This window comes from Ramlibacter sp., from assembly GCF_035627355.1.
Taxonomy (GTDB): Bacteria; Pseudomonadota; Gammaproteobacteria; order Burkholderiales; family Burkholderiaceae_C; genus Ramlibacter.
In genome coordinates this window covers 54,694-107,413 of record NZ_DASPLW010000040.1, presented here as the reverse complement: position 1 = coordinate 107,413, position 52,720 = coordinate 54,694, and the positions used below count along the sequence as shown (strand labels likewise).

Here is a 52,720-nt window from a genome sequence, read left to right as displayed (position 1 = left end):
CATGCTAGCGAGCATCCGCGCTGTGGGGAAGACATGGCACGGTTGGCCATGCGGCTTCATCAAGGGGACCGTTTCAAGAACCTTTCAGGTCAAGAGTTCTCTACTCCAGCGGCGCATACCAGTACTGCAATCAATGAACTTCCGCGCTGCGACCGCAACGGCACGCAGCGTGCGAGGACCGATGTCAGCAGGTGCCGGGAGGCGCCTGGGGCGCCCCGCGGCGCTGCGCTACATCCGCTTGAACTCGTCTCGTAGAGGTCGATCCGCTCGACCCTGCGCAGGGGCGGTGTCGCGCGCCGCACGGACCATCGACCGTTCCGTGCTGGTCTTGCTGCGCCCAGTCTCGATCGGCAGGCCGCGTGGCGACAGCTTGGAGCGGATGAATCCGCCGGCGCAGTCCGCCCCGAACGAGGGCGAGGGCTCCCCCAGCCTATAGGTGCTACCCGACTCCGTGAAGGCGACCGGGTACGTGCCCGGCCAGGTGCCGGCGCCCAGCATGCGGACCTCCACCACGGGTGACGTCACGATCGTGCCCCCATCCTTGTGGCCCGGCCGGTCGTACACGGTTCCCGCGAGCCGGTTGCGGCCTACGACACCCCACTGCTCGATCCGTTGACCGTTCATGATTTCTCTCCCTGCCCCGAGGCGCAAGAGGTCCCTCGCGAAGGAGAAAAATGTATGAACCGCGCCGCGTGCGTTGCAGGCGATTGGCTCGAACGAGCCCGGGCCCGAAAGAGGCACCCGGCGGCTGATCAACGCCGCCCGGGGCCCTTTTTGTGCTTCGCCCAATGCGTGGCTTCGCCCGAAGCCTCGCCGTCCGATTGACAGCGCCAGGCGGCACTCCAACTTGCTGTTCACTTGCGTCCTCGGATGTTGCTGGTCAGACTGCAAGACGAGCCAGGCACGACCCCGTTCGCCGACTCATCGCCCCTGACGTCCCTTTGCGCGAAAGGAATCGAGATGGTCCGGACATCCACGAATCGCCTCGCCGGGCAACTCATGCGCGGCAGTCTCGCCCTGGCACTGGCTGCACTCGGCCTCGGGTGCGCCGGACCCGGCCCTGGAGCCGACAGCGCGCGCGGCGCTTCGGCACTGATCCAATCGCTGAAGAGTTCGCGCGTCATCGACCTGTCGCACACCTGGGAAACCGGGTCGCCGGTCGCCTCGGTGAATCCGCCCTACGCCTTCGCGCTCAGTGCGACGCACGGCAAGACGCGCGGCACGTTCAACGATGGAGGCCAGCTCTCCTTCGCCGCCGAAGAGATGCGCTGGAGCGGCCAGCACGGGGCACCGAGCATCGATGCCCTCGGCCACATCGGGCGCAACGGCAAGCTCTTCGGTGGCCTGGACGCAGCGGGGGTGACCGCGCAGCCGGCCGGCATCGGCGCCGGCGGCGTAGGTGCCCACCTGGCGATCGACCAGTTCCCGACCGAGCTCCTGGTCAACCGGGGCGTCCTGCTCGACGTGGCAACCATGGTGCAAGGCAACGCCAGCCCGTTGCCGGCCAATTTCGAGATCACGGGCGCGCACCTGGCGCAGGCGGCGCAGCGCCAGGGCGTGCAGCTCCAGCGCGGCGACACGGTGTTCATCCGGACCGGCTGGGGCGCGCACTTCGCCCGCGACCCGAAGCTGTACGCCGGCGAATCGTCCCCGGGCCCGGGGCTGGATGCCGCCGAGTTCCTCATCCGGCAGGGCGCGCGCATCGTGGGCAACGACACGCTCACGTTCGAGAAGCGGCCGCCGGTCGTCAACTCGCCCAGCTTCCAGGTGTTCCCGGTCCACATGCGGCTGATCGCCGACTCGGGCATCTACATCGTCGAGAACCTGAACCTCGAGGAACTCGCCGCCGCCAAGGCCTACGAGTTCGCCGTGGTCGTGCCACCGCTCAAGGTGAAGGGCGGCACCGGTTCGGCCGTGCGCATCTTTGCGCTGGTCCCGCGGTGATCGGTCCCTTCCTCGCCGGCCTCCGCACGCCTGGCCGGCGGGCAGGCTGGCTCGGGGGCCTCAGGTCGCCTGGGGCTTGGGGTAGAGCACCATCTGCGTGCAACGGAAGAGCGCCAGGGTCCGGCCTGACTCGCGGTGGGTCAGGACGGCGTCCCAGACCTGGGTCGTGCGTCCCAGGTGGGCCGCGGTGGCGACACAGTCGACTGTGCCGTCCCTGGTCGTTCCGAGGTGGTTGGACTTGAGCTCGATGGTGGTGAAGCCCTGTGCGCCCTCGGGCAGGCTGGCCGTGCACCCGTAGCCGCAGGAAGTGTCCGCCAGCGTGACGAGCGTCCCGGCGTGCAGGAAGCCGTTCGGGGCCATGTGGAATTCGCGCACCTCCAGTTCGGACTTCACCTGGCCGCGAGACATCGCGGTGATCGTCATGCCCAGGTGGCCGGGCAGCTTGCCCCGGCCGAGGTCGTTGAAGAAGTCCGGCTGCATGGATGGAGGCATGGTTCCTTGGCTGTAGGGATGGACGAGCGAGTCACTCTACATCGTCGATGCGGTAGAGCGCTGCGATTGGCTTCTGCGCCACGGTGGTTCGAGCCGAAGTGGGCTCGGCTCTGCGATCGGCCGTACGAGGCTAAGCGACTGGACCCGATCCGCCCTCTCCGGCGAACCTGGCCAGCCCCTCGCCGGCCAGCCGGTACCGGATCCATTCGGGCATGGCGACCGCGCCGATCGATTCGTAGAGGGCCATCGCGGACCGGTTCCAGTCCAGCACGCTCCACTCGAAGCGGCCGCAGCCCTTCTCCACGGCCATGCGCGCCAGGTGCTGCAACATCGTCCGGCCCGCCCCCGCTTTCCGGTAAGCCGGCGATACGTACAGGTCTTCGAGGTAGAGACCTGGCCGGGCCTGCCAGGTGGAGTAATTGAAGAAGTAGACGGCGAACCCGGCATCCTCGCCCACCACGCGACCATGGGCGGTGAGCTCACAGTTCGTTGCCAGGCCTTCCGAACTCGCGGACAGGGTCGCCCTCACAAGGCAGAAGGAGCGCGCAGGCCATGAAAGTGATTCTCTGGATCGTCGGCATCATCTTCGCCATCGGCCTGCTGGTCGTCCTGGGGACGGGCGCGCTCATCTTCTAGCGAAGGTCGGCACATCGCCGGAGACGCGCTGTATCGCGGTCCGTCGTCCTCAGCCGCCGATCGAGGAGTCGCCGCCGGATCGGGCAAGCTTCCGCCAAGGCGACTTCCGCATGCCGACAGCCATCCTTCTCGAGTCCGCAGCTCTGGCGCTCGTGTTCGCGCTGGTCCATGTCGGCGCCCGGCGGCTGGCCTTCCTGTCGCGCCGACCGCGCAGCATCTGGCTGTCCCTGGGCGGTGGCGTTTCCGTCGCCTATGTGTTCCTGCAGCTCTTGCCCGAGCTTCACGAGGGGCAGCACGCGGTACGCGAAAGCGTGGGTCTGCGCCTGGGCTCGACGGAGAGCGAAATCTACCTTGTCACGCTCGCGGGCCTGACCATCTTCTACGGCCTCGAGCGGCTGGCCGCGGCCTCACGCCGCAGCGTTCGCGAAGCCGGCGGTGGCGACCGGACCGCGGAGGGGGCCTTTGCGCTGCACATCGGCTCCTTTGCCTTGTACAACGCGTTGATCGGCTACCTGCTCGTGCATGGTGAACGTGGCGACGAGCTGCTTTACGGCTTTGCCATGGCGCTGCACTTCGTCGTGAACGACCAGGCCCTTCGCGAGCACCACAAGGAGCGCTACGAGCGCCAGGGTCGCTGGCTCCTTGCGGGCGCCGTGCTTCTCGGCTGGCTGGGCGGGGTTTGGCTCGACCTGCCTGAGCTGGGCATTCGCCTCATGATCGCGCTACTGGCCGGCGGGGTGATCATGAACGTGCTCAAGGAGGAGCTGCCAGAAGAACGTCAGAGCCGCTTCTGGGCTTTCCTGGTCGGCGCCACTGCCTACGGAGCCATCCTGTTGGCGGTGTAGCCGATGCCCGCAAGCGGTTCTCTCCCGATGGCTGTGCGAAGGTTGGGTGCTGAGGAATAGGCGGCGGGCCGCGATCGCCCGCCGAGCGCATCCCGCGCCTGGGTATGCCGGCGCCGGGCCGGCATGCAGGCGGGTCAGGTCAGGCGCACGACACGCGCGCCGATTTCACTTCCTCGAACCACCCGAGCTTGCGATCGCCCAGGTCGGGAATCGACTGGCCTGCATCGAGCACTGCCGTGCGATCCCGGAAGTTCTCGTTGTCGAATGTGCGCACCGTGGCCTTGGGACCCACGACGGCGCTGTCCCAGTCGCGCCAGGCATCGCCCAGCTCCATCCGGGGCAGGTCGACCGGGCCGGCCAGCGTCAGGGTGTCCCCCTTGAAGCCCTTGTCATCGAAGAACCTGACCCAGCAGCCATCGGCCAGGCGCTGGCCCTGGGCCTGCTCGGCCGGCAGCAGCACCAGCACCGCTGCAGGTGCAGCCTGCGTTGCCCCGGACCCACTGGAAGCCTGCCGCTCCTTCTGCCGGGGTTCCTCCTGCGAACCTGCCGCAGCGGTCCCGCTGCCGCCAGAGGAGCCCGTCTGCCCCGGAGCGCCCATGGCCTGCGCCGCATTCGACGGCTGGTACGCATCGATCATGGCGGCCTGCGTTTCCCAAAGCGCGCGGTGGGCCTGCTGGATCGCCTCGTTGCGGCGTTCGCCCGCGGGCTGCTGGGCCATCTCTTGGATCGACTGGCGCAGGCTGTCTGCCGACTTCATCAGCTGCTTGACCGACTTGTCGTAGTCGGCCGTGGAGGTCATGCCAGCGACCCGCATGTCCGGTGGCAGCGCCATCATCGCCTGCTGCGTGCGCAGCAAGGCGTCGTGCGCGTTCGAGATGGCGCGCTCGCGCTCGGGTCCGGGCGGCTTTTGCGCGAGCGCCTGGATGGACTGCCGCAGCCGGTCGGCGGAATCCTGCAGCCGCTGCATGGCCTGGGTCGGAATGGCCTGGCGGCTGACGACCGTGCCGCCTGACGCACCGGGCTTGTCGTTGCCCGATTGCGCAGTGGCGGTGCCCCCGGCCACTGCGCAAGCGGCGACCAGGGCGAGAACGGTCTTCTTCTTGAACTGCATGGGGATGACTCCTTCCTTGTTGAACGATGACGTAGACCCCCTCGCTGCGCGAGCGGAGGACTGGCGTGGTCCGGGAGAACGCCTTCAGTGGGACGGAATGACGACCAGGGGCTCCGGGGTCTTCGGCACGAAGCTCACCTGCTCTTCGCTGCGCGGCAGCACCACGGTCTCGACCCAGCGCAGCAGGCCTCCGCCGGCGACGCTGCCGCTGGCATTGCCGAAACCCAGCACGCGTGCTTCGCAGGAGGCGCGTTCCTCACCACTGAAGGGTTCGCAGCGTGCCAGGGCATTGGCCATGTAGTCCTCTCCCGGATGCGCCAGTTCACCCTTGCGGCGGGCTGCTTGCGCATGGCGTGCCTCCTTCAGGCAGTTCTCGCGGGCCCGCTGGGGCTCGCTGGACAGGCAGGACTGCACCTCGCTGCGGTAGTCGCCCGAGCGATCGATGGATGTCTGTCGCCGCGTGATGGCCGGCAACTCACCCGAGGGCGCCACGTTGTTGCCGCTAGCGGGCAATTGGGCAAGGACGACACCGGAGGTGGCGAACGTGGCCAGGCCTCCCACATACAGGCACGCGTGGCGCAGCCTTCTCAACATGCTCGTGTGCATACACGACTCCTTTCTGGTTACCCGATCCCACTCTTCGAGCGCGCACGCGAGTGGCGGTTCACGGCCGTCTGGTAAGGAGCAGGCGGTGCCTGAAGTCAGTGCGGGCCGCGCCCAGCGTCGGTTCGCTCCGACGGTGATTACCCCGATAAGCCCCCCAGGCTGCGCGGCTCATCCCGCCGGCTGCATTGGTGCAAACAGGTCGGCGCCTGCATGGACCGGGCCGCTGCGCTCGGCCCGGCGCAGCTTCTGGGTCGGGAGCCCGGACGGTCAGGGACGCGCCGAGCCGAGTGGATAGCCCTGGCTGTCGATGAAGAGCACGACAGCCTGCATCGTGGCGGTCCCCTCCACGTCTGGGCCCGGCAATCCCACCACGCCCACGGGTTCGCCGATCTCCGGTCGCTCGACGCCCCACTCCAGCAGCTTCGCCAGCGTGGGCAGTTCGACCCGCCAGGCCCGCTCGAAGACGGGGACGACAACATGCGAGAGCAACTGCGCCGTGCTCTCGGCGCCACGGTGCGGCAACAGCTTGCGCTCCCGCAGGTCGGTCGGCAGCCGCTGCGCAGGTTCATGCACCAGGCGCAGGTGCGGGTGCGGGTCGTTCCAGAGCAACGTTTTCACGTCACCCTCGATGTAGAGCGGCGGAACACCCTGGTAAGGCCGCCACGGGTGATCCGCGCGAGCCCCGGAAGTCAGGAGCAGGGCGCCCACGGCTGCCAACTCACGCCGGTTCATCTTCGATCCTCCAGAGGCTTCTGTCGCTCTGCCCTATCGCAGCGTCGGCAGCCGGTCGCGGAACTCCAGCTCCAGCTCGGCCGCTTCGCCTTCCGGTTGCGCCTCGATGCGGAATTCCAGCACTTCACGCGGAGCGAAGTCGTAGGCGCCGACGTAACTCACCATTCCGTTGCGCGACCTGGCTTCGCGCATCGGGATCTCGCGTTGCATGCCGGCCAGGTTCCTGGCGACGGCGCTCACCTTCGCACTCACGTTGCCTCGCGCGGCCGTGGTCTTCTCGACCACCACGTTGAGCACGCCGCGATCGGGCGCCGGATCGATGCCGTGCGAGCGCGCCGTCGCCGGGTCCAGCGCCGTGCTGACGACGGTACTGGCGCGCAGCGCATAGCCGTCACGCACGACCTGGTGCGGCTGTGCCATCGCTGATGCCGCGGTCAACATCACCGCGCCCGCGAGCAGTAACGAGGGCCATCCTGATGGGGAAGTCTTTCCCGGGGGATCCGTTGTGGCGCTTGATCGCATGGACAAATGGGTACACGAGCATCGAAGGGAGGAACGGCCGCGACGACCTTCTCCCCCGTGTGAACAACTGCGAGCCGCGCGGTTCCGGTGCGGAGCGTTTTTCAGGCAAGGGAATGATTCTGGTGGGATGATTCGGGCGCCAGGCCGCAGCCGATTGCAATCTGCGGCCATGCTGCGCGGCTGGGCACCGGGCCAGCACGGCTGAGCGCCCTGCCTCAGGCTGGACATCGCTGCTCTCTGCCTGGTCGTGGCAGCCCTGCCGGCCTACCTGAACCACCGGTTCATCCGGCTGCCGACCACGATCGGCGTGATGGCGATCGCGATCGGACTCTCGCTCGCGATCATCCGCATCGACCTGCTGGGCTACCACGGGCTGCGCCGCTTCGAGGAGTCCTTCGCCTCGTGCAGCAGGCCCTTGAGCAGGAAGGGCTTGCGCCAGTGCTGCCGGATCTGCGCCATGCCACCCCGGCCGCGACGACGGTCGGGCTGTGCGCCCGCTGCTACCCCGCCGGCGGGGAGCCGTCGGCGGGCACCGCCGGCCGCGGCGGCACCAGCGCCCGGCTCTCCTGCCGCAGCAACCCGGACAGGAAGCCGGACACGTCCGGCGCCAGGTGCACGATCTTGCGCCGCCGGATGCTGTCGTACTCCGGCGTCTTCACGCCCATGCTGCGCATGGCCTCGAGCACGCGCGCCTCGTGCGAGCCGCGGAACACGGCCGGCTCGGACAGCACGCCCAGCACCAGCGTCTCGGAGGTCGAGACCTCGTCCCTCGATTCGCCGAAGGCGCCTCCGATCCCGGGCACGCTGCGCAGGCCGACCTGCCCGGAGTTGTCGTACTTCTGGCTGCCGTTGGAGAGCGTCCCCAGCACGACCGGGCGGCCATAGGGGAAGTTGCCGGCCACGGTGTACTTGTTGGTGGAGACGTTCAGGATCTGCGCATTCAGCCCCGGCTCCAGCGTGGCGATGGAACTGAACTCGAAGTTCAGCTTCAGCTTGACGTGGTCCGGCGAGACCCGCTCGGGCTGGATGTTCAGCACCGTGCCGGTCTTGGCCGTGTACTCCGTCGCGTCGCCGCCCTGCGTGCCCGCATACAGGATGGTCAGGTCGGCGCCCTCGCGCACTTCCGATTCGGCCCCGATCGAGGTGACGACCGAGGGCGCCGCATTCAGGTACACGCTGCTGCGCAGGTTGATGGGCAGCACGCGGACCGCGTACTGGATGTCCGGAATCGACAGGTGCGGCTGCAGGGCCAGCCGCACGGACTGGTTGACGCCGTCGGTGGTGCTGCGGGTGCGTTCGAAGGCGAGGAAGTTCTCGCTCGGGGACGCCCCCAGCTGGATCGCCAGGTCGTTGAGGAAGCCGGTGCCGCGCGTGGTGGCGTCGGAGGCGTAGTACCGCACGAAGTACACGCTGGCGACCACGTTCAGCTCGCGGCAGGCCGGTTCGTCGTCGAGGTTGTCCTCGCTGCAGACCAGGTCCTCCTGCACCGGCTTGGCGCCCAAGGCATGCGGAATCGTCGCCACCGGGGCGGCGTAGGTGGCGTCGTCCGGCAGGTACACCGCGCGCACGAAGCGGCTGGCGGGGTCGTCGTCCTGCGTGGCCGCGGCCTGCATCGCGTCGAACAGCGTGCGCGCCACTCGCTCGCGGCCGCCGCGCAGGGCGGCGATCGCGGACAGCGCCCAGTACATGCTGCGATCCTCGATCAGCGCCGCGTTGAGGAAGGCGACCTGCGCCTCCGACGCGTTGCCCATTTCCAGTTCAGCCAGCCCCAGGCCGGCGTAGGACGGCGCATGGTCCTGCGCGAACCGAGCCGCGCTCGCGAAGGCGGACCGGGCGAACACCGTCCTGTGCTGCGCCAGGCGGTCGCTCTCCAGCATGTCGACGGCGTAGGTGAAGTGCCGGCGCCAGTCCTGTCCCAGGTTCTGCACCGGCTCCGCCGGGGTCTCGTACAGCGGCAAGCCGCCGCAGCCGGCCAGCGCGAGGCACAGCGCCAGCTGCAGCGGCCCGCGCCGGATCAGGCGCCGCCGCAAGCGGCTTTCCATTCCTGCGCCTTCTTCACCACCTCGCCGTAGGGGCCGAGCAGCGACGCCAGGCGATCGACCGCCTTGGACTTGAGCTTCTCCATCTTCTCCTCCTTCATGTCCGACACGTCGGCCAGGTAACCGAAGGGGGCGGGGATCTTCTGCGTGCCCAGGCTGACGGCGCTGGAGTCGCCGTTGTACCAGTACTTGCCGCGCACCTTGACCTTGATGTAGTCGGTGGTGATGTCCTCCACGCTCACGCAGGTGGCGACCTTGACGCTGCTGCTCAACTTGATCTGCGGCTGGCAGACCTCGCCCTTCTCGGTGTCGCTGATGAAGTACTGGTACAGGTTCAGCGTCGTCCAGTTGTTGTCGCTCCACTTGAAGTAGGAGTTGTAGGACAGGTCGATGCCCTTGATCTGGCCCAGCAGGATGGGCTGGTCCTTGCCATCCACGCCCATGGCCTTGTCCGGGTAGATGGGGAACAGGCGCAGGTCGGCCTTGATCTGGATGGTGCGTTCCTTGCCGCTGAAGTTCTTCTTGTCCTTGGCGTGCAGGTAGAACAGCGGATAGCCGTTCTCGCGGATCTCGTTGAGCTTCTGCCGCTTGTCCTGCAGGTCGGCGACCACGTGCACGACCTTGCAGGCGGTCTTCTGCGCCTTCTTGAACTTGGACACGGTGCCGGAATCGAGCTTGCTCATCACGGCGCCCAGCGCGGCATCGTCGGTCGACTGGCTGCAGCGGACCTGCGCGACGTCGACCTTGGTGCTCTCCTCGTCGAGCGCCACCTGCGCCAGTTCCTGCGCATTGGCCATGGTGGTCGTCACCTTGGTCGGCAGCGTCTTCTGGATCTGCCCCTCCTTCATGGGGGCGGTGTAGCCCGCCAGCTTGTAGCCGGTGTTCACCAGCTGGGTCGCGTCCTGCGCCGTCTTGTTCAGGTTCTCGAAGGCCTGGAAGTACTTCTTGGTGTAGTCCTTCGAGGTGGCGGTCTCGAAGTCCACCTTCAGCGAGCCGAAGGACTTGTCGCTCAGGCTGCCCAGGCTGCCGATGCGCGACTTGATGTTGTTCAGTTGCGCGGAGCAGCTCTCGGCGGCTGCGGCCGCGGTCGGCAGCAGGGCCAGCGTGAGCAGGGGCAGCGCCAGCACGGCGCCGATCCGGTCGACTTTGATGGACATTCGCGTCTCCTCCATGTGTAGAGCCATGCCGCAGCCGAATCGGCGGGCCGGGCCGGGCGCATGATCGATTCGCAGCCCGGCCGGGCCAATACCCAATTCATGGTAGAGCTGGGCCCGCGCGTGCCGCTGCGCGCAGCCCTCACCCGTTCTGCGGCAGTTCCAGCGGCAGGCTCAGGGTGAGCCGCGCCCCGCCGGCTTCCCAGGCCTCGATCGCGATGGCGCCACCGAGCTGCGCGGCCCGCCGGCGCATGTTCTCCAGGCCGCGGCCGCCCGGTTGCGAGGCGAAGGGCGCACCGTCGTTCTCCACCACGATGCAGGCGCCGGCCGGGGCCTGCGGCCCGCCGCGGATCACGATGCGCGCGGCCCGCCCGTGCCGGATCGCGTTGGTCACGGCCTCCTGCACGATGCGCAGCACGTTCAGGGCATGCGCCGGGGTCACGCCGGAGATCTCGGGCAGGCGCGCGATCGACCATTCGAGCTCGATGCCCAGGCGCTTGAGCTGGCGGGCCAGCCGGTCGCGGAAGTCGCCCAGGGCGACCGGCAGCTCGCGGTCGCCGATGTCCAGCGAGTGGATCACCAGCCGCAGGTCGTCCAGTGCCTCGCGGGCGGTGCGCTCGATCGCGGCGACCCCTTCCCGCTCGGCCAGGGCGACGATGGAGGCCAGGTGTCCGCTCAGGCCGTCGTGCAGGTCGGCGGTCAGGCGCTGGCGTTCCTCGCTGCGCGCCCGCTCCGCCGCCTCCACCCGGTCTTCCGCGTGCAGCCGCTCCAGTTCCTGCTCGCGTTCGGCCAGCCGGCGCGCGAGATTCGCATTGGCTTCGTCGAGCCAGCGCAGGCTCACGCCCAGGCGCCGCATCAGGATCACCGCGATGCCGACCATGAGCAGCGGCCGGTAGTACATCGCCAGGAACACCGGCCCGTCCAGCACGCGCGCGGCGACAGCGCCGTCGTGCACCGCGGCGATCGCCAGCAGCAGCAGCGGCACCAGCATCAGCCTCGCTTCCTGCACGCGCTTCCTCCACGCGCCCCAGATGCAGATGGCCGCAGTGGCCAGCAGCGACAGGATCATCAGCGGCGCGCCGACGGCGAGCACCAGCCCGAACGGCGGCACCAGCCCGCTGGCCGCCAGCAGCATGCAGGCGGCGGGCACGAACACGGTGGCTGCCTGCAGCAGGCGCGGAGGCGGCGTGCCGTTGATCAACAGCGCCACGATGGACAGCATGCCGGTGCCCGCCAGGCTGGTGAAGAAGGCGTACGGCATCAGGGTGGGGACGCGCGGATGCAGGTCCACGAACAGCCCCGCGTAGCCGGCCATGGTGGTCACGAGCAGGGCGAGCAGCCACAGGAACAGCGGCTCGCGCGGCCGGTACAGGCAGGCCATGAGCACGGCGACGATGATCAGCAGCTGCGCGGCTAGCACCATCAGCCGCAGGTGCTCCAGCAGGAAGATGCGCAGGCGATAGGCAGGTCCCAGCTGTCCGGACGTGCCGACGTAGGCCGCCGACAGGTACCCCGGCATCAGGCCCACGGTCGCGAGCCGGATGTCCACCGTGTTGTGCCCCGGCACCAGCCGGTCCGCGGGCAGCACCACCAGCGCCGCGACGCCCGAACTCACGCCGATCATCCGCGCGCGGTTGCCGGTGTCGGCCAGCTGGTGCCCGCCGATGGACACGACGGCCCGCTGCGCCAGCATGGGGATGAACAGGTACAGCGGCTCCGGCGGGACGGCCGCCAGTTCGAAATTCAGCTGGTAGTCGAGTTCGCCGGCCCGGCGCGGCCAGCTGTGGGGCAGGTCCACGGCCACCGGCGGGGCGCCGCTCGCATCCACGAGCACGGCCGTGGCCACTTCCAGCGCGCCCCGCGGCCGGGGCAGCTCCAGCCAGTAGGGCGAAGTGGCCACCGCCAGCAGCAGCAGCGCACCCAGGCACGCGGCGAGCCGCCGCATCACAGCCGGATCAGCCCGCGCCGCGAGGCTTCGAACACGGCCTCGGACCGGTTGTTCGCCTCCAGCTTGCGGTAGATGTTCTTGATGTGGACCGGCACCGTCTGCTTGGAGATGCCCAGCTGCTGCGCCAGCTCCGCGTAGGTGAAGCCCTTGGCGATGCCCCACAGGATGTCGGTCTCGCGCGCCGTCAGGGCGGCGGCCAGCGGCGGCGGCGGGGCCGGCGGCGAGGCGTTGAGCCGGCGCACGATGACGCGCGCGATGGACGAGGAGATGGGCGAACGGCCGGCCCGCAGTTCCTCGATGGCTTCGACCAGCTCGATCGAGTCGGCGTCCTTCAGCAGGTAGCCGGCGGCGCCGGCCTCGATCGCCTCGATCACGGACCGGTCGTCGGCCAGCACCGAGATCACCATGGCCTCGGCCTGGGGATTGGTCGCGCGCAAGGTGCGGATGGCCTGGGTCCCGTGGCCGTCGGGCAGGCGCAGGTCGGTGATCAGCAGGTCCACGCCGGCGTCCCGCAGGTGCGGCAGGGCCTCGCCCAGGCTCGCGCAGGCCGCCACCAGGGACGCACCCGGCCAGTCCTGCAGGATGCGCGTGAAGCGCTGGCGCAGCGGCTCGTCGTCCTCCAGCAGCAGCACCCGGCACACGGCCGCCTGACCCTCCTCCATCCGTCGCCCTCGATCGTTTGCGTAGTCGCCGCCATCCTGCGGCGCGCCAGTGTGGCACGCCGGGGGGCGATTCCCGATACCGTCTTCATGGTAGTCGCCCGACCTTCGGGCCGCCCGCGAGCCTACGGCGCAACGCTTGACACGGGAAGGCGAACGGTGAACTCCGAACCCTTGCCGGCTCCGGAGCTGCGGGCTTGGACGGTCCCCTTGTGCAGTTCCACCAGCCCCTTCACCACAGCCAGGCCGATCCCCAGGCCGCTTGGCTCCAGGTCCTCAGCCTTCGCCTCCCGCGAGAACAGGGTGAAGAGCTTGGGCAGCATCTCCGCCCCAATGCCGACACCCGTGTCCTGCACGCGGATGACCACGTCGGACTCCTCCTGGGTGGCCTTGACCCACACCCGGCCACCGGCTGGCGTGTACCGGATCGCGTTGGCGATCAGGTTCTGCATCACCTGCTGGAACCGCTCCCGGTCCACGTCCGCGTACAGCGCTCCCCTTGGGAGGAGGCTCGTCAGGTCCACGCCCTTGGATGTCGCGGAGTCCTGGAAGCCGATGCAGATGTCGTGAAGCGGAGCGCGGAGATCGATGGTCTCGAGGTGCAGCGGGACCTTCCCGAGCTCGATGCGACTCGCGTCCATCAGGTCCTCGGCCATCCTGCGCAAGGCGCGGACCTGGTCCTCGATGATGGCTGCGACCTTCTCGACGGTTTCCGGGCTCGAGGAGGCCTTGCGCAGGATGTAGGCCGAGTTCTGCAGGGGCGTGAGCGGGTTGCGCATCTCGTGCCCCAAGGTCCTGACGAAGGCGCGCGTCCCCATCTCGGAGGCTTCGGCGGCGGCGACCCGCTGCTCCAGCCTTTCGACCCGGGTCTGCAGGTCGGTGCGGTCGCGTGCCACCTTCACGTAGCCGAGCAGTGCCCCGTTCCGGTCGCGGACCGCCTGCATCGTCCCGGTGATCCAGATGCGGGTACCGTCCTTGCGGACATGCCACCTGTCGTCCTCGGACCGGCTTCCAGTTGCCGCGATCTGCAGCTCCTGGGCGTCCAGCCCGCGGGCACGATCCTCCTCGGTGAACAGCAGGCCCAGCGGCGCTCCGATCACCTCGTGTTCCTCATAGCCGAATATCTCGGCTGCGCCACCGAGCCAGGCCTCGATCTCGCCGCGGCGATTGATGCAGATGACCGCGTACTCGCGGGTGACTGCGAGAAAGCGCTCGACCAGCTGTGCGATGGATGTTTCTGCGTCCATGGCATATCTCCGGGAATCGGCAGGGACGCGAGCCCGGATCCCTTGCTACTCCTTCCGCGCCCAGAGTAGCGGCGACGCCGTTGCGGCTGAGTCGGTTCCATGCGACTGTTCGCGTGCGGTCCGCGTCGGTTCGACCTGGTGCGAACGGCCAATCCCCTGTAGGTGATCCGCGTACCGGCTGCCCCCGGGGGCGGACGCGAGGGCGGCACGCGTCCTACGGCGCGTCCGGCAAAAGGGCTGCGCGCCGAATGAATCCTTCCGGCGGCGCCCTTGTGGCAGAGCACGAACTGAAGTGCAGTTGTCCTACAAACGGCCCAACACATTCCGTCACAATAGGACGAAGGGCAGCAAACCGAAGTTCTTGACGACGTCATGAAACCCGAGCAGTTCGAGAAGGCGCTCCAGGAGTGGGATCGCGCGGAAGATGAAGCAGTGAGGCTGGAGGCCGAAGCCTTCCGGCAGAGCAGGCAACTTCAGGAAGGCGCCGCGGCGACCGTCCGGCAAGCACGGGAATCGCGCCGGCGTGCAGACCAGATGCTGGCGGCCCTGGCATCAGGCGCTGTTCCGGAGTCCTGCCCGGAAAATCCCGACCTGCCGCTGCGCGAGGGCTCTTCAGGCTAGCCGCCCTCGCCTGGCAATCGACGGCCAACGAAATCGGACAGGTCCGCGAAGGACGGCAGGAACGACGTCCGCATCGGCTTGTCACGTTTCCGGGCATGGGGTCGTCCAACGACGACGGCCCTACCCACGCATGCCGCGCCACCACGGGGCCGAGGAGGAGCACCATGGCGTCCCTCGCAACCCGCCTGCAGCGCCGGGAGGACATCGCGCACGGCACGATGGCCTTTCATTTCGACAAGCCGGCCGGCTTCCGCTTCAAGGCCGGCCAGGCGATCGACCTCATCCTGCCGGATCTCGCCGGCGGCGCCTCGGGGAGCGACCGCCACGCGTTCTCCATCGTCAGTGCGCCCCACGAGTCCGACCTGGTGGTGGCCACGCGCATGCGGGACAGCACCTTCAAGAACGCGCTGGCGGGCCTGCCCATCGGAGGACTGGCCCAGGTCGATGGGCCGTTCGGCTCGTTGACCCTGCACCGCAAGCCGAACCGGGCTGCGGTGTTCATCGCCGGCGGCATCGGTATCACGCCTTTCATCAGCATGCTGCGGCACGCCAGCCGCAACGCCCCGGACCAGCGCCTGGTCCTGCTGTATTCGAACCGGCGACCCGAGGACACGGCCTTCCTGACCGAACTGCAGCGCCTCGAGGGCGACAACCGCAACTTCCGGCTGGTCGCCACCATGACGCGGATGGTCGAGTCGAGCCTGCTGTGGATGGGCCGGGCCGGCCCCATCGACGAAGACCTGCTGAAGCGGGTCGCCGAGGACCTGCCGGATCCCATCTACTACGTGGCCGGGCCGCCGTCCATGGTCACCGCCCTGTGCGATGCCCTGGAGCGCGCGGGCGTGGATGCGGACGACATCCGAAGCGAGGCGTTCCACGGCTACTGAGACCAGCGCCATGGCCGGGGACAGCAGCGGCAAGACCGCTTTCGTGCTGGCCGGGGGCGGCAGCTTCGGGGCCATCCAGGTCGGCATGCTGCGCGCGCTCGTGGCCCATGGCGTGCTGCCCGACCTGGTGGTCGGCGCCTCGGTGGGCGCCCTGAACGGCATCCATTTCTGCTGCGATCCCACGCCCGACGGCGTGGCGCGGCTGGAGGCGATCTGGTGCGGGCTGCGCCGCAGCGACGTGTTCCCCATGTCGACCCGCAGCCTGATCGGGCTCTTTAGGGGCGCGGCCTCGCTCGTCGATCCAGCCGGCCTGCGCGCGCTGGTCGAACGCCACCTGCCCCACCCGCTGCTGGACGACTGCACGATCCCGCTGCACGTCGCGGCCACCGACCTGCTCTCGGGCTCCTCGGTGCTGATCTCGTCCGGCCCCGCCGTCGACGCGGTCCTGGCCAGCTGTGCCATCCCGGGCGCCTTTCCCCCGGTGCGCCTGGGCGGGCGCTACCTGATCGACGGTGCGATCGCCAGCAACACGCCGGTGATGGCGGCGCTGTCGCTCGGCTGCAGCCGCCTGGTCGTCCTGCCCACCGGCTTTGCCTGCGCATTGAGCGCGCCGCCCGCGGGCGCGCTCGCCAGCGCCTTCCACGCCCTGAACCTGCTGGTCGCGCGACAGCTGGTCCGTGATCTGGAGCAGTTGCCAGGCCTGGTCGAGGTCGCCACGGTGCCGCCCCTGTGCCCGCTCGCGGTGTCGCCCTACGACTTCTCGCGCGCGCACGAGCTGATCGAACGCGCGGCGGAAGGCACGCAGCGATGGCTGGAGAACGGCGGGCTTTCGCAGCAGCGCATCCCGGGGGCGCTGCGGCCGCACGTCGACGATCCGGCGGAGGGCGGGACGTGCGAGGCTGCGGGGGAAGCGGCCGTTTCGAATTCCTGAGCCGTCGTCGAAGAGTCCGGCCAGCCCTCTTCCGACCCGAAGCAGACCCACCTGGTCGCTAGGCGTTCACGGCTCCGGGATCCTGTTTCGCGGCCGATGCCGGCAGCCCGAAGACCCGGTCGAACGCCCAGGTGAACGCGATCGCGTAGAAGAAGAAAAACACGAGCAGCCCCAGGTTGGCCACGAAAGCGGCGGCCACCGAGATCTCCAGCCAGAGTGACATGACGGGTAGGAGGATGACCACCAGGCCGCCCTCGAACCCGGCCCCGTGCGCCAGCCGCCTCGCGAGCGAGCGGCCGCGCACGGCCTGCCGCGACTCCCAGCGCTCGAAGATCCAGTTGAAGACGTAGTTCCACGCGAGCGCGATGGTGGACAGCACGACGGCCAGCCCGAAGGTGGAGCTTTGCGGCTCGTCGAAGACCAGGCTCAGGGCAGGCCCTACGACGGCGATGGCGATGCCCTCGTACAGGAGGGCTTGAAGAATGCGGCGGGTGATGGGTGACATCTCTGGACGAGGAGCATACGCGAGCGGGACCCACGCGTACTGCTGGAGCCGTCGAGCTATGTACGCTGGAAGCGAATGAGGAGCGACTCAGGCTTCCGTCGCGTGGTTCAGGCAGCGGATGACAAGACACTGACTACTCGCCCACGACCGCCGCAAGCTCCCAGGTCCCGGTGGCTTCGTCGAGCCGGACGATGTAGACGCCCTCCCCGGTCTCCCCTTTCCACCAGCGCTGGTCAGCACCGTACCAGCGATCCAGCACCGAGCGCACGTCCACACGGCGAGATCCGAACCAGATGGCGACCGGCTCGGCAGGCGCATGGGCGGCGGACGGCAGGCATTCGACCCGGATCATTCATCGAAGCGGCTGGGCTGTTCGGACACGTGTGCTGCCCAGTCTATGCCGGGCGGCCGGCGCGCCAAGCTCGGCGGCTGGCGGGTGCGCGTGTCAAGATTCGCCTTCCGCACGATCCATCGAACCCGAATGCCCGACGCCGACACCACGCTCGAACTCCTGCCACGCGACCTGGCCCCGTACCGGGCCGGCAACACCGGCATTCCCTACGTGCACCGTTTCGACTCGGGGCGACCCGGTCCGCACGTGCTGGTCAATGCGCTCACGCACGGCAACGAGTTCTGCGGGATGGTTGCCGCGACGCACCTGCTCGACCGTGAAGTGCGGCCGCTGAGGGGCGTGCTCACCGTGAGCTTCGCGAACGTCGAGGCCTACGAGTCGTTCGCGCACGAGGACCCGTTCGCGAGCCGGCAGCTGGTGCACAACATGAACCGCATCTGGTCGCCGGACTGGCTCGACGGCGGCGAGGACAGCCCCGAGCTGCGCCGCGCCCGCGAGCTGCGGCCCGTGCTGGCGGCGGCGGACCACATCCTCGACCTGCACTCGACCTCGCAGGCGGTCGAACCCTTCTGGGTCTATCCGGCGTTCGAGCGCAATGCGCGCGTGGCGTCGGCCATCGGCGTGCCGGCCATCCATCTCGTGATGCCCGATGGCCTCGGCACCGGCACGCCCGTCATCCAGCACGGCCGCCATGGCGACCCGCACGCCGACGGCATCGCGCTCGTGGCCGAATGCGGCCAGCACTTCCTGCAGTCCACCGGCGACCTCGCGGTCGAGGTCGCCCTGCGGTTCCTCGCGCACTTCGGGCTGGTCGAGCCGGACCCGGGCTGGGCGCCGCCCGCGCCGGCACGGCGCTACCAGCTGCTGTCGACCGAGGTCGTGCGGGATGGGCGGGTGCAGTTCGCGCGACCGGTGGTCGGCATGGAGACGTTCGCGCGCGGCGAACTGATCGCCACCGATGGGGAACGCGAGATCCGCTCGCCCTGCGACGGCTGCACGATCTTCATGCCGACTCGCAAGGCCGTGGTCGGTCGCGAGCTCGTCTATCTCACGCGCCCGCTGAACTGAGGCGCGCGCCAGCAATGAGTGCCGGCGCCGATTTCGCCACCTACTGCGCCGAGCTGTTGGCGCCCGCGGGCGAGGTGCGATACAGGCGCATGTTCGGCGGCTATGGCCTGTACGTCGACGACCTGTTCGTCGCCATCATCGTTGGCGACACGCTGTACCTGAAAGCCGACGAGGAGAGCCGACCTCGCTTCCAGGCGGCGGGCAGCCGCCGTTTCGAATACACGCGGCAGGGCAAGCTGCAGGGCCTGTCGTTCTGGACCGTGCCGACCGAGGCCATGGACTCGCCTGCCCTGATGCGTCGCTGGGCGCAGCTCGCCGTGGAGGCTGCTCGGCGAGCCCGGGCCAGCAATCGAGGGCGCTGAACAGTGGCGTGCGCCCTGCTGGGGCGCTCCTGGCCTCATGCGAGTATGCTGCCTGCCTTTGACCACAGGCAGCATGATGCAATCCGAAACGCCCAAGAAGAACTCTGCCTTCATGAAGGCGCTGAAACCGAGTCCCGAACTGGCCGCCGTGATCGGCGACGAGGCGCTCCCGCGCACCGAGGTCACCAAGCGCATCTGGGACTACATCAAGGCCCACAACCTGCAGAACCCCGCCAACAAGCGGAACATCCTTTGCGATGACAAGCTCAAGGCGGTGATGGGCAAGGACGAGGTCACGATGTTCGAGATGACCGGCCTGGTGGGCAAGCACCTGCAGGCCACCTGACGGTCGAGCTCCCCTCCCCGGCCTTGGCCTGAGTCGCCGGATGGTGGGTCCGCCGATCGACGGCGGAGTCGCTACTTCTTCTGCGCCGGACGGCCGTACCTGGCCGTGAAGCTCGCCGACGCGATCTTGTTTGCGTTGGTCATGAAGCCGGCCACGGCGGCCGTGGCGTCCGGCGGCAGGTCGAGCTTGTCCGCCTTCAGCGCATACACCGTGAACACGTAGCGGTGCGGCTTGTCGCCCGGCGGCGGGCACGGGCCGCCCCAGGCGGCAACCCCGTAGTCGATGCGGTTCATCGCCGCGCCTTGCGGGAGATTGGCGCCGCCTTGCGCGCCGGCATCGGCCGGCAGCTCGGTGACGTTGGCCGGGATGTTGTAGACGAACCAGTGCCAGAAGCCCGAGCCCGTGGGCGCATCGGGGTCGTACACCGTCACGACGAAACTCTTGGTCTCCTTGGGCGCACCGCTCCACTTCAGCGCCGGCGACTTGTTCTCGCCATTGCAGCCGAAGACGTTGGCCTCGAACTTCTTGTCCATCGTCGAATTGGCCTTCACGTCCGGGCTTTCCAGCTTGAAGCCGGCGGCGTGGGCGCTCGCAAGGCCGAACGCCGCGAGCATCATGAGCGTGGTTCGCATGGTGAGCCTCCTGGTCGTGGTGCGCAAATGATGATGCGATCCTGCAACCTGGGCGGTCAAGCGGCTTCGAGGCGCGCCCATACCGGAGTTTTCTCCCAGGCGGGACACGCCAAGATACCGTTCACCCGCCCCTTCGGCGCGGAGCTCATCCCCATTCCGATATCCTCATCTCCGCTTCTCGAAGAGCTCCCGTGTCCGCCACTCCCCGCTACAACCTGGCCCGCTTCGACTTCGTGTCCGTCCGCCTGGCCGTGGCCTGCGCGCAGACCGGCAGCCTGACCTCGGCAGCGCGCGAGTGCAGGCTGGCGCTGCCGGCGGCGAGCCGGCGCGTGCGCGAGCTGGAGGACGCGGTCGGGGACGTGCTGTTCGAGCGGCACTCGCGCGGGCTGGTGCCGACCGCGGCGGGGCGCGCCTTCGTGCGCCACGGCCTCGCGATGCTGCAGCAGTTGGACGACCTCGTCGCGGAGCTGGCCGACATCCGCCAGGGCGTCGTGCGGCACATCCGGCTGTGTTCCAGCACGGCGGCGATCAACCAGTTCCTGCCGCCCCTGCTGGCCGCGTACGCCGACCTCGAACCGGACGTGCGCGTCGACGTCGAGGAACAGGTGTCCGAACGGGTGGTGCTCTCGCTGCGCGAAGGGCGGGCGGACATCGGCGCCTTCGTCGAGGGCCCGGACACCGCCGGCCTCGAGGTGCGCGATTTCCGCCAGGATGAACTCGTGCTGGTCCTGCCGCCCCGCCACCGGCTTGCCGGTCGCACGCCGATCGCGTTCGTGGACACGCTCGACGAGCAATGGATCAGCCTCAACGCCGGGGCCGCCGTGCTCCAGCAGCAGCAGCAGGCCGCGCTCGCCGCCGGGCACAACTTCAAGCTGCGCATGCAGGTGCGCAGCTTCGACGCGGTCGGCCACCTGGTGGCCTCCGGCCTCGGGATCGCGGCGCTGCCCAAGGCGGCGGGGCTGCCCATCGTCCGCGCCATGAAGCTGGCATGGCGGCCGCTGTCGGACCCCTGGGCCCAGCGCCAGCTGAAGATCGGCGTGCGGCCGGATGCGGACCCGGCCATCCGGGCCCTGCGCGACTTCCTGTGCGCGCCGCCTTCGCGGAAGGCGAAGGCTGCCTGATCGACGTTGGAATGGACCTTGCGGCGTGTCCGCGGGAGACTCCCCCGATGGACAGCGTACACAGCAAGGAGGCGGAGGCCGGCGCCTCCCGGCCGGCGGCCCTGGCGGGCCTGAAGGTGCTGGAACTCGGCCAGCTCATCGCCGGCCCGTTCGCCGCCAAGACCCTGGCCGACTTCGGTGCCGAGGTCATCAAGGTCGAACCGCCCGGCGCCGGCGACCCGCTGCGCAAGTGGCGGATGCTCAAGGACGGCACCTCCGTCTGGTGGCAGGTCCAGTCGCGCAACAAGCGCTCGCTCGCGCTGGACCTGAGGGACTCCGAGGGGCAGGCGATCGTCCGCAGCCTGGCCCTGGAGGCGGACGTGCTGATCGAGAACTTCCGGCCCGGTGCCATGGAAGGCTGGGGGCTCGCGCCGGATGACCTCCTGAAGCTCAATCCGCGCCTGGTCGTGCTGCGCATCAGCGGCTATGGGCAGACCGGGCCGTACCGGGATCGACCGGGTTTCGGCGTGATCGGCGAAGCCATGGGCGGGCTGCGGCATCTCACCGCCGAGCCGGGCCGGGTGCCGGTGCGCGTGGGCGTGAGCATCGGGGACACCCTGGCCGCCCTGCATGGCGTGATCGGCATCCTGATCGCCCTGCAGCACCGCCACGCGACGGGCGAAGGCCAGGTCATCGACGTGGCCCTGTACGAATCCGTCTTCAACTGCATGGAAAGCCTGCTGCCGGAGTACAGCGCCTTCGGTGCGGTCCGCGGCCCGGCCGGCAGCGCGCTGCCCGGCATCGCGCCGACCAACGCCTATCGCTGCAAGGATGGCGGCTATGCGCTGATCGCCGGCAACGGCGACAGCATCTTCCGGCGGCTGGCGGCGCTCATAGGCCGCGAGGACCTCGCGCGCGACCCCACGCTCGCCGACAACGCCGGCCGCGTCGCGCGTGTGCATGAACTCGACGAGATCATCGGCGCCTGGACCGCGCAGCGCACCATCGACGAGGTGCTGGCGGCCCTGGAGCAGGCCTCCGTGCCGGCCGGTCGCATCTACACCGTGGCCGACATCGCCGCCGATCCTCATTACCGGGCGCGCGACATGCTGCAGGAAGTCCAGCTCGAGGACGGCAGCACGCTGGCCGTGCCGGGCATCGTGCCCAAGCTCTCGCGCACGCCCGGCAGCCATCGCCGCAATGCGCCGCGGCTGGGCGAGGACTCCGACGCGATCCTGCGCGATGTCGGGCTCACGCCGCAGCAGATCCAGACCCTGAGGGACCGGGGCGTCATCCAGGGAGCGCAAGGATGACCCGCATCTACTTCAACGAGGTCGTGACGCGCGACGGGTTCCAGAGCGAGCCCGCCTTCATTCCCACCGATGCCAAGGTCGCGCTGATCGACGAGCTCAGCGACTGCGGCTACGCGAAGGTCGAGGTGACCTCCTTCACCTCGCCCCGGGCGATCCCGATGCTGCGCGACGCCGACGACGTGATGCAGCGCATCCGGCGCGTTCCCGGCGTCGAATACACGGTGCTGGTGCCCAACCTGCGCGGCGCGGAGCGTGCGCTGGCGGCCCGCGCGGACGAGCTCAACCTGGTGATGTCCACCTCGGAGACCCACAACCTCGCCAACCTGCGGATGCCGCGGGAGACGAGCTTCGACGGCCTGAAGGCGGTGATCGACCGGGTCGCCGGCCAGGTACCGGTCAACGTCTCGCTGTCCACCTGCTTCGGCTGCCCGATGGAAGGCGAGGTGCCGCAGCAGGAGGTGCTGCGCTGGGCCGTGCGCTTCGCCGAACTCGGCGTGCGGGGCCTGACGATCTGCGACACCACCGGCATGGCGCATCCCGCCCAGGTCGCGCGGATGTGCGAAGCGCTGCAGCGCCGCTTCGGCGACCTGCAGCTCACCTTGCACTTCCACAACACCCGCGGCATGGGACTGGCCAACGTGCTGGCCGCCGTGCAGCAGGGCGTCACCCGCTTCGACGGCTCGCTGGGCGGGCTCGGCGGCTGCCCCTACGCGCCCGGGGCCACCGGCAACATCTGCAGCGAGGATGCGATCCACATGCTGGACGCCATGGGCTACGACACCGGCATGGACCTCGACCGCCTGCTGGCAGTCGCCCGCCGGCTGCCCGAGATCGTCGGCCACGCGGTGCCCGGGCAGCTGGCCAAGGCGGGACGCATCGCCGAGCTGCATCCCGCTCCGGCCCACCTTCGGGAGGCCTGCGCATGATCGACCACCTCGACCACCTGGTCCTGACCACGGCGCGCGAGGCCGCCTGCATCGACTTCTACACGCGCGTGCTCGGCATGCAGCTGGAGACCTTCGTCGGCGGCACGCCGCCGGTGGAGCGCCGCGCCTTCAAGTTCGGCCACCAGAAGATCAACCTGCACGTGCAAGGCGCCGAATTCGAGCCCAGGGCACACCTGCCCGTGCCCGGCGCGCTGGACCTGTGCTTCATCACCGACCGTCCGCTGGACGAGGTGATCACGCAGCTTCGCGCATGCGGCTGGCCGATCGAGCAGGGCCCGGTGCTGCGGACCGGCGCCACCGGCCCGATCCGTTCCGTCTACGTGCGCGACCCAGACTTCAACCTGGTCGAGCTGTCGCAGCCGGCCTGAATGTCCTGCCGAGACAACGCTCCTGGTCGGAAGTCGGCATGCGCCGCGCAGAATGCGCGTGTCACGTCTTGCAGGAGCTGACGATGAGCCTCTCCATCGACGACCTCCAGGCGTTCGCCGACGCCTGGAACCGGCACGACATCGAAGCGCTGATGGGCTTCATGGCGGACGACTGCGTCTTCGAGGCGTCCGCGGGCCCGGACGCCTGCGGCGCCCACTACGCCGGCAAGGATGCGGTCCGTGCCGGCTTCTCCGAGGTCTTCCAGACCTTCCCGGACGCGCAGTGGCGTTCGCCACGGCATTTCGTGCTGGGCGACCGCGGCGTCTCCGAGTGGACCTTCACCGGCACGCGCAAGGACGGCACCCGCGTGGAGGTGAACGGCTGCGACCTCTTCACGTTCCGCGGCGAGAAGATCGCGATCAAGAACTCGTATCGGAAGAACCGGGTTCCAGCTGCGGCGTAGTGCGCCGCGCAGGCGCATCTCCGGCATGGGATCGGGCAACGGCCTGGCCGGGATTCCCGAGCCCGTCTATCTTGCCAACGCCGGCGGCTTCACACGCCATCGTCCACGGCGATCGCCTCGATTTCCACCTTCAGTTCCGGCTTGAACAGGCCGGACACGTACACGAGGGTGGTTGCGGGCTTGTGGCCCTTGAACACCTCGTCCCGCACTGCAGCGTAGGTCGGGAAATCGGCCCGGTCGGTCAGGAATACCGTGGTCTTGACGATGTTCTCTATGCCCATGCCCGCCTCCGAAAGGACCGCCTCCATATTGGCCCAGGTCTGGCGGCATTGCTGCGCCACGTCGGGCGAGGCCACCCCGTTCGCATCGACGCCGATCTGGGCGGCCACGTAGAGGGTGTTGCCGGCCTGGATGGCATCGCTGAAGCGGGCGGACTCGCCGCCCCGGGCGGCGGGGATCACTTTGCGGAATTTCATCTGTGTGCTTTTCCTTGGAACCAGATCTCTGCTCACCGGGCGTGAATGCCGATGCGCAGATCGAAGCGGCGGACCGTACCACGACATTGCATGTTGCGAACGGTCTCGCTGGCCTTGGCGATGGCCGTGTTGACGGCATCTTCGATGCCCGCGGGCGAGGATCCGGTGATTTCCAGGATCTCGGTCTGGTCAGGGCAGCAGAGTGAAGCCCGACTCGAAGCGCGTTTTCCCCGATGATGCCAACACCATCTGCAGAAAGCCGATCGCCTCCAGTTGCCTCGAGCGCTGAAGAGGACCGACGTCGACTGCCCGAAGGCCCGCTGCTACAAGGATCTCCGCGAGTGCGATCTTGCCCTCGGCGTCGTCTCCGGCGAACAAGACGGTTGTCGCCGTGGTGCCATTCGTGCGGGTTATGAGCGTCTCCGCAAGATTCGCGTTGAACGCCTTCAGGACGGCGACGTCCTCAGGAAGCTGCTTCGCAAGTTCAAGGGCAGTGGAGGTGCCCACCAGGGCCTCTGGTTGCTCGTACGTGGTGAAATCGATGGTGTTGGCGATGTCGATGACGACCTTGCCGCCCAGCCTGTCCCGATAGTGCCTCAATATATTCGGGTAGGCGCCATACGGGACTGCGAGGACGACAAGTTCCCCGGTCAGGTCATCGCCCAGTGCCGCATACCTGGCCTCGGGGTGATCCTTGGTGGGCCTGGCGCTGCGATTGACTATCTGGATATCCGCACCCGCGAGTGCTGCGATGTTCGCGATCGCCGAACCCATCTTGCCGCTGCCAATGATGCTGATCGATGTCATATGGATCAAACCCTCTTGAATCGTTCGAGTGCCTTCTCGGCCACCTTGAGCGCGTCGTAATCGAACACGGCCGCCCTGCGGAAGTCGCGTCCTGAAGCGAGGTCGACGTCGCGCTTCCTGGTGTTGGTGAACTGCAGTTGCGAATCGAACATTGCGCCGGCCCTGCGTGAACCCACCTGCAGGATCGTCGCACGCTGCATGCGAACGGCGGTGTAGCGCCTGAAGGCTTCCGGGATGTCACGGGCACTTTCGGCCTGCTTCAGGAAGAAGGCCAGCGTGATGCAGTCCTCGAAGGCCTGGTTCACCCCCTGGCCCTGGTGCGGGAGCATGGTATGCGCTGCGTCCCCCATCAGTGCGATGGGCCCTCGCGACCAATTGGTGAGGGGGTCGATGTCGAACAGACCCCACCAGAAGGTTTCCTTGATCGCCGAGATGAATTGATGGACCCTGGGATCCCAGGCTTGACGGCTGAATTCGGCCTTGATTTCGTCCACGCCTGCAGGCCCGGACCAAGGTCCCTTCAGCGGCCTGTCACTGGGCACGCAAGCGACGTAGTTGTACAGCTTGTGTCGCTGCAATGGATAGGTCATCAGGTGCCGGTCATTACCCAGCCAAGTCTGGCTGATCCTGTTCCAGTCCTTGGGGAGGTCGGAGGCATCGATCACCCCCCGATACGCCATATATCCGGAGTAGACGAACCGGGTGGGTTGCCCGACGGCCTTGCGCACCACCGAGCGGATCCCATCGGCGCCTATGACCGCATCGAAGTCTTCCTGCTTGCCGTTCTCGAAATGAACGCGGACACCTGGATCCAGCATTTCGATCGACTTCGCGCGATGGTGGAGCCGGATCGCCTCCGGATCCACCGCCTGCACCAGGATGTCGATCATGTCCGGCCTGTACATACCGATGTTCTGGTACTGCTTCGATGTGTCTTCCCAGGCTGCGTCAGTCACCAAGTTGCCCATGGCGTCCAAATAGACGCCGTGTCCATCCGGGATCGCTCCCGCGCGCCGCATCGGCTCGAGCAGCCCCAACTTGTCGAGGACGCGACTGGCATTGGGCGCAATGGTGACCCCAGCGCCCACCTCATCGTGCTTGTGTGATTGCTCGAACACGGTGGCTTCGATCCCCGCGATCTTCTTCAGTGCAATCGCGGCGGAGAGCCCGCCCAAGCCTCCACCAATAATGCCAACCCTTGTCGACTTGCCTAGCATTCGGGCTCCTTCACTGATTCATGCAGTCCGGCAATCCCGCCGGCGGGGGCTGTCAAGCGGCTGATCGCCGAACACCTGCGCGGGTCGGCCTTGACCGGCCGCCCAAACCACGGCCACCAGGCCATTCTAGGAGTGGCGTACTCACCGATAAACCGGCTCTGGACGGACACACAGTTCCGTTTTCTGGACAATCGTCTTCCTATCCTGGGCTCCTGCAACGAGTCGCGCGCGTCGCGCACCCATGGCTCGTAGAGGCGGGGATCGCCGGGAGGGTTGTCTCAGGTATCGGATGCGCCGGCCTGGCGCTGGGAGTCCATGACGCTGCGCCAGCCATGCGCGTCCTCCGCATCGTGTCCGAGCATCCATCGCATCCACGCGAGCGCGCGCTCGTGGTCCTGCGCCGCCAGCGCGAGGTCGATGGCCTGTGCGACCAGCCGCAGCGTCGGCCGGTTCTTCGCATCGGCCCACGGGATCTGCGCGCCAGGCCAGCGTTGGCACGCGTCCACCACGAGTCCGGCGGCGGCATAGGCCAGCTCGCGCGCGGCGCTCGTGATCTCGGGGGTTGCGACCTGCGCCGTCATTCCACGGGCCGCTATCAACAAGTCATCCAACACCGGCACCGCGCAGCACAGCAGCGGACGCTCCCGCAGCCAGCGCGCGGCCTCCTCGGGCGAACCGAGCAGGTCGCTCGCGTCGGCTTCCAGGCTGGTGAAGACGGGCACGATCGTGCCGTATCGGCGCGTCCATGGCGCCAGGGCGCGCTTGACCTCCTGGCCCGGCTGGATGCGAAGCAAGGTGACCCCGTCCGCCTGGTCCACGCGGACCGGGTGCATTTGTGCAAACGCTTCCAGTTCGAGGTGAGGCAAGGGCGTGCGCAGCAGCTCCGTCCAGGCCTGCACCTTGTCGCGTGGTGGATGCGGCGCGACCTCCCGGGATGCGGGCACGTCGAGGGCCTCCGGACCGTTCATGGAATCCCTGCGCCTTCTTGCTGCGAGCAGTCTAGCCAGACATGCACGGACTGCGGATTTAGGCGCATCGGGAGTAGGGGCGGGAGAACATGCCGCGTGAAGCGCACACCGCTCCTGGATAGCGAACGACGCCTTCGCACCAGGCCTCCCGGCGGACTCTTATATCCACTTCTCAATACCTAAATGGATTAATTTTCGTTTGATATATGACAAGCACTCCTTAGGATCGTGACCCATATACCAAGGGGTGACATGAGCCGTTTGACCATCCAAACCATCGAGGGCGCGCCCGAGCAAGCCCGGGAACGTCTGCAAAGCGCGCAAGCAGCGAATGGCTTCCTGCCCAACCTGCTGGGCGTACTGGCCAACGCACCGACGGCGCTGGAAACCTACCAGGTGGTCAGCGGCATCAACGCCCGCAACGGCCTTACGGCTGCCGAGCGCGAAGTGATCCAGATCACCGCCGCGGCCCGCAACGGCTGCGGCTTCTGCCTGGCGGGCCACACCAAGCTCGCGCGCAAGAAGCTCCAGATGCCCGAGGAAGTGATCCAGGCGCTGCGCCAGACGCAGGCGCTCACCGATCCGAAACTCAATGCACTGGCGCTGTTCACGCTGGCCGTGATCGACAAGAAGGGCCAGCTCGCCGATGCCGAATTGCAAGACTTCTTCGCCGCAGGCTACAGCCAGGCCAACGTGCTCGAAGTCGTGCTCGGCGTGAGCCTGGCGACCCTGTGCAACTACGCCAACAACGTGGCGCAGACCCCCATCAATCCGGAACTCCAGGCGTTCGCCTGAGCGCGGAACGCAACCACCAGACGCCGCGCCGGGCCGGCAGCCCGCTCGGCGCGAGGTCCCGCCGTGCCCGTTACGGCGCACTCGGAAAGATATGACGCCGTGAGCCAGTCCGAATCGACCCATCTCCTCTTGCAAGCGGTCACCGCGCTGGCCCGGGCCGAACTCGCACCTCTGGCCGGCGCCATCGACCAGCAAGGCCTCTACCCCGAAGCGTTCCTGCGCAAGCTGGGCGAGCTGGGCGGCTTCGGCGCCAGTATCCCGAGGGAGTCCGGGGGCCTCGGTTTGGGCCTGGCGGACCAGATCGACATCACGAGCCGCATCGGCGCCGAGTGCGGATCGACGGCATTCCTGGTCTGGTGCCAGTCGACCTGCGCCTGGTACCTGCAGCATGCACCCAACGAAGCCCCCCGCACGCGCTATCTGCGCCGGGTGGCAAGAGGCGAACTGCTCGCCGGCACCGGCATGTCCAACCCGGTCAAGCACCTGGCCGGCATCGAGCGGATCCAGCTGACGGCGGTTCGCGCAGGCGACGGCTACGTCGTCAACGGCGCGCTGCCCTGGGTCTCCAACGTCGGCCCGGACCACCTGGCCATCGTGGCGGCCGCCGTAGCCAACGAGGGCTATGTGATGTTCGCCGTGCACGGCAGCGCAACCGGGCTGGAACTTCACGCTTGTCCCGAGTTCTCCGGGATGGAGGGCACGCAGACGCTCAATCTCCGGTTCAAGGATTTGCGCGTCGATGCCCAGGACGTGCTCGCCCATCCGCACCAGTTCGCGCGGTTCATCCAGCGCATCAAGCCGGGATTCGTCCTGGGCCAGACCGGCATGGGCTTCGGCGTGGTTGAGGGCAGCCTCAAGACCATCCGCGAGAGCAACGCCAGCCATGCGCACGTCAACATCTTCCTCGATGACCAAGGCAGCGAACTGGCCGCCGAACTCGCCGATCTCAAGGCCGAAGCCGCCGTGCTGGCCGGGCAGGCGCAGGCCGGCTCGGCGCCGGTGCTGCCCGTGCTGAAAGTGCGCGCCCACGCCTCGGAACTGGCGTTGAGGGCCGCCAGTTCCGCCACGCTGCACGCGGGCGCAAAGGGCTACCTGATGCGCCACCCCGCGCAACGCCGCCAGCGCGAGGCGGTGTTCGTCGCCATCGTGACGCCGGCGCTCAAGCACCTGCGCAAGGAGATCGACGACCTCGAACGTACCCAGCGCGAGGCGGCCTGATGGCGCAGTGGATGTGCGGCCCGTGCGGCTTCATCTACGACGAGGCGGCCGGCCTGCCCGAGGAGGGCATCGCGCCCGGAACGCCTTTCGAGGCCATCCCCGATGGCTGGGTTTGCCCGGACTGCGGCGTGTCCAAGGCCGACTTCCATCTGGTGCCGGATTGAGCCATGACACCAACGGCAAACCGACCGGCGGTGCTGAACGCGCAGGACATCGAGCTGGGCTACCAGCGCCCGAAGCAGTCGCCCCATATCGTCCTGCGCGAGTTCTCGATGCAGGTGGCCGCGGGCGAGATCGTGGCGCTGCTCGGCCCCAGCGGGGTGGGCAAATCGTCGCTGCTGCGGGTGTTGGCCGGCCTGCAGCGACCCACCCGGGGCGAAGTCCGCATCCACGGCGAGTTGGTGGATGACCCACACCCTCGCCTGGGCTTCGTCTTCCAGAGTCCCTGCCTGCTGCCGTGGCTGACGCTGGAGCAGAACGTGGCGTTCGGGCTGGACTTCAAGCACCAGCCGCAGATGGCGCGGGCCGAGCAGCAGCAACGCGTGCGCGAGGCGATTGCCGAAGTGGACCTGCTGCGTGCCATCGAGCGTTATCCCGCCGAACTGTCCGGGGGCATGGCGCAGCGCGCCTCGCTCGCGCGCAGCCTGGCACGCCAGCCTGAAATCCTGCTGCTGGACGAGCCGTTCAGCGCGCTGGACGAGATCACGCGCGGCGAGATGCAGGCATTGCTGCAGCAGATCACGGCGCGTCGACAGACTTCGGCGGTGCTGGTCACGCACGACATCGACGAAGCATTGATCGTGGCCGATCGCATCCTGCTGATCGGCGGAGCGCCCGGCCGGCTGATCGGGCAGTGGCGCATCGACCTGCCGCGTCCGCGCGACGAGGTCATGTCCGATCTCACCCACATGCGGGTGGAAATCCTTCAAGCGTTGCGCGACACGCGTCGATCAACCCGCCAACCCGTGCAAGTGGAGAGCTGACCCATGAAAGAACACGAAGAATCGACGATTCCCCAGGCCACGCTGGAGGCCCGTCGCCAGTTCCTCAAGCTGTCGACGATGTTCACCGCCGCGGGCGCGCTGCCGCTGCTGCAACGGCACAGCAGCGCCATGGCCGCCGAGCCTGACGCGCCGCTGCGTATCGGCTACCTGCCGATCACCGACGCCACGGCACTGCTGGTCGCGCACCACAACAAGCTGTTCCAGGAACAGGGCCTCGAAGTCGAGAAGCCCCGGCTGTTCCGCAGCTGGGCGCAGCTGGTCGAGGCCTTCATCAGCGGCCAGGTGAATGCCGTGCACCTGCTCTCGCCCATGACGGTGTGGGCGCGCTACGGCAGCCAGTCGCGGGCCAAGGTCGTGGCGTGGAACCACATGGCCGGCTCCAGCCTCACGGTGCTGCCTGAGATCAACGGCCTGCGCGACCTGGGCGGCAAGACGGTCGCCATTCCGTTCTGGTACTCCATCCACAACGTGGTGCTGCAGCACATCCTGAGAAGCGAAGGCATCGAAGGCATCGGCGAGGGCACGCCCGGCCCGAAGCAGGTCCGGCTGGTCGTCATGGCCCCCTCCGACATGCTGCCCGCCCTGGCCAGCAAGCAGATCAGCGGCTACATCGTGGCCGAGCCGTTCAATGCGGCGGCCGAAGTGCTCAAGGTCGGCAAGATCCTGCGATTCACCGCCGACGTCTGGAAGGACCACGCCTGCTGCGTCGTACTGATGCACGAAGACGACCTGGACAAGCGACCGGAATGGTCGCAGAAGGTGGTGAACGGCATCGTGCAGGCGCAGGCCTGGATCCAGGGCCACCGCCAGGAGACGGCACGTATCCTGTCCAAGGAGAACGCGCACCGCTACACGCCGCACACCTACGAAGCGCTGGCCCGGGTGCTGGCGCCCGCGCCAAGGCAGAACGCGGAGTACGTCGCCACCGGCGCCATCAGGCACGCCGACTGGAACGAAAAGCGCATCGACTTCCAGCCCTATCCGTTCCCGAGCTATACCGAATCGCTGATCAAGATGCTCAAGGCGACCCTGGTATCCGGCCGCAACGATTTCCTGCAGAAGCTGGATCCGGCTTTCGTCGCGCGCGACCTGGTGGACGACCGCTTCGTGAAGAAAGCCATCGCCGGGATCGGCGGCATGTCGGCCTTCGGCCTGCCCGACACCTTCACCCGCAAGGAAATCATCACGACCTGAGGCGCGGCGCAACCCTGGCCCCGCGCGATGCGGCCCGGGGCTCCTGCCCGGCCTGCCTGCATCTTCGATCGGCACAACCATGATCAAAAGCCTTCTCCTGAACCGCCCGGGCAAGCAGCTCGAACTGAGCCTGATCGGACTGGTCGCGCTGGTGTCGCTCTGGGCCATGGGCACGTACTGGCTCAAGGAAAGCGTGCCAGTCGCCGATCGGCTCAGCCCCGGCGTCACCTTCGAGAGCCTGTACGAGCTGCTGGTCCAGAACCAGCTGACGGTCCATACGCTGACCAGCCTGAAGCGCGTGCTGGTGGGCCTTTCGCTCGCGCTCGTCCTGGGCATCCCCATCGGCCTGGCGGTGGGCACATCGCGCGCGCTGGAAAACAGCACGAGCAGCGCGTTCCAGTTCCTGCGCATGATTTCGCCCTTGTCGTGGATGCCGATCGCCGTCATGGTGTTCGGCATCGGCGATGCACCGATCTATTTCCTGCTCACCTTCGCCGCCGTATGGCCGATCATCCTGAACACCACGGCGGGCGTGCGCAGCCTGGACCCGAGATGGCTGCTGCTCGCGCGCAGCCTGAGCGCGACGCGGCGCGAGGTGCTTTTCAGGATCATCCTGCCGGGCATCCTCGGCCACATCCTGACCGGGGCCCGCGTGGCGATCGGCATCATCTGGATCGTGCTCGTTCCCTGTGAGATGCTCGGCGTCAGCTCCGGCCTGGGCTATTTCATCCTGGATACGCGCGATCGGCTCGCCTATTCGGAACTCATGGCCGTCATCGTGCTGGTCGGCGCGCTCGGGTTCATGCTGGACGGCATCGCGCAGATCCTCCATCGGCACTGGACCCACGCGGCCTGAAGCGGGTTTGGGTAACGCGCGATCCCGGCAGTCACGCGCGGACCGCGCGCACCCTGCCCGCGACCACCCTCACCCGGCTTGGCGCCGCCCGCCAGATCGCGAAGGCCGACAGCAGCGTGCAGCCGATGGCCACCCAGAACCCCAGCGCATAGCTGCCGGTGCGGTCGTGCACGAAGCCCATGAACCAGGGGCCCATCGCGCCGCCGGCCAGGGCGCTGAGCATCAGGGTGCCGAAGATGGGGCCGTAGTGCCTGCTCTCGAAGATCTCGGCGGGGATGGCGCCGACCACGGACGTCATGCCGTAGCCGAGCGCGCCTTGCGCGATCACCATGGCGTACAGCAGTGCGACGTTCGGGTACGCGGGCAGCACGAGCAGCGCCACGTAGGTGAGGAAGAATCCCAGGTTGCCGATCGCCCACACGATCTCCCGGCCGATGCGGTCGGAGAGCCAACCCAGCGCGATCTGGCCCGGCACGCCGGCCAGGCTCACGGCGCCCAGCGCCCATGCCGCTTCCTGCGGGCCGAAGCCGGTCTCGACCAGGTACTGGGTCTGGTGCACCTGCACCGCGTACCAGGCGAAGAGCGCCGCGAAGTACGCCACCGCGATCCACCAGAACCGGGCCGTGCGCATCGCGCGCGGGAGCGTCCAGTCGATGGCCGCCCAGGCGGGGTCGACCACGTTCACGCGGCGGGCCTGCGCGGCGGCGGGCGTATCGGGGTCGCCATCGGGGGCCAGGCCGATGTCCTCGGGCCGGCGCCGCAGCAGCAGGTTCAGCGGCACCAGGACCACGAGCACCAGCACGCCCAGGAGCGTGCAACCCGCGCGCCAGCCGCTTCGCTCCACGAAGGCCTGCAGCGCCGGGAGCATGACGATCGAGCCGAAGCCCACGCCGGCGAAGGCGACGCTGAGCGCCAGCCCGCGACGGCGGACGAACCAGTTGGGCAGGAAGAGTGCCTGGCCGGTGTAGCCGGTGAAGGTCGTTCCCGCCCCCACCAGCATCCCGAGCGTGACGTACACATGCCAGGGCTCGCTCGAGAAGGTCGCAAGCAGCAGGCCCGCGGCCGTGGCGGCGATGCCGATCTCCATCACGAAGCGCGGCCCGCGCCGGTCCATCAGCTTCCCGAGCAGCGGACTCAGCACGGCCGAAACGATGAAGCCGAACGAGAAGGCGCCGGCCGTCACGCCGCGCTCCCAGCCGAACTCGTCGAGGATGGGCGGGAAGAGCAGCGAAAAGGCCGTGCGGGCATTCACGCACAGGGCCATCGTCACGAAGACGACGCCGACGACGAGCCAGCCGTAGAAGAACGGCAGGCGTGCTGCGAGTCTGGCGATCAAGCGGCTCCCTCCTGCGGCGCCATTCTGCGGGGAGCCGGTCGTGCGCGCTTGCGGGAAATCGCGAACCCGGCCCACCTGCCCCGGGGCACTCCGTAACCCGGCCGTTCGCGGACCCGCGCCCGCTCGCGCGGACTGCTATACATTCGCTGGCGATACACGCCAACCGAGAGAATCCATGTCGATCCCATCCGTCCTGAAGGCCACCGTCGTCGCATTTGCAGTTGCGACCGGTGCGCCGGTTTTCGCACAAGGCACACCCATCGATGCGGCAGCGTTCGACTCGCTCGTCGCCAAGGGGCCCGTCGCCGACGCCGCGACGATCGCGTCCAGCCAGTGGGCCAGCAGGATCAAGCAGGCCGGCACGCTGCGCCTGGGCGGCACCCAGACGTCGAACCTCTTCTCGCTGCTCAACGAGAAGGACGGCAAGATTCGCGGATTCGATGCGGGCCTGGCCCAGCTCCTCACGCGCTACATCCTGGGCGATGGGTCCAGGTACAAGTTCACGCAGGTCACCTCGTCCACGCGCGAGCAGGTCCTCATCAACGACCAGGTGGACGTGGTGCTGGCCACCTATTCCATCACCCCGGCCCGGGCGGAGAAGATTTCCTTCGCCGGTCCCTACTACACCTCGCAGGCGGGGGTGCTGGTGAGGTCGAACAACAAGGCGATCCAGTCCTACCAGGATCTCGCCGGGAAGAAGGCCGCTACCCAGGCGGGATCGACGGGGCCCGCGATCCTTGCGCAATTCGCACCCAAGGCCGTCGTGCAGGAGTTCCAGACGCACCAGGAAGCCGTCGACGCCCTGCGCCAGGGACGCGTGGACGCCTACGTGACCGACTACACGCTGCTGCTCAATGTCCTGAGCCAGGGCAGCGGCGAGGCGAAGCTGGCCGGCGCACCCTTCGGTCCGCAAGACCCGTACGGGATCGGGCTGCCCAAGGGCTCGGACGGCGTGGCCTTCGTCAATGCCTTCCTGAAGAAGATCGAAGCCGATGGCACCTGGGCCCGGCTGTGGACGGTGTCCATCGGGCAGCGCACCGGCAGCACCAACGTCCCGACGCCGCCGCCGATTCCCTGATCCATGGACAGTGTGCTGCGGCTGCTGGCCGACTACGGGCCTGCCTTCGGGCAGGCCCTTTTTCTGACCTGGAAGCTCACGATCCTGTCGTTCGTGGCCGGCTTCGCCTTGGGCGTCGTCGTGGCCGTGGCCCGGCTCCTGCCGCTGCGGCCGCTTCGTTTCGTGCTGACCGGCTACGTCGAGGTCTTCCGCAACATCCCCGCGGTCGCGCTGCTGATCTTCATCGTGTTCGCACTGCCCGATCTGCAGGTCGTCATCGACTACGAGCCTAGCGTGATCCTGACCCTGGCCCTGGTGTGCTCCGCCTTCACGGCGGACTACCTGCGCACGGGCATCAACACCGTCGGTGTCGGCCAGGTCGAGGCCGCCCGCAGCCTGGGCATGCGTCCGCTGACCGTCATCGCCTCGATCGTGTTGCCACAGGCGCTGCGCTCGGTCGTCCAGCCCCTGACCTCGCTGCTCATTGCGCTGATGCTGTCGACGTCCCTGGCGTCCCAGGTGCCCGTCCCGGAGCGGGAACTCACGGCGCTGGTGGCCCGGATCGCCAACGACTCCGCCGCCGGGATCGCGGCGTTCGCCGTCGCTGCCGCGATGTACCTGGCGTCGGGCCTGCTCATCGCCTGGGCGGGCGCCGCACTGGACAGGAAGATGCGGATCCTGCGATGAGCCGCGCCCTGGAAGACGTCCTCTACGGCGACCTGGGCCCCAGGGCGCAGGCCGTCACCCGGGCCGCGAGCGTGGCCGTCGCGGCGATGCTCCTGGTGCTGCTCGCCGGTGTCGTGTACGGCTTCCATGCCGCGGGCCAGTTCGAAGGGCGGCTGTGGGAATTCTTCGCCTGGAAGACCACCTGGTCCTTCCTGGCGCAGGGCCTGCTCGGCACACTCAAGTCGGCGGCGGCGGCGGCCGTGATCGCGCTGGTCTTCGGGCTGGTGCTGATGCTGGGTCGCCTGTCGCGGCTGCGGCTCGTGCGCTGGCCGGCCGTCGCGTTCATCGAATTCCTGCGCGGCGTGCCGGCCCTGCTGCTCATCTACGTGTGCTTCCTGGTGCTCCCGTCGGTCGGGATCCGGATGAGTGCCTACTGGATGCTGACCTTGCCCGTGGGACTCAGCACCGCCGCCGTGGTCGCCGAGGTGTACCGCGCCGGCGTGCTCGCCGTTCCCCGAGGGCAGACGGACGCGGCGCGGGCCCTGGGCTTCAATGAGGCACGGGTCTTCGCCCATGTCGTCTTTCCCCAGGCGCTGCGCTACATCGTCCCGGCACTGGTGGCCCAGCTGGTCATCGTGGCCAAGGACACCACCTTCGGCTACGTCGTCACGTACGGCGAACTGATGCAGAACGCCAAGGTGCTGATCGCCAACTACCGCTCGCTCGTCCCCGTGTACCTGGCGGTCGCGGTACTGTACTGCTGCGTGAACTACGCCATTTCCAGGGCCAGTCAACGACTCGGCCGGCGAAAGTACTGAGCGCTGGATCCGGCGGCATCATCCCGGCATGAGCACCACGGTTCCCGGTCCGGACGGACTTCCCCGTTGCAGCTGGTGCGCCGGCGCACCACCCGACTACGTCGCCTACCACGATCGCGAGTGGGGATTCCCCGTGGCCGATGACCGTCGGCTGTTCGAGAAAGTCAGCCTCGAGGGATTCCAGTCGGGGTTGAGCTGGCGGACGATCCTCGACAAACGCGAGAACTTTCGCGCGGCGTTCAAGGGATTCGATTTCCGCGAGGTCGCGCGCTTCGACGAAAAGGACGTCGCGCACCTGCTTGCCGATGCAGGAATCGTGCGCCACCGCGGGAAGATCGAAGCGGTGATCAACAATGCGCAGCGTGCGTGCGAGCTGGTCCAGGAGGCAGGCACGCTGGCCGCGTATTTCTGGCGCTTCGAGCCCGCTGCGCATGAACTCGACGCGCATCGCTCCGTGTCGGTCTCGCGGGCTTCGCGGGACCTGTCCCGAGACCTGAAAAAGCGGGGCTGGAAATTCGTCGGCCCGACCACCATGCATGCCTTCATCCAGGCGATGGGGCTGGTGAACGACCATGCGGATGGCTGCGTGACCAGGGCGCAGGTGGAAGAGGCTCGCAAGAGGTTCGAACGCCCGTAGTGATCGCACGCGGCCTCAACACGACGTGCGTGACCCGAAGGTCAGGTCCCCAGCAACACCCCAGGCAGCCAGAGCACCAGTTGCGGGAACCAGATGGTCAGCAGCAGGCCCGCCGCCTGCAGGATCACGAAGGGCACGATGCCCAGGTAGATGGTTCGCGTGCTGATCTCCGGCGGCGTGATGCCGCGGATGTAGAACAACGCGTAGCCGAACGGCGGCGTCAGGAAGGACGTCTGCAGGTTGACGGCGAACAGGATCGCGAACCAGATCAGCACGTGCTCCTTGGGCATGCCGAAGTCGAGGCCGGCGATGATCGGCGCGACGATCGGGATCACGATGAACGTGATCTCCACCCAGTCCAGGAACATGCCGAGCACGAACACGAACAGCATGATCGCGGCCAGCACCTGGTAGGGCGACGCCGTGCCGGAGGAGACGCCCAGCAGGTCCTCGATCATCACGTCGCCACCGAGCTTGCGGAAGATCACGCTGAAGACCGTGGCGCCGATCATGACGAACATGATCATGGCCGTGGTCCGGGTCGTCTCGCGCAGGGTGTCGCTGAAGATGGCCCAAGTGAGCTGGCGTGACATCATCGCCAGCGCGAACGCCCCCGCAGCGCCGAGCGCCGCGGCTTCGGTCGGTGTCGCGATGCCCGCGATGATGCTGCCCAGCACCAGCAGGATCAGAACGAGCGGGGCGACCAGGTCCCGCGCCAGCTGCCAGGCCAACTGCGCGATCGGCAGGTGTTCGCCGGCCGGCAGCCCGGGCATCATCTGCGGCCGGAAGATCGCGATCCCCACCAGGTACAGCAGGTACAGGCCGCCGAGCAGCAGCCCGGGGACCAGCGCGCCGGCGAACAGGTCGCCCACCGAGATGCGCATCGTGTCGCCCAGCACCACCAGCATGATGCTGGGAGGAATCAGGATCCCGAGCGTGCCGGTGGCGGCGATGATGCCGGTGGACAAGCGCAGGTCGTAGCCGCTGCGCCGCATGGCCGGCAGCGCCAGCACGCCCATCAGCACCACGGACGCGCCGATGATGCCCGTGGAGGCCGCCATCACGATGCCGATGATGGTCACCGCGAACGCATAGCCGCCGGGCTTGCTCCCCATGATGCCGGCCAGCGACCGCAGCAGCCGCTGCGCGATGCCGGACTTCTCCAGCATCAGCCCCATGAAGACGAACAGCGGCACGGCGATCAGCAGCCAGTTGCTCAGGATGCCCGAGAAGGTGCGGGACACACCGGTGGACAGGAACAGCAGCGGCACATCGGCGGCGAACGCGGCCAGTACGCCGACGCCGGCGAGCACGAAGGCCACCGGGTAACCGGTGAAGATGCCCAGCAGCAGCGCGCTGCACATGGCCAGGGGGCCGGCATAGGCCATCGTCTCAACTCCCCCGGCGCAGCAGCGAGCTGGCCGTGCGCAGCGCGCGCGCCAGGCCGAACGCCGCCAGGAGGCCGAAGCCCATCGGCATCACGGCCTTGATGATCCAGCGCTGGTTCAGGCCGCCATAGGAGGAACCTTCGTTCGATGTCCAGGCCGACACCGTGTACTCCCAGGAGAACCACGTCATCACCAGCGCGAAGGGCAGCAACAGCAGCAGGTCGCCGAACAGGGTGACGGCCTGTCGCGTGCGAGGCGTGAAGCGGCTGGACAGGAAATCCACGCAGACGTGGCCGTTCTCGCACAGCGTGTAGGCGCCGCCCAGCATCACCATCACGGCGAACAGGTGCCACTGCAGGTCGGTCAATCCGCCTGCGGTCAGGCCGCTGCCGAACAGCGGCACGGCCGTTCCCCATTCGAACAGCACGTTGGCGCGCAACTGCACCAGCAGGATGCTGATGCAGACGCTGACCACGAGCACGGGAACGGTCCAGGCGGCCACGCGGCCGAACCAGGCGCAGCCACGCTCGACCGCGGAGAGGAATTCGCTCATAGGGGCTCCCGGCCATGCCGGGGGCTGCCCGGCATGGCGCGTGGGTGGGATCAGTTGGCGCGGGGCAGCGACTGCAGTTCGCTCCAGCGGCCGTAGCGCTTGATGTACGCGCTGAGCGACTGGTAGGCCTCCTTGAACAGCGGGTCCTTGGCGGCTTCCTCTTCCATCACCTCATGCGACGCCTTGCGCAGCGCCGCCAGCACCGGCTCGGGGAAGCGGCGCACCGTGACGCCGGCGGCCTCGATCTTCTCGATGGCGTCGACCTGGGCGTTGATCTGGTCGAAGGTGTTGTAGGTGATGTTGGCGTAGCAGGCCTCGGTCATCGCCGTCTGCTGCTTCGGAGTGAGCGACTGCCACACCTTCTTGTTGATGATGATGCTGTCCCAGCTCGCGGGCTGGTGCCAGCCGGGGAAGTAGTAGTTCTTGGCGATCTTCTGCAGTCCCAGGCCGGCGTCCAGCTGAGGCGCGGAGAACTCGGCGGCCTCGATGCGGCCGCGTTCGAGCGACACGTAGATCTCGCCGGCCGGCACCAGTTGCACGCTGGCGCCCAGCTTCTCCATCGCCTTGGCGCCCAGCCCGGCGATGCGCATCTTCAGTCCCTTGATGTCGGCCGGCGTGCGGATCTCCTTGTTGAACCAGCCGCCGGCTTCGGGCACCACGAGGTGGCAGGGCAGCACCTGCACGTTGTGCGGGTCGTAGGCCTTCTGGATGATCGCCAGACCGCCGCCCTTGAACATCCAGCCCAGGAACAGCTCCGGGTCGGGGCCGAACGGCATCGAGCCCACCAGGTTGGCCACCGGGATCTTGCTGGCCCAGTAGCCGATCCAGTCAAAGCCCATGGGGATGGAGCCGTTGGAGACGGCGCCGAACACCTCCAGCGGCGGCACCACTTCGCCGGCGCCCATGACCTTGATCCGGATCTCGTTGTTGGTCATCAGCGCCACCCGCTCCGCCCACTTCACCGGGCTCGGGCCGATCGAAGGCACCTGCAGGCCGAACACGCTCTGCAGGTCGAAGGTCCTGGCCTGGGCCCAGGCGGCAACGGGTACGGCAGCGGCTGCAGCCAGCGCGCAGGCTGCCGCGAGGGAACGCATCTTCAGCTTCATGGTTGTCTCCTTGTGGGTGGTTCTTGCGGTTCGCGATCAGGTGGCCAGGAAGCCACCATCCACCGGCAAGGTCACGCCGGTGACGTAGGTGGACAGGGCGCTGGAGAGGAACAGCACGGCGCCGACCAGCTCCTCGGGCTGCCCGACGCGCCCCATCGGCGTGCGCGCGAGGAAGGGCGCGAGCCGCTGCGGGTCGGCAAGGGTCGCCTCGGTCATCGGTGTCTCGATCACGCCGGGTGCCAGTGCATTGACCCGCACGCCGGACGGCGCCAGTTCGATGGCAAGCGACCGGGTGAGCATCACCACCGCGGCCTTGGACGGCGAGTACCCCAGGCTGCCGCCCTGCCCCGCGAAGGCGGCGATCGAGGCGAGGTTCACGATGGTGCCGCGACCTGCCTTCAGCTGCTCCAGGAACGCGTGCGTGACGTGGAAGACCCCGTCGACGTTCACCTCCATCACGCGGCGCCAGTTCGCCGGGGCGCGGGGGCTCGCGCTGTTCTCCCGGATGATGATCCCGGCGTTGTTGACCAGCAGGTCGACGGGGCCGCACTCGCGCGCCACCTGGTCGGCCAGCCGCCGGCTCTGCCCGGCATCCGTGACGTCGTGCCGGAACGACCAGGCCGTGCCGCCTGCGTCGCGGACCTGTGCGGCGGTCTGCGCGGCACCCTCCTCGTTCAGGTCGGTGACGACGACCCGCGCGCCTGCCGCCGCCAGGCCGCGGGCGATCGCGCGCCCATTGCCCTGGGCCGCCCCCGTGACGAGCGCGAGCCGGCCGTCGAGCAAGCCCGGCAGCGCCGTGATCGGCTTCATGCGGGCACCGCCTCGCGGGACGGGTCCGCCATCGCGGCCCCGGGCTGCGCCAGGTGCATGCCACAGATGTAGCCGAAGGTCAGTGCCGGCCCCAGCGTGATGCCGGCACCGGGGTAGTTGCCCCCCATGATGCTGGCGGCGTCGTTGCCGACGGCGTACAGGCCCGGCACCGGCGTGCCGTCGCGCCGCAGCACCCGGGTCTGGGCATCGGTAGCCAGGCCGGCGAAGGTGCCGATGTCCCCGACCACCAGCTTGATCGCGTAGAACGGCGGGTGCTGCAGCGGCGCCACGCAGGGGTTCGGTCGCAGCAGGGCGTCGCCCTGGTAGCGGTTGTACGCCTTGGTGCCCTTGCCGAACTGCGGGTCCTCGCCGCGCGCAGCATGGCGGTTGAACTCGGTGACGGTGCCTTCCAGCGTGCCGGGGTCCACGCCGATGGCCGAAGCCAGCTCCGCGATCGTGCGGCCCCGCTTCAGGTAGCCGCTGCGCAGGTGGCGGCCGATCGGCATGGGGAACGGCGCCACGCAACCCAGCCCGTAGCTCCGCAATGCGCGGTGGTCGCACAGCAGCCAGGCGCTGACCTCGCCCGTGCCGCGGCACGCGGCGACCATCGCCTGCACGAAGTCGTGGTACGAATTGCCTTCGTTCGTGAACCGGCGGCCCGCGCGCGTGACGGCGATCACGCCCGGCTTGGCGCGGTCAATGAAGTGCGGCATCACGCCCTGGCTGCCGTCGGGACGCGTGGTGACCGAGGTCGGCACCCAGGCCGCGGCGTTCGGGATCGTGGGGTCGACATAGCCACCGGCCGATTCGCCCAGTCGCAGCCCCTCGCCGACGTTGGTGGCGGGCGATGGCGAATGGTGCTCGCGCCCGCTCGCTGCGTGCGGGAACAGCTGCCGGCGCCGCTCGACGTCGTGCGGAAAGCCGCCGCAGGCCAGCACGACCCCGCGCCGCGCCCGCACCTCGACCGGCGAGCCCTCGCGCTCGACCCGCGCGCCGACGACACGGTCGCCCTCCACCAGCAGCTCCGTCACCGGCGAGCGCAGCCAGACCGGGATGCCCAGGTCCATGGCGGCCTTGGCCAGCCGCCCGGCCAGTGCATTGCCGTTGGTGAGGGTCATGCCGCGACCGTGACGCAGCACGTCCAGGCCGTGGCGCGTGAGCCGGCGCGCCACGTACAGGAAGGACTCCAGCGACTTGAAGGCGCGCATGAAGTGCAGGATCTCCTTGCCGGAGCCGAGCATCATCCCGAACACGGTGAGCTCCGGCAGGGGAGGCGACAGCAGCCTGATCCGCTCGCCCAGCTCGCGCCCGTCGAACGGGCGCGTCACCATCGAGCGGCCGCCCTGTTGGCCGCCCGGCGCCTCGGCGTGGTAGTCGGGGAATACCGGCGGCATGTCGAACTGCACGCAGGTGCGGGAGGTGAAGAAGTCGACGGCTTCGGGGCCGCGCGCCAGGAATGCGTCGACGCGCGCCGGATCGAAGTGGGTGGTGGCCTCGTGCTGCAGGTAGGTGCGGGCCGCGCCGGGCGGCTCCTGGATGCCCTGCCGGGTGGCCAGGCTGGTGCCCGGGATCCAGAGCCAGCCGCCCGAGCGCGCCGTGGTGCCGCCAAACAGCGGCTGCTTCTCGACGACGAGGACCTCCAGCCCCTGGGATGCCGCCGTGATGGCCGTGGACATGCCGGAGGCGCCCGTGCCCACCACCAGAACGTCGCACTCGAAGCCTTGACTCATGTCGCCTGCATCCGTTGCCGCCACGATTCATCTTCGTTATTGTGTTGACATTAGTCAATGACGAATGCATCTGATGAAGTCAGTGATAACCCGCGACGACCCCCCGGCTGCCGGCAAGCAAGAACGCAACAGGGACAAGCCCCGGCGGGGCATCCAGTCGGTGGAAACGGGCAGCCTGCTGCTGCGTGTGCTCGCCGGGCACGTGGCCCCCATGCACTTGCGCGAGCTGGCGGGGGCGGCGGGTATCGCGGCCGGCAAGGCCCACCCCTACCTCGTGAGCTTCCTGAAGGTGGGCTTCGTCGTGCAGGACGCCGCCGGCCGCTACGAACTGGGGCCGCTCGCGCTGCAGATCGGGCTATCCAAGCTGCAGCGGCTGGATCCCGTGAAGGCGGCCGCGCCGCTGGTCGAACAGCTCGCCGAGGAGACCGGCCAGAGCATCGCGCTGGCGGTATGGGGCACCTTCGGGCCGACCATCGTGCGGCTGGACGAACCGGTGCAGCCGATGCACGTGAACCTGCGCGCCGGATCCGTGATGGCGCTGAGCAACACCGCCACCGGGCGGCTGTTCGCAGCCTACATGCCCCCCAAGGTGATCGCGTTCGCGCGCGAGCACGACCTGCTGCTGCAGGGGCCGCACGCCGAGCCGCAGTCGCGCAGGCAGTTCGAAGCGCTGGTGGAGGAAACGCGCCGGCACCGCCTCTCGCGCACCATCGGCCAGCCCATTGCCGGCATCGATGCGTTCTGTGCCCCCGTGTTCGATTCGACCGGCACGCTGGTGCTCGGCATCACGGCCATGGGCCCTTCAGCGAGCTTCGACAGTGCCTGGGACGGCCGTGTCGCCACGGCCCTGCGCCGGTGCGCGGAGCAGGTATCGGCGCGGTTGGGCTACGTCGTCGCGTAGCGGGCCGTGCGGGAGATGAGGCAAACGGCCGTTGCATGTCGGCCGCTTCGCCTATGCCGCCCTCTGCTCCACCGAAACCTGCTCGGACGCAGCCAGCACCCCTATGAGTGTCGAAGCCTTGTCGACCAGCACGCGCACCACTTCCTCGGTCTCGGCCAGGCGGCGGGCCACGGACACCTGCAGCTTCATGACGTCTTGCGCCGCGTAGGCGTAGTCCACGCCGAGCACGTCGACACCGCGCGCTGCGTAGAGGCCGAGGATGCGGCACAAGAGGCCGGCATCGCGTTCGATCAGGTAGACCTGCTCCAGGCGGGTCGCTGTTCGGGTGAGGTCAAGGGTGTTCATTCACTTCGATCCAGGTCATCGGCGACAACCGGCCAAGCTGGGCCGGCAATGGGATGCGCGTGGATCGAAGGGGGAGCGCAGAGGCTGCTCCAGGCGTCGACCCGGCTGACCGGGACGACGCGCACGTTCCCGGTCAGCGGGTAATTCGAATGATGACCAGGATGGACGTGCGGGGTTGCATGGGTGGAAGTCTAACAGTGGGCGACTTCTGACTAGCGAGGGTAATCGGGTAATTGCCAACCCTTTCCGGGGCTACTACATTGCGGAAGCCGCGCTCAATGGCGCTTCATCGATTTGGCGCAATGCATCCAGACCTCGCACCGTATTTCCACTTCACCGGCAAGAGCAGATTTGAGAAGTCGGTGAACTCCTTGCTTGGGCTTCTCGAAGGAATCGCTATAGATGGCAAGGTGACGAGCGGAGAGATGGCGATCTTGCGGACGTGGATTTCCGACCATCAGGACGTCGCTAACCGGCATCCCTATAGTGAGTTGATTCCACCCTTGTCGGCCGCTTTGGGTGACGGAGTCTTGACGCTCGAGGAGCGGGAGGACATGACCTGGTTGTGTAACCGGCTCAGAAGTACTGAGTTCTTCAGCATGATCACGGCAGATCTGCAACGATTACACGCGCTGGTCGGTGGCATCGCCGCGGACGGTCAGATAGCTGTCGAGGAACTGCGTGGACTCTCAGACTGGCTTTCCGAACACGAGCACCTGAAGACATGCTGGCCGTACGATGAGATTGAGGCTCTCACGACTAAGGTGCTACGTGACGGTCGCATCGATGAGACGGAGCACAAGATGCTCCAGTACTTCTTTACAGAGTTTCTAGCGGTGCTCGATGAGCGAACGATCGTGCGGCCAATCGTGTTTGATGGTCCGGAGAAGACTATTGGGGCTCTCTGCGCGGTCGGGCCAACGATCTCCTTCCCAGGCTCCACCTTTTGCTTCACTGGCGTTTCGACGAAGTACAAGCGATCCGAATTCGAGTTCACAGTGCGCGAACTTGGAGGTGAACCCATCCGTAACGTCACCGCCAAGCTCGACTACCTCGTGATCGGTGCAGAGGGTAACCCGTGCTGGGCATTCGCCTGCTACGGGCGGAAGGTTGAAAGAGCGGTGGAACTGAGGCGTAAGGGCGTGAAGGTAGTGATCCTTCACGAGAACGATTTCCATGATGCAGTGCTAGACGCGTAGCCTAAAGGACTTACCGTAGTTGACGCGCGCGCAAGAACTCTGTGACGTCACCCGGATACCTGTCCGGTTCGGATCACACCTGATACTTTCAGTTCAGTAACGGCTTCAGCGAATTGTTTGCCTCCGGAGGAAGCGGCCGCCTCCGCTCAAATCACCGCCCGCATCAACCGCGCCGCCACCCCATAGCTCGCCAGCTTGACGGCGACCCGACCAGGCGGCGTCGCGACGCTCTGGAATCCGAACCGTTCCCAGTAGCGAACCGAATCCTGGATCGCGACCAGACAGGCCTTGCCCAGGCCGCGCGACCGGGCCGCATCGAACGCGGCGCGCACCATCGCCTGCCCGGCGCCTGTTCCCCGCCCGGCGTCCGCGATGGCGAGATCGTGGATGTACAGGGTGTCGGCATCCGCCGCCACTTGGAAGGTCGGGGCGTCGAGCGCCGGCAGGTCCGGAAAGCGGACGGGCGCGGAGATGAGATAGCCGACCATGCCGACGGCGGCCTCGGCCGCGAAGCAAGTGGCCGGCGACGCGAGGACCTTGGCGCGCAGCGACGCCTCCGATTCCGGCACGATCTCCCGGTAGCACGCCGCCTGGATCCGCAGGACGTCGGCCATGTGGGCGTCCTGCAGGCATCGAAGCTCGATCATGGGCCGATGATCTCCGAAGCCGGTCATCCGTGCCGGCGCGAGCAGCGAAGACCCCGCGCGGCCGGCGCCGCGCCGGCACGGTCCAGCTCGCAGGAATCGAACTTGCGAGCCTGCCATGGGAGGCGAAGAATCCGGCTCCCCTGCGTTCCCGTGCGAAAGGAGTTCGCCCATGTCAGCCGATCCATTCGCCCAGCTGAAGGCCGCGCAACGCGAAGGCTGGTCACTGTTCGCCCCCCTCGAAACCCACACCACCGTGCCCGCGGCCGAGCTGGTCCGGCACGCCCGCATCCGCGAGGGCCAGGCGGTGCTAGACCTCGCCTGCGGCACCGGCGTGGTGGCCCTGACCGCCGCTCGCCTCGGCGCCCGGGTGAGCGCACTCGACCTGTCGCCGGCGCTCCTGGAGCACGCTCGACGGCATGCGGAACTGGCCGATGTGAAGATCGATTTCCGCGAGGGCGACGTCGAGGCGCTGCCCTACGAGAACGCCAGCTTCGAGGTGGTCCTCAGCCAGTTCGGCCACATGTTCGCGCCGCGTCCGGACGTCGCCGTCGGCGAGATGCTGCGCGTGCTCAAGCCGGGCGGCACCATCGCCTTTTCCACCTGGCCGCCCGAGCACTTCGTGGGCCAGATGTTCGCGCTGGTCGCGCGCTACGTTCCGCCGCCCGAGGGGGCTGCGCCGCCGCCGCAGTGGGGCGAGCCCGGCGTGATCCGCCAGCGCCTCGGGGACGCCGTGCGCGATCTCTCGTTCCGGCGCGGCGTGATGGTCTTCCCCACGCTGAGCCCGCAGCACTACCGCAAGCAGATCGAGGAGACGCTCGGGCCCGTGGCCAAGCTCGTCGCCGGGCTCAAGGACGACGCCGCGCGCCTCGCCGCCTTCCGCTCCGACCTGGACGCGTTCATCGCGCAGTACCTCGAAGGCAACGTGGTCCGGCAGGACTTCCTGATGACGCGCGCGGAGAAGCGGTAGCCGGCGGCGGCGCGGCGACCGTTCGGGTCGCAGCCCTGCCCTTCAGGCCCTGGCGGTCACCGCCTCCGCCAGGTGCCGCAGCAGCACCGCGCCGTTCCCGCGCCATGCGCTCCCGTGCATGCAGGCCAGCGTGGTCGGCTTCAGCTGCGCCAGCCGGCCCAGGGTGTCGGCGGTCTGCGGCGCATGGGCGAAGTAGTCCATCGGCTGCCGGAAGGCTTCGCTCGGGCCGAGGATGTCGTCTTCGGTAAGCGCCTGCTCGCCGTGCCCCGGCTGGGTGAACAGGTCGCCACAGAAGAAGGTGCCGGTGGACGCATCCATCATCAGCCCGCAGTCCCAGCCGTGCGGCACGTGCGGCGTGTCCAGCCACTGCAGGGTGTGGCGGCCCAAGTCGAGCTGCTCGCCGTCGGCCAGCGCCCGCGGGGCACGGTCGACCATGTCCGCGACCGACACCATGGCCGCGATGCGGCTGCAGACCGGCACGGCCTGCGGCGCAGCGGCCAGCCACAGGTCGAGTGCGCCGCACTCGTCGGCCTCGAAGTGCGACAGGGCCGCGTAGCGCAGGCGCTCCACCGGCATCACGGCGGCCATGGCCTCGCGCACCAGCGGAAACATCTTGCGCGGGCCGGTGTGGAACAGCAGCGGCTCGTCGTCCAGCACCAGGTACTGGTTGAAGCTGAAGCCGTTGCCATCGGGGAAGTCGATCGGCGTGCTGATGCGGTAGATGCCGTCGGCGATCTCGTGCACGTTGGTGCGCGACTGCGGGTTGGTGATCATCGGTGTGCCTCGTCGGTAGGGGTGGTTGGCAGCAGGTTGTGGCGCGAACCCGCCGTCGCGTTACAGCTCTTTTTCTTCCGGCGGCGGCTGGCTATGCTGCGCCCATGGAGCCCCTGTCCGCAACCGAGGTCGACAGCCCCGAGGCGTTGCTGGCCTGCGCCATCGCGCAGGCGAAGCCCGGTGCGGCGCGCGACCAGGAAGCCGAGCTCTACCGACGGCTGGCGCCGCGGGTGCGTCGATACGGGCTGCGCCACCTGCGCGACGCGCAGGCCGCGGCCGACCTCATGCAGCACGTGATGGCCTTCACGCTCGAGCAGCTGCGCTCCGGCGGCGTGCGCGAGCCGGCGCGCGTGCTCTCCTTCGTGCTCGGCACCTGCCGCATGACCGTGTCGGACCTGCGCCGCACCGAGCGCCGCCGCAACGAACTGCTGGAGCGCTATGCCGATTCGCTGCCGCAGGCCGACATCCACATCGTCCCGCGGCTCGACCATGAACGCGTGGCCGACTGCCTGGGGCGGCTGCCCGAGCGCGAACGCTCCGTGCTGGTGCTGACCTTCTACGACGAGCAGCCGTCCGACGCGGTCGGCACCCAGCTGGGCCTGTCGGCCGGCAACGTGCGCGTGATCCGCCACCGCGGCCTCGACAGGCTGCGGCGCTGCGTCGACGCCGGAAGGAGCCGCGCATGAGTGCCCCGACCGACCATCTTCCCGTCGACGCGCTGCTGCAGGACTGGCTGGGCGAAAGCGACGCCGCGACCCGCGAAGCCGTGGACACGCACCTCATGGCTTGCGACGCCTGCGGCGAGCGGCTGGACCAGCTGGTGGCACTGGGCGCCGGCGTGCGCGGTGCCGTGCGGGCCGGCCGCGTCACGGTCGTCGCAGGCGCCGGTTTCGTGGACCGGCTGGCGGCACGGGGCGTGCGCATCCGCGAGTACCGGGTGCCGCACAACGGCGGCGTCAACTGCACCGTGGCGCCCGATGACGAGGTGCTGGTGAGCCGGCTGCAGGCGCCGCTGCAGGGCGTGCAGCGGCTGGACCTGGCGGTGGAGCTGTCGATCCAGCCCGGCGTGGTGCACCGGCTCGACGACATTCCGTTCGATCCGGCGCGCGGCGAGGTGCTGGTGCTGCCGAGCGTCGCGCAGGTGCGGCAGCTGCCGGCGCACACGCAGCATCTCACGTTGATCGCGCGCGAGGGCGACGGCAGCCGCGAGCTGGGCCGGTACGAGTTCCGGCACAGCCCCTGGTCCTCCTAGCGCTGGCCGAAGCTCAGGCCGGCGAACAGGTCCTTGTGCTCGCGCGGCTGCGAGCGCCAGTACTGCCGCGGGGCCTGCACCTGCGCGCCCAGCTCGGCGGCGGCGTGCCAGGGCCAGCGCGGGTCGTACAGCATGGCGCGCGCCAGCGCCACTGCGTCGGCCTGGCCCCTGGCAATGATGGCCTCGGCCTGCGCCGGTTCGGTGACCAGGCCCACGGCCACGACCGGCAGGTCCACCTCGGCGCGGATGCGTTCGGCGAAAGGCACCTGGTAGCCCGGGCCGAGCGTGATCTTCTGCTGCGGCGAGACGCCGCCGCTGCTGGCGTGGATGGCCGCGCAGCCGCGCGCCTTCAGCTCGCGTGCCAGCACGATGCTGTCCGGCACGTCCCAGCCGCCCGGCACCCAGTCGGTGGCCGAGATGCGAACCCACACCGGCAGGTCCGCGGGCACGGCGTCGCGCACGGCATCGAACACTTCCAGCGGGAAGCGCATGCGGTTGGCCAGGCTGCCGCCGTAGGCGTCGGTGCGCTGGTTGGCCAGCGGGGACAGGAATTCGTGCAGCAGGTAGCCGTGGGCGAAGTGCAGCTCGATGCCCTCGAAGCCGATCCGCGCGGCGCGCCGGGCGGCCTCGGCGAACTGCCCGCGAACCCGGGCCAGGCCGTCGGCATCGAGCGCAGCCGGCGGCTGCTCGCCCGCCCCGTGCGGCAGGGCCGAGGGCGCCTCGGCGACCCAGCCGCCGGGTTCGTCGGGCGGGACCTGCTGGCCGCCTTCCCAGGGCGCGCGGCTGGATCCCTTGCGGCCGGCATGCGCCAGTTGCAGCGCCAGCGGGATGGTCGAATGGGCGCGGATCGCGCCGACCACCCGCGCCAGCGCGCGTTCGTTGTCGTCGCTGTACAGGCCCAGGTCGCCGGTCGTGATGCGCCCGACGTCCGACACGGCCGTCGCCTCGACGATCAGCAGCCCGGCACCGGACAGCGCGAGATGGCCGAGGTGGATCAGGTGCCAGTCGGTCGCGCTGCCTTCGTCGGCCGAGTACTGGCACATCGGCGCGATGACGATGCGGTTGGGAAGGCGCAGCGCGCCCAGCTGGAGGGGTTCGAACAGTCGGCTCATGGGGTTTCCTGGCAAGGGCCCCATTGTGTCGGCTGTGGCCGGGCTGCCGGGCTGGCCGGCCCAGGGTCGCGCTAGGCCGTCGGAACCGCGATCTCGTCGAGGAAGGCCGCGATCGCCTCGTTCACCGGCTGCGGATGCATCACCGGCGCCATGTGCCCCAGCTCCGGGAAGTCCACCCGCCGGACGTCCGGCAGCGCCGGGATCACGCGCTCGGCCACGCAGCGCGAGGACTCGGGCGAGCGGCCGCCCACCATGTAGAGCACCGGCACGCGCACCTGCCGCAGCTCGTCCAGCGTGGCCGGCTCGGTGAGCAACGCATGCGACCACTGCGGCAGGTTGCGGCAGGACTCGACGAGCGCCGGGCGCCGGTCGGGCGGGGTGCGCTGGTAGCTGCCCTCGCCCATCCAGAAGTCGATGAAGGCGCGCGCCGCCGCTTCGGCATCGCCGCGCGCCAGGCTGGCCACGCCCTCGCGCACCACCTGCTGGATGCCCTCGATGCCGTTGGGACGCGGCGTGTCGCGGTCCACCATCGCGAACAGCGTGGGTTCGTACACGGCCAGGCTGCGCACGCGCGGCCGGTGCATCAGCGCCGCCTTGAACGCGATCGCCGCGCCGTACGAGTGGCCGACCAGGTGCATGCCCTCCGGCACCGAGGCCAGCAGGTCGTGGACCAGCTCGACTTCGTCGGCCAGTCGCAGGTCGCGACCCGGCGGAGTCGGCGGCGACTTGCCGGCCCCGTAGGTATCCACCGCGAACACGCGGTAGCGGCCGGCGAGCTGGTCCATGAGCGAGCGCCACTGTCCGGAGTGGCTGGCATTGGCGTGCAGGCACAGCACCGCCGGACCGGCGCCGGCTTCGCGCACGTAAGGGGAGATCGGCATGGCAACCCCAGGAAGTGGCTGGCGACTATCGGCCATGGCGCGGGCCGGGTCAACGCGGGACACCGGCTGAGCCGGGGCACTCCGGTCGCGGCACACTGGGCCCATGCCGCAAGCCATCGAGATCAGCGAACAGCAAGGACTTCGCCTGATGCGCTTCGGCACGCCCTGGTGCCAGGGCGCGATGCGGATCGCTGCGCCGGACGATTTGGTGCTGGCGTACGCGGTGCGCATGTTCGGCTGGCTGCTCTTCCACGATCCCGACGAACTGCCGCACCAGCACCTGGTCACGCTGGGCCTGGGCGCCGGCTCGCTCACCCGGTTCGCGCATCGCGTGCTGGGCCTGCGCACCACGGCGGTGGAGATCGACGAGCGCGTGATCGAAGCCTGCCGCACGCATTTCGAGTTGCCGCCGGACGGCCCTCGCCTGCGGGTGGTGCATGCCGACGCCGCCGATTTCATGCGCGGCCTGCGCGGCAGCCACGGCGTCGACGTGCTGCAGGTGGACGCCTACGACGCGGCCGTCGACCGGCCCGCGCTGGACAGCGAAGGCTTTTATTCCGATTGCCGCAGCGCGCTGCACGAGGGCGGCACCGTCGTCGCCAACCTGGTCGGCGGCGCGCTGGACCTGCGGGCCAGCGTCGCGCGCCTGCGAGCCGGCCTGCGGCCCTCCGCGGTGTGGCAATTCCCGCCGACGAAAGCAGGCAACGTGGTGGTGATCGCCCCTTGCGGCGCACTGCCGGAGGACGACGTGCTCGCCTTGCGGGCCGACGAGATCCAGCGGCGCTGGGGTTTGCCCGCGCCGGCGTGGCTGGCGATGGCGCGGCGCACGCCGGGCGTGATCGCCAATGCCCGATGACGCTCGGCGCGAGCCGCCGCTTCAGCCGCGCGCGGCCACCTTCCGCTGTACTTCCCTCGCCCGCTGCAGCAACTTCGGCTCGCCCATGCGCTCCGTCCACGCCGCGAACGCCGGGGTCGGCCCCGACCAGCGCAAGGCCTCCACGTCCTCGAACAGGCGCGCGTCGCTGCGGAGCGTGGCCAGTCGCTTGAACAGCTGCGCGGCTTCGGCCTGCGCGCCCAGCACGTCGGCCGGGAAGGCTTCGATCGGGCCGTAGCGGTTCAGCAGGCGCGCCGCACCCACCGCGCCGATGCCGGTGATGCCCGGATAGCCGTCGGCGGCATCGCCCACCAGCGCGAGGAAGTCGGGGATCAGTGCCGGCTCGACGCCGAACTTGTCGCGGATGTCGGCGGCGGTGCGGATCTGCGGGCCGCGGCGATCCACCTGCAGCACGCGGTCGCCGCGCACGCACTGCGCCAGGTCCTTGTCCGGGGTCCAGACCAGCACCTTCTGCACCCGCGCGTCGGCATCGGCCAGGGCCGCGGCGCTGGCGAGCGCATCGTCGGCCTCCAGTTCCACCATGGGCCAGACCACCACGCCCATCGCGGCAAGGCCTTCTTCCAAGGGATGGAACTGCGCCCGCAGGGCCGGCTCGATGCCCTCGCCCGTCTTGTAGCCGGGCCAGAGCTGGTTGCGGAAGGACTCGATCACGTGGTCGGTGGCCACGCCGACGTGGGTGGCGCGGTTCTCGAGCAGCTGCAGCACGCCGTTCAGCACGCCGACGACGGCGCCGTAGGGCCGGTCCTTGCCCTTGGTGAAGCGGCGCAGGCCGTAGAAGTGCCGGAACAGCTCGTAGGTGCCGTCGACCAGGTCGACGATCACGGCGTTGCGATCGGCTCGAAGCGCGGGCGCAGCACGCCGTCGACTTCGATGCGCTCGAAGAACATGGCATGCGGCCGCACCCACAGGCCCTGCTCGCCGTACAGCGCGCGATAGAGCACCAGCGGCTCCAGCGTCTCGCTGTGGCGCACGACGCCGAGCACTTCGTACTCGCCGCCCTTGTAGTGCCGGTAGCGGCCGGTGCGCGCAGATGGAAGCGGTGCGAGGTCGGACATGCGCGGCAATGTAGCAGCGCCTGCGCGCGACGGCGGGCCAGCCGATGCCGAACGGGTTCGCTACGGCCGCGCTGAACTCATTGCCAACGCCCTGCTTCCCCGGCACGATGCCATCGCACGCGTGAAAACTCGTGACCGCGTGCCGGCGCCGGATGAGGTGCCGTGGCACGAGGGCCCCGGAGTCGCCGCCGATGTCGTTCCTGTGGCGCGAGTTGCTCTGGCTGA

Annotated in this window: 61 protein-coding genes and 2 pseudogenes (1 of these 63 cut by a window edge); 30 read left to right on the top strand and 33 right to left on the bottom strand. The window is 68.6% G+C overall.

The genetic code is table 11. The features are described from left to right. Window positions 1-228: 228 nt before the first annotated feature. The gene (locus tag VEC03_RS10605) at window positions 229-624 is read right to left on the bottom strand and encodes a hypothetical protein (protein WP_324915032.1); all 396 of its coding nucleotides are present in this window, start codon (window positions 622-624) and stop codon (window positions 229-231) included. A gap of 375 nt (window positions 625-999) precedes the next feature. On the opposite strand from VEC03_RS10605, the gene VEC03_RS10600 reads away from it, so the two are divergent. Continuing rightward, window positions 1,000-1,944, top strand: coding sequence for a cyclase family protein (locus tag VEC03_RS10600; protein ID WP_324915030.1), 945 nt, complete (start codon window positions 1,000-1,002; stop codon window positions 1,942-1,944). A gap of 60 nt (window positions 1,945-2,004) precedes the next feature. Here the strand turns inward: VEC03_RS10600 and VEC03_RS10595 are convergent, their stop codons facing one another. Further along, the gene (locus tag VEC03_RS10595) at window positions 2,005-2,436 is read right to left on the bottom strand and encodes a PaaI family thioesterase (protein ID WP_324915028.1); all 432 of its coding nucleotides are present in this window, start codon (window positions 2,434-2,436) and stop codon (window positions 2,005-2,007) included. Between the two features lie 130 nt (window positions 2,437-2,566). Next, window positions 2,567-2,968 (bottom strand): annotated as a pseudogene (locus VEC03_RS10590) (GNAT family N-acetyltransferase); the annotation flags it as partial. Between the two features lie 214 nt (window positions 2,969-3,182). Here VEC03_RS10590 and VEC03_RS10585 point away from each other — a divergent pair. Further along, a complete protein-coding gene (locus tag VEC03_RS10585; protein ID WP_324915026.1) occupies window positions 3,183-3,917 on the top strand; it encodes a hypothetical protein in 735 nt (244 codons plus the stop codon). A 139-nt stretch (window positions 3,918-4,056) separates the two neighbouring features. Here VEC03_RS10585 and VEC03_RS10580 read toward each other — a convergent pair whose 3' ends face one another. The 9 genes from VEC03_RS10580 to VEC03_RS10540 form a co-directional block, all read right to left on the bottom strand. After that, the gene (locus VEC03_RS10580) at window positions 4,057-5,028 is read right to left on the bottom strand and encodes a beta/gamma crystallin domain-containing protein (protein ID WP_324915024.1); all 972 of its coding nucleotides are present in this window, start codon (window positions 5,026-5,028) and stop codon (window positions 4,057-4,059) included. A gap of 84 nt (window positions 5,029-5,112) precedes the next feature. Continuing rightward, the gene (locus tag VEC03_RS10575; protein WP_324915022.1) at window positions 5,113-5,634 is read right to left on the bottom strand and encodes a hypothetical protein; all 522 of its coding nucleotides are present in this window, start codon (window positions 5,632-5,634) and stop codon (window positions 5,113-5,115) included. Between the two features lie 267 nt (window positions 5,635-5,901). Then, window positions 5,902-6,252 (bottom strand): hypothetical protein, encoded by a 351-nt coding sequence (locus VEC03_RS10570; RefSeq protein ID WP_324915020.1) that lies wholly within the window; start codon window positions 6,250-6,252, stop codon window positions 5,902-5,904. Window positions 6,253-6,399: 147 nt separating this feature from the next. Beyond that, window positions 6,400-6,786, bottom strand: a complete 387-nt coding sequence (locus VEC03_RS10565) for a DUF4426 domain-containing protein (RefSeq protein WP_324915018.1) — start codon at window positions 6,784-6,786, stop codon at window positions 6,400-6,402. A gap of 602 nt (window positions 6,787-7,388) precedes the next feature. After that, window positions 7,389-8,930, bottom strand: coding sequence for a hypothetical protein (locus VEC03_RS10560; protein ID WP_324915015.1), 1,542 nt, complete (start codon window positions 8,928-8,930; stop codon window positions 7,389-7,391). Continuing rightward, window positions 8,903-10,084: a hypothetical protein gene (locus VEC03_RS10555; protein WP_324915013.1), complete on the bottom strand. Its 1,182-nt coding sequence runs from the start codon at window positions 10,082-10,084 to the stop codon at window positions 8,903-8,905. The genes VEC03_RS10560 and VEC03_RS10555 overlap by 28 nt, the downstream gene beginning before the upstream one ends. A 139-nt stretch (window positions 10,085-10,223) precedes the next feature. Beyond that, window positions 10,224-12,026, bottom strand: a complete 1,803-nt coding sequence (locus VEC03_RS10550; RefSeq protein ID WP_324915011.1) for a sensor histidine kinase — start codon at window positions 12,024-12,026, stop codon at window positions 10,224-10,226. Next, a complete protein-coding gene (locus tag VEC03_RS10545; protein ID WP_324915009.1) occupies window positions 12,026-12,691 on the bottom strand; it encodes a response regulator transcription factor in 666 nt (221 codons plus the stop codon). Before VEC03_RS10545 ends, VEC03_RS10550 begins: the two co-directional genes overlap by 1 nt. A gap of 122 nt (window positions 12,692-12,813) precedes the next feature. Then, window positions 12,814-13,935, bottom strand: a complete 1,122-nt coding sequence (locus tag VEC03_RS10540; protein ID WP_324915008.1) for a PAS domain-containing sensor histidine kinase — start codon at window positions 13,933-13,935, stop codon at window positions 12,814-12,816. 372 nt (window positions 13,936-14,307) lie between these two features. Here VEC03_RS10540 and VEC03_RS10535 point away from each other — a divergent pair, with 372 nt between their 5' ends. From VEC03_RS10535 to VEC03_RS10525, 3 genes are all read left to right on the top strand, one after another. Continuing rightward, window positions 14,308-14,556 (top strand): hypothetical protein, encoded by a 249-nt coding sequence (locus tag VEC03_RS10535; RefSeq protein ID WP_324915006.1) that lies wholly within the window; start codon window positions 14,308-14,310, stop codon window positions 14,554-14,556. A gap of 164 nt (window positions 14,557-14,720) precedes the next feature. Next, window positions 14,721-15,443, top strand: a complete 723-nt coding sequence (locus tag VEC03_RS10530) for an FAD-dependent oxidoreductase (protein ID WP_324915004.1) — start codon at window positions 14,721-14,723, stop codon at window positions 15,441-15,443. Window positions 15,444-15,453: 10 nt separating this feature from the next. Continuing rightward, window positions 15,454-16,374, top strand: coding sequence for a patatin-like phospholipase family protein (locus VEC03_RS10525; RefSeq protein ID WP_324915002.1), 921 nt, complete (start codon window positions 15,454-15,456; stop codon window positions 16,372-16,374). A gap of 58 nt (window positions 16,375-16,432) precedes the next feature. On the opposite strand, the gene VEC03_RS10520 is transcribed toward VEC03_RS10525, so the two are convergent. Together VEC03_RS10520 and VEC03_RS10515 are read right to left on the bottom strand one after the other, a co-directional pair. Next, a complete protein-coding gene (locus VEC03_RS10520) occupies window positions 16,433-16,879 on the bottom strand; it encodes a PACE efflux transporter (RefSeq protein WP_324914999.1) in 447 nt (148 codons plus the stop codon). A 133-nt stretch (window positions 16,880-17,012) separates the two neighbouring features. After that, window positions 17,013-17,231, bottom strand: a complete 219-nt coding sequence (locus tag VEC03_RS10515) for a hypothetical protein (RefSeq protein WP_324914997.1) — start codon at window positions 17,229-17,231, stop codon at window positions 17,013-17,015. A gap of 129 nt (window positions 17,232-17,360) precedes the next feature. Here VEC03_RS10515 and VEC03_RS10510 point away from each other — a divergent pair, with 129 nt between their 5' ends. The 3 genes from VEC03_RS10510 (at window position 17,361) to VEC03_RS10500 (ending at window position 19,007) form a co-directional block, all read left to right on the top strand. Further along, on the top strand, window positions 17,361-18,299 hold the full coding sequence (locus VEC03_RS10510) for a succinylglutamate desuccinylase/aspartoacylase domain-containing protein (protein WP_324914995.1): 939 nt from the start codon (window positions 17,361-17,363) through the stop codon (window positions 18,297-18,299). A 14-nt stretch (window positions 18,300-18,313) separates the two neighbouring features. Beyond that, window positions 18,314-18,661: a TfoX/Sxy family protein gene (locus tag VEC03_RS10505; protein WP_324914993.1), complete on the top strand. Its 348-nt coding sequence runs from the start codon at window positions 18,314-18,316 to the stop codon at window positions 18,659-18,661. A 73-nt stretch (window positions 18,662-18,734) separates the two neighbouring features. Beyond that, window positions 18,735-19,007 (top strand): SWIB/MDM2 domain-containing protein, encoded by a 273-nt coding sequence (locus tag VEC03_RS10500; RefSeq protein ID WP_324914991.1) that lies wholly within the window; start codon window positions 18,735-18,737, stop codon window positions 19,005-19,007. Between the two features lie 71 nt (window positions 19,008-19,078). Here the strand turns inward: VEC03_RS10500 and VEC03_RS10495 are convergent, their stop codons facing one another. After that, complete coding sequence (locus tag VEC03_RS10495; protein ID WP_414708479.1) at window positions 19,079-19,639, bottom strand: YbhB/YbcL family Raf kinase inhibitor-like protein; 561 nt, start codon at window positions 19,637-19,639, stop codon at window positions 19,079-19,081. Between the two features lie 191 nt (window positions 19,640-19,830). Here VEC03_RS10495 and VEC03_RS10490 point away from each other — a divergent pair, with 191 nt between their 5' ends. From VEC03_RS10490 to VEC03_RS10470, 5 genes are all read left to right on the top strand, one after another. Continuing rightward, complete coding sequence (locus VEC03_RS10490; protein ID WP_324914989.1) at window positions 19,831-20,760, top strand: LysR family transcriptional regulator; 930 nt, start codon at window positions 19,831-19,833, stop codon at window positions 20,758-20,760. A gap of 47 nt (window positions 20,761-20,807) precedes the next feature. Continuing rightward, entirely contained in the window at window positions 20,808-22,052 is a 1,245-nt protein-coding gene (locus tag VEC03_RS10485) for a CaiB/BaiF CoA-transferase family protein (RefSeq protein WP_324914986.1), read from the top strand. Further along, a complete protein-coding gene (locus VEC03_RS10480) occupies window positions 22,049-22,978 on the top strand; it encodes a hydroxymethylglutaryl-CoA lyase (RefSeq protein WP_324914984.1) in 930 nt (309 codons plus the stop codon). The genes VEC03_RS10485 and VEC03_RS10480 overlap by 4 nt, the downstream gene beginning before the upstream one ends. After that, a complete protein-coding gene (locus tag VEC03_RS10475; protein ID WP_324914983.1) occupies window positions 22,975-23,367 on the top strand; it encodes a VOC family protein in 393 nt (130 codons plus the stop codon). The genes VEC03_RS10480 and VEC03_RS10475 overlap by 4 nt, the downstream gene beginning before the upstream one ends. An 83-nt stretch (window positions 23,368-23,450) precedes the next feature. Then, on the top strand, window positions 23,451-23,831 hold the full coding sequence (locus VEC03_RS10470) for a nuclear transport factor 2 family protein (RefSeq protein ID WP_324914981.1): 381 nt from the start codon (window positions 23,451-23,453) through the stop codon (window positions 23,829-23,831). A gap of 89 nt (window positions 23,832-23,920) precedes the next feature. On the opposite strand, the gene VEC03_RS10465 is transcribed toward VEC03_RS10470, so the two are convergent. The 5 genes and pseudogenes from VEC03_RS10465 to VEC03_RS10445 form a co-directional block, all read right to left on the bottom strand. Beyond that, window positions 23,921-24,307 carry a RidA family protein gene (locus VEC03_RS10465; protein ID WP_324914979.1) on the bottom strand — a complete coding sequence of 129 codons (387 nt, stop codon included), beginning with the start codon at window positions 24,305-24,307 and terminating at the stop codon, window positions 23,921-23,923. An 86-nt stretch (window positions 24,308-24,393) separates the two neighbouring features. Then, window positions 24,394-24,486 (bottom strand): annotated as a pseudogene (locus VEC03_RS10460) (dodecin domain-containing protein); the annotation flags it as partial. Window positions 24,487-24,496: 10 nt separating this feature from the next. Continuing rightward, window positions 24,497-25,114 (bottom strand): NADPH-dependent F420 reductase, encoded by a 618-nt coding sequence (locus VEC03_RS10455; RefSeq protein WP_324914977.1) that lies wholly within the window; start codon window positions 25,112-25,114, stop codon window positions 24,497-24,499. A gap of 5 nt (window positions 25,115-25,119) precedes the next feature. Beyond that, the gene (locus tag VEC03_RS10450) at window positions 25,120-26,331 is read right to left on the bottom strand and encodes an FAD-dependent monooxygenase (RefSeq protein ID WP_324914975.1); all 1,212 of its coding nucleotides are present in this window, start codon (window positions 26,329-26,331) and stop codon (window positions 25,120-25,122) included. Between the two features lie 278 nt (window positions 26,332-26,609). Then, on the bottom strand, window positions 26,610-27,299 hold the full coding sequence (locus tag VEC03_RS10445) for a hypothetical protein (protein WP_324914973.1): 690 nt from the start codon (window positions 27,297-27,299) through the stop codon (window positions 26,610-26,612). 252 nt (window positions 27,300-27,551) lie between these two features. Here VEC03_RS10445 and VEC03_RS10440 point away from each other — a divergent pair, with 252 nt between their 5' ends. The 6 genes from VEC03_RS10440 to VEC03_RS10415 all read left to right on the top strand — a co-directional run bounded on the left by VEC03_RS10440 (window position 27,552) and on the right by VEC03_RS10415 (window position 32,366). Beyond that, complete coding sequence (locus VEC03_RS10440) at window positions 27,552-28,094, top strand: carboxymuconolactone decarboxylase family protein (RefSeq protein WP_324914971.1); 543 nt, start codon at window positions 27,552-27,554, stop codon at window positions 28,092-28,094. A 99-nt stretch (window positions 28,095-28,193) separates the two neighbouring features. Further along, window positions 28,194-29,312, top strand: coding sequence for an acyl-CoA dehydrogenase family protein (locus VEC03_RS10435; protein WP_324914969.1), 1,119 nt, complete (start codon window positions 28,194-28,196; stop codon window positions 29,310-29,312). Further along, complete coding sequence (locus tag VEC03_RS10430; protein ID WP_324914967.1) at window positions 29,312-29,476, top strand: rubredoxin; 165 nt, start codon at window positions 29,312-29,314, stop codon at window positions 29,474-29,476. The genes VEC03_RS10435 and VEC03_RS10430 overlap by 1 nt, the downstream gene beginning before the upstream one ends. Window positions 29,477-29,479: 3 nt before the next feature. Further along, the gene (locus VEC03_RS10425; protein ID WP_324914965.1) at window positions 29,480-30,295 is read left to right on the top strand and encodes an ABC transporter ATP-binding protein; all 816 of its coding nucleotides are present in this window, start codon (window positions 29,480-29,482) and stop codon (window positions 30,293-30,295) included. Window positions 30,296-30,298: 3 nt separating this feature from the next. After that, window positions 30,299-31,510: an ABC transporter substrate-binding protein gene (locus tag VEC03_RS10420; RefSeq protein WP_324914962.1), complete on the top strand. Its 1,212-nt coding sequence runs from the start codon at window positions 30,299-30,301 to the stop codon at window positions 31,508-31,510. 79 nt (window positions 31,511-31,589) lie between these two features. Next, window positions 31,590-32,366 (top strand): ABC transporter permease, encoded by a 777-nt coding sequence (locus VEC03_RS10415; RefSeq protein WP_324914960.1) that lies wholly within the window; start codon window positions 31,590-31,592, stop codon window positions 32,364-32,366. Window positions 32,367-32,397: 31 nt separating this feature from the next. Here the strand turns inward: VEC03_RS10415 and VEC03_RS10410 are convergent, their stop codons facing one another. Beyond that, window positions 32,398-33,702 carry an MFS transporter gene (locus tag VEC03_RS10410; protein ID WP_324914958.1) on the bottom strand — a complete coding sequence of 435 codons (1,305 nt, stop codon included), beginning with the start codon at window positions 33,700-33,702 and terminating at the stop codon, window positions 32,398-32,400. Between the two features lie 175 nt (window positions 33,703-33,877). Here VEC03_RS10410 and VEC03_RS10405 point away from each other — a divergent pair, with 175 nt between their 5' ends. From VEC03_RS10405 to VEC03_RS10390, 4 genes are read left to right on the top strand one after another with little or no spacing between them, the layout of a single operon-like run. Further along, window positions 33,878-34,780 (top strand): glutamate ABC transporter substrate-binding protein, encoded by a 903-nt coding sequence (locus VEC03_RS10405; RefSeq protein ID WP_324914956.1) that lies wholly within the window; start codon window positions 33,878-33,880, stop codon window positions 34,778-34,780. A gap of 3 nt (window positions 34,781-34,783) precedes the next feature. Beyond that, window positions 34,784-35,446 (top strand): ABC transporter permease subunit, encoded by a 663-nt coding sequence (locus tag VEC03_RS10400; RefSeq protein ID WP_324914954.1) that lies wholly within the window; start codon window positions 34,784-34,786, stop codon window positions 35,444-35,446. Further along, window positions 35,443-36,243, top strand: coding sequence for an amino acid ABC transporter permease (locus tag VEC03_RS10395; RefSeq protein WP_324914952.1), 801 nt, complete (start codon window positions 35,443-35,445; stop codon window positions 36,241-36,243). Before VEC03_RS10400 ends, VEC03_RS10395 begins: the two co-directional genes overlap by 4 nt. A gap of 28 nt (window positions 36,244-36,271) precedes the next feature. After that, window positions 36,272-36,880, top strand: a complete 609-nt coding sequence (locus tag VEC03_RS10390) for a DNA-3-methyladenine glycosylase I (protein ID WP_324914950.1) — start codon at window positions 36,272-36,274, stop codon at window positions 36,878-36,880. 41 nt (window positions 36,881-36,921) lie between these two features. On the opposite strand, the gene VEC03_RS10385 is transcribed toward VEC03_RS10390, so the two are convergent. The 5 genes from VEC03_RS10385 to VEC03_RS10365 are packed head-to-tail and all read right to left on the bottom strand — an operon-like array spanning window position 36,922 to window position 42,467. Continuing rightward, the gene (locus tag VEC03_RS10385) at window positions 36,922-38,268 is read right to left on the bottom strand and encodes a TRAP transporter large permease subunit (RefSeq protein WP_324914948.1); all 1,347 of its coding nucleotides are present in this window, start codon (window positions 38,266-38,268) and stop codon (window positions 36,922-36,924) included. A gap of 4 nt (window positions 38,269-38,272) precedes the next feature. Then, a complete protein-coding gene (locus VEC03_RS10380; RefSeq protein WP_324914946.1) occupies window positions 38,273-38,821 on the bottom strand; it encodes a TRAP transporter small permease subunit in 549 nt (182 codons plus the stop codon). Window positions 38,822-38,871: 50 nt separating this feature from the next. Then, window positions 38,872-39,927 carry a TRAP transporter substrate-binding protein gene (locus tag VEC03_RS10375; RefSeq protein WP_324914944.1) on the bottom strand — a complete coding sequence of 352 codons (1,056 nt, stop codon included), beginning with the start codon at window positions 39,925-39,927 and terminating at the stop codon, window positions 38,872-38,874. 36 nt (window positions 39,928-39,963) lie between these two features. Beyond that, complete coding sequence (locus VEC03_RS10370; RefSeq protein ID WP_324914942.1) at window positions 39,964-40,737, bottom strand: glucose 1-dehydrogenase; 774 nt, start codon at window positions 40,735-40,737, stop codon at window positions 39,964-39,966. Continuing rightward, window positions 40,734-42,467 carry an FAD-dependent oxidoreductase gene (locus tag VEC03_RS10365; RefSeq protein WP_324914940.1) on the bottom strand — a complete coding sequence of 578 codons (1,734 nt, stop codon included), beginning with the start codon at window positions 42,465-42,467 and terminating at the stop codon, window positions 40,734-40,736. The genes VEC03_RS10370 and VEC03_RS10365 overlap by 4 nt, the downstream gene beginning before the upstream one ends. A 73-nt stretch (window positions 42,468-42,540) precedes the next feature. On the opposite strand from VEC03_RS10365, the gene VEC03_RS10360 reads away from it, so the two are divergent. After that, window positions 42,541-43,368 (top strand): IclR family transcriptional regulator, encoded by an 828-nt coding sequence (locus tag VEC03_RS10360; RefSeq protein WP_324914939.1) that lies wholly within the window; start codon window positions 42,541-42,543, stop codon window positions 43,366-43,368. A gap of 51 nt (window positions 43,369-43,419) precedes the next feature. On the opposite strand, the gene VEC03_RS10355 is transcribed toward VEC03_RS10360, so the two are convergent. Continuing rightward, entirely contained in the window at window positions 43,420-43,713 is a 294-nt protein-coding gene (locus tag VEC03_RS10355) for a hypothetical protein (RefSeq protein ID WP_324914937.1), read from the bottom strand. Window positions 43,714-44,015: 302 nt separating this feature from the next. Here VEC03_RS10355 and VEC03_RS10350 point away from each other — a divergent pair, with 302 nt between their 5' ends. Beyond that, window positions 44,016-44,912, top strand: a complete 897-nt coding sequence (locus tag VEC03_RS10350) for a BRCT domain-containing protein (RefSeq protein WP_324914936.1) — start codon at window positions 44,016-44,018, stop codon at window positions 44,910-44,912. Window positions 44,913-45,058: 146 nt separating this feature from the next. Here VEC03_RS10350 and VEC03_RS10345 read toward each other — a convergent pair whose 3' ends face one another. Further along, window positions 45,059-45,559: a GNAT family N-acetyltransferase gene (locus tag VEC03_RS10345; protein ID WP_324914934.1), complete on the bottom strand. Its 501-nt coding sequence runs from the start codon at window positions 45,557-45,559 to the stop codon at window positions 45,059-45,061. A 169-nt stretch (window positions 45,560-45,728) separates the two neighbouring features. On the opposite strand from VEC03_RS10345, the gene VEC03_RS10340 reads away from it, so the two are divergent. Continuing rightward, on the top strand, window positions 45,729-46,526 hold the full coding sequence (locus VEC03_RS10340; RefSeq protein WP_324914932.1) for a class I SAM-dependent methyltransferase: 798 nt from the start codon (window positions 45,729-45,731) through the stop codon (window positions 46,524-46,526). 42 nt (window positions 46,527-46,568) lie between these two features. Here VEC03_RS10340 and VEC03_RS10335 read toward each other — a convergent pair whose 3' ends face one another. Beyond that, window positions 46,569-47,300, bottom strand: a complete 732-nt coding sequence (locus tag VEC03_RS10335; RefSeq protein WP_324914930.1) for an FprA family A-type flavoprotein — start codon at window positions 47,298-47,300, stop codon at window positions 46,569-46,571. A gap of 104 nt (window positions 47,301-47,404) precedes the next feature. Between VEC03_RS10335 and VEC03_RS10330 the strand changes: the two genes are divergently transcribed. Together VEC03_RS10330 and VEC03_RS10325 are read left to right on the top strand one after the other, a co-directional pair. After that, the gene (locus tag VEC03_RS10330) at window positions 47,405-47,986 is read left to right on the top strand and encodes a sigma-70 family RNA polymerase sigma factor (protein WP_324914928.1); all 582 of its coding nucleotides are present in this window, start codon (window positions 47,405-47,407) and stop codon (window positions 47,984-47,986) included. Beyond that, window positions 47,983-48,552, top strand: coding sequence for a hypothetical protein (locus tag VEC03_RS10325; RefSeq protein ID WP_324914926.1), 570 nt, complete (start codon window positions 47,983-47,985; stop codon window positions 48,550-48,552). Before VEC03_RS10330 ends, VEC03_RS10325 begins: the two co-directional genes overlap by 4 nt. On the opposite strand, the gene VEC03_RS10320 is transcribed toward VEC03_RS10325, so the two are convergent. Together VEC03_RS10320 and VEC03_RS10315 are read right to left on the bottom strand one after the other, a co-directional pair. Further along, complete coding sequence (locus VEC03_RS10320; protein WP_324914925.1) at window positions 48,549-49,664, bottom strand: NADH:flavin oxidoreductase/NADH oxidase; 1,116 nt, start codon at window positions 49,662-49,664, stop codon at window positions 48,549-48,551. The two genes, VEC03_RS10325 and VEC03_RS10320, sit on opposite strands and share 4 nt — an antisense overlap. 71 nt (window positions 49,665-49,735) lie before the next feature. Then, window positions 49,736-50,545, bottom strand: coding sequence for an alpha/beta hydrolase (locus VEC03_RS10315; protein WP_324914923.1), 810 nt, complete (start codon window positions 50,543-50,545; stop codon window positions 49,736-49,738). A gap of 103 nt (window positions 50,546-50,648) precedes the next feature. On the opposite strand from VEC03_RS10315, the gene VEC03_RS10310 reads away from it, so the two are divergent. Further along, entirely contained in the window at window positions 50,649-51,401 is a 753-nt protein-coding gene (locus VEC03_RS10310) for a spermidine synthase (RefSeq protein WP_324914921.1), read from the top strand. A 21-nt stretch (window positions 51,402-51,422) separates the two neighbouring features. Here the strand turns inward: VEC03_RS10310 and VEC03_RS10305 are convergent, their stop codons facing one another. Both VEC03_RS10305 and VEC03_RS10300 read right to left on the bottom strand, forming a co-directional pair. After that, entirely contained in the window at window positions 51,423-52,262 is an 840-nt protein-coding gene (locus VEC03_RS10305) for a 5'-3' exonuclease (protein WP_324914919.1), read from the bottom strand. Continuing rightward, window positions 52,259-52,495, bottom strand: coding sequence for a DUF1653 domain-containing protein (locus VEC03_RS10300; protein WP_324914917.1), 237 nt, complete (start codon window positions 52,493-52,495; stop codon window positions 52,259-52,261). The genes VEC03_RS10305 and VEC03_RS10300 overlap by 4 nt, the downstream gene beginning before the upstream one ends. A 191-nt stretch (window positions 52,496-52,686) precedes the next feature. On the opposite strand from VEC03_RS10300, the gene VEC03_RS10295 reads away from it, so the two are divergent. Beyond that, on the top strand, window positions 52,687-52,720 hold the 5' end (the start) of the coding sequence (locus tag VEC03_RS10295) for a VWA domain-containing protein (RefSeq protein WP_324914915.1). It continues 1,001 nt past the right edge of the window; 34 of the gene's 1,035 nt are visible here — the first part of the coding sequence; the start codon lies at window positions 52,687-52,689; its stop codon lies off the right edge, out of view.

Coding starts and splice junctions, on each gene's coding strand:
- VEC03_RS10325 (WP_324914926.1), top strand. CDS start 47,983: ATGAGTGCCCCGACCGACCATCTTCCCGTCGACGCGCTGCTGCAGGAC.
- VEC03_RS10470 (WP_324914981.1), top strand. CDS start 23,451: ATGAGCCTCTCCATCGACGACCTCCAGGCGTTCGCCGACGCCTGGAAC.
- VEC03_RS10550 (WP_324915011.1), bottom strand. CDS start 12,026: ATGCGGCGGCTCGCCGCGTGCCTGGGTGCGCTGCTGCTGCTGGCGGTG.
- VEC03_RS10385 (WP_324914948.1), bottom strand. CDS start 38,268: ATGGCCTATGCCGGCCCCCTGGCCATGTGCAGCGCGCTGCTGCTGGGC.
- VEC03_RS10565 (WP_324915018.1), bottom strand. CDS start 6,786: ATGGCACAGCCGCACCAGGTCGTGCGTGACGGCTATGCGCTGCGCGCC.
- VEC03_RS10400 (WP_324914954.1), top strand. CDS start 34,784: ATGGACAGTGTGCTGCGGCTGCTGGCCGACTACGGGCCTGCCTTCGGG.
- VEC03_RS10370 (WP_324914942.1), bottom strand. CDS start 40,737: ATGAAGCCGATCACGGCGCTGCCGGGCTTGCTCGACGGCCGGCTCGCG.
- VEC03_RS10545 (WP_324915009.1), bottom strand. CDS start 12,691: ATGGAGGAGGGTCAGGCGGCCGTGTGCCGGGTGCTGCTGCTGGAGGAC.
- VEC03_RS10300 (WP_324914917.1), bottom strand. CDS start 52,495: ATGTCCGACCTCGCACCGCTTCCATCTGCGCGCACCGGCCGCTACCGG.
- VEC03_RS10360 (WP_324914939.1), top strand. CDS start 42,541: ATGAAGTCAGTGATAACCCGCGACGACCCCCCGGCTGCCGGCAAGCAA.
- VEC03_RS10430 (WP_324914967.1), top strand. CDS start 29,312: ATGGCGCAGTGGATGTGCGGCCCGTGCGGCTTCATCTACGACGAGGCG.
- VEC03_RS10355 (WP_324914937.1), bottom strand. CDS start 43,713: ATGAACACCCTTGACCTCACCCGAACAGCGACCCGCCTGGAGCAGGTC.
- VEC03_RS10415 (WP_324914960.1), top strand. CDS start 31,590: ATGATCAAAAGCCTTCTCCTGAACCGCCCGGGCAAGCAGCTCGAACTG.
- VEC03_RS10520 (WP_324914999.1), bottom strand. CDS start 16,879: ATGTCACCCATCACCCGCCGCATTCTTCAAGCCCTCCTGTACGAGGGC.
- VEC03_RS10595 (WP_324915028.1), bottom strand. CDS start 2,436: ATGCCTCCATCCATGCAGCCGGACTTCTTCAACGACCTCGGCCGGGGC.
- VEC03_RS10535 (WP_324915006.1), top strand. CDS start 14,308: ATGAAACCCGAGCAGTTCGAGAAGGCGCTCCAGGAGTGGGATCGCGCG.
- VEC03_RS10555 (WP_324915013.1), bottom strand. CDS start 10,084: ATGTCCATCAAAGTCGACCGGATCGGCGCCGTGCTGGCGCTGCCCCTG.
- VEC03_RS10380 (WP_324914946.1), bottom strand. CDS start 38,821: ATGAGCGAATTCCTCTCCGCGGTCGAGCGTGGCTGCGCCTGGTTCGGC.
- VEC03_RS10310 (WP_324914921.1), top strand. CDS start 50,649: ATGCCGCAAGCCATCGAGATCAGCGAACAGCAAGGACTTCGCCTGATG.
- VEC03_RS10315 (WP_324914923.1), bottom strand. CDS start 50,545: ATGCCGATCTCCCCTTACGTGCGCGAAGCCGGCGCCGGTCCGGCGGTG.
- VEC03_RS10580 (WP_324915024.1), bottom strand. CDS start 5,028: ATGCAGTTCAAGAAGAAGACCGTTCTCGCCCTGGTCGCCGCTTGCGCA.
- VEC03_RS10350 (WP_324914936.1), top strand. CDS start 44,016: ATGCATCCAGACCTCGCACCGTATTTCCACTTCACCGGCAAGAGCAGA.
- VEC03_RS10510 (WP_324914995.1), top strand. CDS start 17,361: ATGCCCGACGCCGACACCACGCTCGAACTCCTGCCACGCGACCTGGCC.
- VEC03_RS10320 (WP_324914925.1), bottom strand. CDS start 49,664: ATGAGCCGACTGTTCGAACCCCTCCAGCTGGGCGCGCTGCGCCTTCCC.
- VEC03_RS10505 (WP_324914993.1), top strand. CDS start 18,314: ATGAGTGCCGGCGCCGATTTCGCCACCTACTGCGCCGAGCTGTTGGCG.
- VEC03_RS10540 (WP_324915008.1), bottom strand. CDS start 13,935: ATGGACGCAGAAACATCCATCGCACAGCTGGTCGAGCGCTTTCTCGCA.
- VEC03_RS10390 (WP_324914950.1), top strand. CDS start 36,272: ATGAGCACCACGGTTCCCGGTCCGGACGGACTTCCCCGTTGCAGCTGG.
- VEC03_RS10605 (WP_324915032.1), bottom strand. CDS start 624: ATGAACGGTCAACGGATCGAGCAGTGGGGTGTCGTAGGCCGCAACCGG.
- VEC03_RS10455 (WP_324914977.1), bottom strand. CDS start 25,114: ATGACATCGATCAGCATCATTGGCAGCGGCAAGATGGGTTCGGCGATC.
- VEC03_RS10525 (WP_324915002.1), top strand. CDS start 15,454: ATGGCCGGGGACAGCAGCGGCAAGACCGCTTTCGTGCTGGCCGGGGGC.
- VEC03_RS10500 (WP_324914991.1), top strand. CDS start 18,735: ATGATGCAATCCGAAACGCCCAAGAAGAACTCTGCCTTCATGAAGGCG.
- VEC03_RS10515 (WP_324914997.1), bottom strand. CDS start 17,231: ATGATCCGGGTCGAATGCCTGCCGTCCGCCGCCCATGCGCCTGCCGAG.
- VEC03_RS10335 (WP_324914930.1), bottom strand. CDS start 47,300: ATGATCACCAACCCGCAGTCGCGCACCAACGTGCACGAGATCGCCGAC.
- VEC03_RS10530 (WP_324915004.1), top strand. CDS start 14,721: ATGGCGTCCCTCGCAACCCGCCTGCAGCGCCGGGAGGACATCGCGCAC.
- VEC03_RS10450 (WP_324914975.1), bottom strand. CDS start 26,331: ATGCTAGGCAAGTCGACAAGGGTTGGCATTATTGGTGGAGGCTTGGGC.
- VEC03_RS10420 (WP_324914962.1), top strand. CDS start 30,299: ATGAAAGAACACGAAGAATCGACGATTCCCCAGGCCACGCTGGAGGCC.
- VEC03_RS10480 (WP_324914984.1), top strand. CDS start 22,049: ATGACCCGCATCTACTTCAACGAGGTCGTGACGCGCGACGGGTTCCAG.
- VEC03_RS10445 (WP_324914973.1), bottom strand. CDS start 27,299: ATGAACGGTCCGGAGGCCCTCGACGTGCCCGCATCCCGGGAGGTCGCG.
- VEC03_RS10340 (WP_324914932.1), top strand. CDS start 45,729: ATGTCAGCCGATCCATTCGCCCAGCTGAAGGCCGCGCAACGCGAAGGC.
- VEC03_RS10465 (WP_324914979.1), bottom strand. CDS start 24,307: ATGAAATTCCGCAAAGTGATCCCCGCCGCCCGGGGCGGCGAGTCCGCC.
- VEC03_RS10575 (WP_324915022.1), bottom strand. CDS start 5,634: ATGCACACGAGCATGTTGAGAAGGCTGCGCCACGCGTGCCTGTATGTG.
- VEC03_RS10600 (WP_324915030.1), top strand. CDS start 1,000: ATGCGCGGCAGTCTCGCCCTGGCACTGGCTGCACTCGGCCTCGGGTGC.
- VEC03_RS10395 (WP_324914952.1), top strand. CDS start 35,443: ATGAGCCGCGCCCTGGAAGACGTCCTCTACGGCGACCTGGGCCCCAGG.
- VEC03_RS10485 (WP_324914986.1), top strand. CDS start 20,808: ATGGACAGCGTACACAGCAAGGAGGCGGAGGCCGGCGCCTCCCGGCCG.
- VEC03_RS10405 (WP_324914956.1), top strand. CDS start 33,878: ATGTCGATCCCATCCGTCCTGAAGGCCACCGTCGTCGCATTTGCAGTT.
- VEC03_RS10330 (WP_324914928.1), top strand. CDS start 47,405: ATGGAGCCCCTGTCCGCAACCGAGGTCGACAGCCCCGAGGCGTTGCTG.
- VEC03_RS10585 (WP_324915026.1), top strand. CDS start 3,183: ATGCCGACAGCCATCCTTCTCGAGTCCGCAGCTCTGGCGCTCGTGTTC.
- VEC03_RS10365 (WP_324914940.1), bottom strand. CDS start 42,467: ATGAGTCAAGGCTTCGAGTGCGACGTTCTGGTGGTGGGCACGGGCGCC.
- VEC03_RS10425 (WP_324914965.1), top strand. CDS start 29,480: ATGACACCAACGGCAAACCGACCGGCGGTGCTGAACGCGCAGGACATC.
- VEC03_RS10375 (WP_324914944.1), bottom strand. CDS start 39,927: ATGAAGCTGAAGATGCGTTCCCTCGCGGCAGCCTGCGCGCTGGCTGCA.
- VEC03_RS10560 (WP_324915015.1), bottom strand. CDS start 8,930: ATGGAAAGCCGCTTGCGGCGGCGCCTGATCCGGCGCGGGCCGCTGCAG.
- VEC03_RS10440 (WP_324914971.1), top strand. CDS start 27,552: ATGAGCCGTTTGACCATCCAAACCATCGAGGGCGCGCCCGAGCAAGCC.
- VEC03_RS10475 (WP_324914983.1), top strand. CDS start 22,975: ATGATCGACCACCTCGACCACCTGGTCCTGACCACGGCGCGCGAGGCC.
- VEC03_RS10495 (WP_414708479.1), bottom strand. CDS start 19,639: ATGCGAACCACGCTCATGATGCTCGCGGCGTTCGGCCTTGCGAGCGCC.
- VEC03_RS10345 (WP_324914934.1), bottom strand. CDS start 45,559: ATGATCGAGCTTCGATGCCTGCAGGACGCCCACATGGCCGACGTCCTG.